This is a genomic window from Mycobacterium sp., assembly GCF_049608025.1.
GTDB lineage: Bacteria > Actinomycetota > Actinomycetes > Mycobacteriales > Mycobacteriaceae > Mycobacterium.
The window spans coordinates 1-51,174 of record NZ_JBMYXC010000023.1 but is presented as its reverse complement, the minus strand read 5'-3'; the positions used below and the strand labels follow the sequence as shown (position 1 = coordinate 51,174).

Below are 51,174 nucleotides of genomic sequence, written 5' to 3'. Positions count from 1 at the left end.
CCGTTGCCGATAGTTGCCCAGATGCGTTCTTCCCACACAGCGCGTTCAGCGGCTTCGCGCTCGGCTTTCTTACCTTGGGTGACGTCGGTTCGTATCGTGACCAGTTCGGTGATCGCCCCGGCGGAGTCGCGCAACGGAAAACGTTGCGTCATCACCAAGGTGTCGTCTCGCCCAACGATGACTGACTCTTCCTCAATCGAACTTTCCCCGTTCAGGAGTCGAAGCGCAGCACGTCGCGAGTGTTCCAGAGCCTCAGGCGACAAGATTTCAGCCTCGTTTCGACCGATGACTTCATCGGCCGAAGCCTGCCCGAACAATCGGCAAAACGCATCGTTGACCAGCGTGTACCGGTGCCCGAGGTCACGGACCGAGATGGCCGAAGGCGTGTTTGCCACCACTGCCTCAAACCGCGCCTTGTCGGCCTTGATCTGCTGCTCCGCCTCGACCTGATCATCGATGATGCGCGCGGCGGCGAGCATCCCATCGGTGTTGCCCTCAGCGTCGATGAAGGGCCCTACGCGGGTCTCGACCCAGCGATAACCGCCGGCGACGGTGCGGACCCGATGGCGCACCACCACCGATCGACCTCGACCTGCCTCATCCAGCGCGCCCGCCACAGTGCCGAGCTGATCGGGGTGAATACGACGGCTGAGATCTGTGCCGATCCACTGCTCAGGCAGCCACCCGAATGCAGCCCGTATCGACGGCGAGACCCACACGATTGCGCGGCCTCGCTGGTGAACGATGACGTCCACGGCGTTGTCGGCCAGAATGCTGTAGCGCTTCTCTGCCTCAGCGCGTTCCTCCCTCTCCCTCAGCAGTCGCTGCTGGCGCTGGAAGAAATAGAACGCTGCAGCACCGACAAGAACGACGCCCACCACCAGCGACAGGACCCGCTCGGTTCCCGGGCTCATCCCAACAGCCAGGAACACCAGCCGCCAGAGTCCGACCAGAATCGGAAGGCCGGCCAGGATGGCAACCATCTGGATCAACGTCATCCGGTCGGGCCGAGCCAACAGCCAGGCCACGGGGTTCTTGTCAGGCCGGGTGAGTGACGCCGCGGCGGCCAGCAGCACAACACTCACGATGGACGGGAAAGACTGGTCCACCAGCGAAACAGCACCGAACAACCCGGCCATGAGCGCAATCATCGGCCCTACCAGCGCGGCCGGGAGACACACAAACCACACCACCCGGGTCCACCGCCGATCCAGGCGCAGCACCGCGACCGCGATACCCAGCAACAGAACCGACAACAAGGCCGTCGGGCTGGGACGTCGCCCCGGCCAGCCTTCCGGAAGCATGTGGACCGCCTCGGAGAACAACACCTCATCCAGGCCGAATGACCTGTTCGTCGCGTACTCAGCGAGGAACACCGCGGCAAGCACCCCGACGGCAACGGCGATGCCACAGCCGATCCCGACCCGAGCGGACCACACCCGAGTTGGAGACGGTTTCCCTGACTGCATCAGGATCGCGGCCGCCAACGCGGCCTGGAGCGCAGCTGCCCACGGCGGCATCTGCGGCGAAAACGGAAGGACCCGCGTCAACAGATCGATACCCGCTGCCCAGCCCACCCAGTTCAGCCCGGCGATGACAAGCACCGACACGGCAGCCGCGCGTGCCCACCACGTCAGCACCGTGAACCCCGGATATCCGGCAGCGCGAGTCCGGTCCATCGGACGCTCCTCTGCCGACGATAAGGTCTTCGGGCGGCAGCGTAGCAATTCCGACCGAAGTGATACCGGGTTATCCACAGGCTGGTCGATCGCGGGTAGACAACGGCGAAGCCATGCTGTGCGGTTTGGAAGCCATGCTGTGCGGTTTGGACGCCATGCCGTTCGGAATCATCGATGCGAGAGGTATCGCGTGCGTCCGTGGATCGTCTGGGCCACCGGACTACTCGCCTACATCGTGGCTGTCCTGGACCGGACCACGCTGGGTGTCTCCGGGTTGGCCGCGGCCGACCGATTCAGTGCCGGCCCAACCCTATTGTCGATGTTCGTCGTCCTCCAGGTCGTCGTATACGCCGGCGCTCAGGTGCCCGCGGGGCTGCTGCTCGACCGGTTCGGGTCCAAAGCGCTGATCGTGTCGGGGGCCGCACTGATGGCCACCGGCCAGCTAGTCCTGGCATTCACCGAGTCGCTGCCGACGGCCATCGCCGCACGCGCGTTCGTCGGCCTCGGAGACGCAGTGACGTTCATCTCGGTTCTGCGACTCGTACCGAACTGGTTCCAACCGCGGCAAGTCCCCTTGGTGACGCAGTTGACCGGGATCTGGGGGCAACTGGGGCAGGTGCTCTCGGCAGTGCCGTTTCTGGCGGTGCTGTCGGCCTCGGGCTGGTCGGTCGCCTACGCATCGGTGTCCGCACTGGGCGTGTTGTCAATCGTGTTGATCCTGGCCATCGTCAAGGACACCCCGGACGGCTCTGTGGTCATCCCGGAGCGGATGTCCCTCCGCGAAACACTGTCGAGTCTGCAGACGGTGTGGCTACGCCCCGGCACCCGGCTGGGGTTTTTTACCCACATGGGCACCCAGTTCTCCATCACGGTGTTCGCACTGATGTGGGGCGTGCCCTACCTGACGGTGGCTCAGGGCGTGTCGTCGGCGGTCGCGGGCACACTGCTGACGCTGTCGGTCCTCGCCGCGATCTTGGCGGGAGTGCTGATCGGCATCTTCACCGGCCGCCACCCGCATCGACGCTCACGGTTGGTGCTGGCCATCATCGCCAGCAACGCGCTGGTGTGGACGGTGGTGCTGGTACTTCCCGGAAAGGCACCGTTGTGGCTGCTGGTCGTCCTGGTCCTGGTGATCTCGGTAGGGGGCCCGGGGTCGATGGTCGGCTTCGACTTCGCGCGCACCTTCAATCCCAGCGCCACCCTGGGCACCGCGCAGGGCATGGTGAACATGGGCGGCTTCGTCGCCTCACTGCTGCTCATGCAGGCGATGGGGTTGATTCTGCAGGCTGCCGGCGGTCTCTCCGTCGAAGCCTTCCGGCTGGCCTGGACTCTTCAGTACGCGGTCTGGACGCTCGCGGTGGTCGGAATTCTCATCACCCGACGCAAGGCACGCAATCTTCTGCAGCTGCAGAACGACCGAATCCTGCTGGAGGGCTTAGACGAAATAGGACGTTAAGAGCTGCGCAGGTTGCGCACTGCCTGTGCCGCGTACCGGTGGCCCCGCACCTCATACCCCACGACTGACACCACCGGCGCCAAGGTGACGACCAACAGGCAGTTGGCCATCGAGATGCCGCGGGCGGCCAGGACAACAGCCAGTCCGAGCAGAGCCGCGCTGCCCGCGAGCAGCAGCACGTGGAACACCGGGATGGTGCGCGTCATCACCGCGTAGAGGAGATAGACCATCAGGATGTACACACCCACCGGGATGACGACCGTGAGCACCGTGGCGACCGATCCCAGCTCCGAGCGGTGCTCGATGTAGTACGCCGCCAGCCCGGTTGCAACCTGGCCCGCGGCGAGCATGTGCGCGAATTGCGCGGCGGCGATACCGAATGCCACGACGAAGGTGAGGTCGAAGAGCAGCTCCAGCGGTGTCGCCGCCCGATTCGGCTCATGCGGATCACGTCCGACCATCCGCCGGAACCGATGTGCCTGGCCGACGGTTGGTTGAGATTGCGGTTCCTCGCCCACCGAGCGTCCCCTTCCCACTGGGCGTCGACCGTACCTCCCACCAATCGGCAGGTCAGCGTGATCGTTTGTGGCACACCCACCGCGCTACTGTTCTCTGCATGGGCGTGGCGGTCGGCGTGGTGTTGGCCGCCGGTTTGGGCACTCGGGTAGGCGCCGACGGAAACAAGGCCTACCTGCCGTTGGCCGGGCGCAGCATGTTGATCTGGTCCCTGGCCACCCTTACGGAGCTCACCGAAGTCGCGCGAACGGTGCTGGTATTCCGCCCGGGAGAGTTCGAACTCGCGCGGGACACAGTGCGGCGCGAACTCGCTGACGCACCGGTGGAACTGGTCGAGGGCGGTAGCACGAGGCATGCCTCGGAGTTCAATGTGCTGCGGCATCTGGCCGCCGACATCGAGACGGGGGCGGTGGATGTGGTCACGATCCACGACGCGGCCCGGCCGCTGGCCGGGCCAGAAATGTTTCAGACCGCGATCTCAGTCGCCCGCGAGTTCGGCGGAGCACTGCCCGCCCTGCCGATTACCGGACTGGTCCGAGAAGGCACGACCGGCCTGGAATCCGTGGCCGGCCTCGGCGCACCGGTCCGGGTGCAGACGCCGCAGGCGTTCCGGGCGCCTGGGCTGTTGCACGCCTATCGCAGGGCAGAACGCGACGAATTCGAGGGCACTGACACGGCGTCATGTGTCGAGCGGTACACCGACATGCAGATCCATACATTCGGCGGCCAGGCCGCCAACCTCAAGGTGACTTATCCCCGGGATATCGTTGTTGCGCAACGTCTTCTCGCTGACCTTCCCGGTCGCGTGGCTGACCGGAAAGGTCGTGCCGACCATCGATGAGGGCAGCCAGATAGTGGGCGTCGCGCGGTAGCTCGACACCCAGGGCTTCGTCTTCACCCTCGATGAGGGTCAGCGGTGTACCCGACGACAGGACTGCCTCCAGGTCGTCGAACGAACCCGATCCGCTTCGGTTGACCAGCCCGGCCAACACGTCGGCATCGAAGCCGCGGGGGAACTGCACGGTGCGCAGTCGAGAGCGATCCAGAGTGCCCGTCAGCACCCCTTCCGCGCTGACCACCTTGACGCTGTCGGTGACCGGGCCGGCAGGCATCACTGCGATTGCCCCGCTGCGCAGCGTTGCGACGATGCGGTCCACCGTGGCGGCCCCCACCAGCGGCCATCCGATGTCGTGTACCACCACGCCGGCGCCGCCGGCGAGCCCCTGCAATCCGGCCGCCAGACACTGCACGCGCTCGCCGGGAGGCTCCGCCACCACCACGCGAACCGTCGAATACTGCTCTCCGGCAAGAACTTCACGAACAGCATCGAAAAGCGGGCCGGCCACGGCGACCACAACGTCGCACCGCCTTCCCAGCGCCCGGACGACCCGGGCCAACGGCGACATCCCGGCTACGGAGGTAAATACGGCGTCGCGACGCTCGGCGAACCCAACGGGCACCGGGAGAATCGCCCTGACAGTCACGGCGCTGGGACTCTACCGCTATACGGGGTCGAACGACGCGATGAGCCAGGCGCCGTCGACCTTTTCCAGGCCCACCTTGACGCTGCTCGCAGCGAACGCGCCGTCCGGATTCTCCTTGCTCGTGGTGGTCTGATTGATGAAGACCAGGACCTGGGCGGCATCGGGCTGGATCGTCGACACTGCGGCCCGCACGACGACCGCCTCCGTCTTGACGGATTTCTCCCGGGCCGCCGGGGTGACGATCTGCTCGGTGAATTGCGTGTAATACGCCAGGAAGTCCCCGGTCAGCCGGGCCTTGGCTGCCGCGAAGTCTTGTTCGAGGGAATCCGGCGCATAGGACAGCAGTGCGACCGTCCCACTCGATGCGGCGTCGAGCGCGACCTTCGCCGCTGCTGCGTCGGTTCGTTGATCCGGACGATATTGGTAGAAGTACAGCCAGCCCGCCAGTCCCGCGGACGCGATGAAGGCGGTAACCAACAGAACGACACCGGCCATGGAGCGGACGCTGCGCGGCGAACGCGGGGTGGCGGTGTCGGCAGCACCGGATTCCGCGACATCGTCGGTTTCGGTCTCGACCTCGGCAGCACCGGATTCGGCGGCACGGGTCTCGGTTTCGGGCTCGGCAGCACCGGATTCGGCATCATTGTTTTCGGGCGCCGCCGTTGCGCCTTCGTCGCTCACGGGACGAACTCGACTTTCGCCAACTTGATTTGTCCGTCTTCTCTTTGCAGGCCCACGCTGAGCCGCCACGTCCGGGGTTCCTGGTCGGCCCCCGAGGAATTGGTGACCCGCGACGAGGCGGCGACCAGCACCACCGCCGTATCGTCGGTCATCGAATCTACGGCGGTGGAATTGACCGTGACATCGGTGATGACCTTCGAATCCTGCGCCACGGCAACGAAATCAGCCGCTTGTTGCTCGAAGTCGTCCTTGAACTGGCCGGTCGAGGTGTCGATGATGCGCTGGACATCCTCCTGCGCCTGGGTGAAGTTCAACGACATCAATGTCACGACACCCTGCCGGGCCGCCGCGGCGTACTCGGCGTTCTGCGCCTGCAACTTCTGGGCCTGGCGGTGGTTCCCGATCATGTAGCCACTGGCCGCCAGCAGTGCCACCGTGCAGAGGACAACTACCGTGGCGGCAATCCCTTTCCACGTCGGGCGGGGCAGGCGACGCCGTGGCGATTTGGCATTCGGTTCCGCCGCCTCGTCAGCGCCGGGAGAGCTGTCGTCGACCTCGCCGATGCTCGCGTCGGCACCCGGCTCTGCAGCTTCGGTCCCGACCTCCTGCGCGAAGTCCACGGCGTCCGGCTCGATTCGGTCGCTCGAGTCCTGCACGTCGGCGGCCTGTTGAGCCTCCCGGCGAAGTCGGAGCGCGCGCGCACGCGCACGGGCGGCCGCAGCAGTCGCCTCGGCCTCTGTGGCCTCGGCCTCCGCTTCCTCGGCAAGCGCTCGGGCTTGGCCGGCATCCGCCGCAGAATTCGCTGGCGATTCGTCGACGCGGTCGGCGTCGGTCACCGATTCACGGCGCCTGAAAGACCGCACACCGACCTCCTATGTCTGAATTGGTGCAAGTACGCATGCGCACGGAACACGTCGCTGAGAATGTCATTCTTCACGTGAGTGCTGACGCGACGATACCCGCCTCCGCCGCGCGGCGATCCCGCGAATCTGTCAGCGAATGACGAGGCTGCGATGTTCTGGCCGGTTTCTGAGGTCAGGGTCCGTAGGTATGTCCTCTGCCCTGCCTTTTGGCGTGATACATGGCCAGGTCAGCGCGTTCCAGCGCACCGTCGAGCTGGCCGGGGGACATCATGCCGATGCCGATGCTGACGCTGCCGCGGGACTTGACTTTCACCTGCTCGGCCAGTGCCCGAGCCAGTTTCTGGGCATAACTGGCCGTAGTGTGCGGCAGCAGGGCGGCAAATTCGTCGCCGCCGATGCGGGCGAACACATCAGAGAGGCGCAGCCGCCGGCTGATCGTGTCGGCCACGCTTTTGAGGTAGTCATCTCCGGCCGCATGACCGTCCTCGTCGTTGACCTGCTTGAGACCGTCGAGGTCGATCATGAACACCGCCGCTTCATCTTGGTAGCCGTGCTGAGCTGCCAGCGCTTGATAACGGTCAAGTTCCTCCTGGAATCGGCTGCGGTTGAGCACGCCGGTCAGAGTGTCCAGGGTTGCCTGCCGCCTGAGCATTTCCTCGTCGCGCTTACGAGCGGAGATGTCCTCGATGTGAGCTATGAAGTGCAGCGGCTGACCCACTTCGTCGCGCACGATGGAGGCCGAGAGTTGGACCCAAATGAGGTGCCCGTCCAGAGCGTAATAACGCTTGTCCATCTGATAGCTGGTGATCTCGCCGTTGAGCAGCCGGGTCGCCTCATGCACGTCGGCGTTGAGGTCGTCCGGATGCGTGATGTCCTGAAACGTCAGCTCGGCTAGTTGCTGCTCTCCGTATCCGGTGATCCGGCAAAGCGCCTGGTTGACCCGCTCGAAGGTGCCGTTGAGACCAACGACGGCAATCCCGATCGGCGCGTTGGCGAATACCGCTTCGAAGGTGGCGTCGCGGCTGCGCTGGGCAGCCCGAGCCTCAGAAAGCACGGTCATGTCCCGAGCGAACGCATTGAAGGTGAGCTGCGGCCCGGAGCCGACCGCATTCACGATCAGTTCGACAGGCAGCTCGGTGCCGTCCTTGCGGAGCAGCGTGAACGCGGACACCTGACCGACTGTTGGTGAGCGGCCGGATTCCACGTAGCCTCGGATGTCCTGGGATACCCATTCGCGCTGATCGGCGGTGATCAGAAACTCCGTCAGCAGCCGCCCGACTGCTTCCTCCCGGGTCCAGCCGAACATCTGGACCGCCGCGCGGTTCCACACCAACACACGGCCGCAGGCATCGATCTGCCAGTAGGCATCCAACATGGTGTCCAGCACCTCACGAAGAAGTTCCTGCTGCGCCGCAGCAGCCTCCAACGCTTGACCGACATCCGGGAGCAGGCCTCGCGCGACCTGGGCGGCCATCGCTGAGCTATCCATGACCAACGATGGGGGGATCAATGATAGAGGCTCCGATTCGACCAGCCCGGCGCACCGATCGCACGAATCTAGTCTGCATATCCGCCGCCATCAGCCAGATGCACAGGCTCATCATGCCCGAAGTGACCGCATATCGCTGCACTTCATCGCCCATGACCTGGACTTCGCAGCGACCACTACGAACCCACGTTCATCCTGCACGGGTTGACCGACCTGACCATCACGTTCACCCCGGCGCCGAGGTGGCAGAAGTGACCGGGCGCCTTGATGGGGCCGATGCCAAACCCCGCACATTGGGGGAAGCGTCACTCTAGAATCTGACAATGCTCTCCCGCAGGCCCTTTCCGTTTGCCGTCGCAACCGCGGTCGGCGTATTGGCGGTCAGCGCCGTCGCGGCAGGCCCGCCGGCGGATGCCCAGCCAGCACTACATCACGTCCGCTACACCGTGGGCGCCAGCCAGGACATCTTCGGTGCGGAGATCTACTACCGCGACACCGAGCCGCCGAATTGGGCGGACTACAGCCACAATCCCTACCTCTACAGCCCCAACGCGACGGTCGACCTTGGGCCGGGCAAGCCGTGGGTGTTCGAAGCCATGCTCGCAAACCCCGAGCAGTGGGCAATGGTCGTCGCCGGCCTTCCCACCACTTTGACGCCGGCACTGCAGGACCCAGGCTTCGTCTGCGAACTCCGGGTCGACGACGTGGTGGTCGCGACCGATTCGGGCACCAGAGGGGCGCTCTGTTCACTCCGCAACTGGTAGGACGCCACCGACTGAAATGTCACCCCGCGTCCAGAAGGAGTGATTGTGCTTCGTGATGCACGTGAGGAACAGACCATCCGGGGATTGAGCCACATCGCCATCTAGGGCCGCGCACGGTCCGCCGACGTTCTTGACCCCATGCATCACAGGTGAGCGAAACCAGCGTGGTTCGTATCTGCGCGCCGACCCGCAGAACACCAGCCGTCCCCACGACGTCACACCGAACACGTAGTAGGTGTTGTTGCTGCAGTAGGAGCCCAGCACGATGTTGGGCTGGATGCCCGGCGTGCAGTTCGGATAGTTGCACTCAACGCCGGCCGGCGGCGGTGGCGGCGGCTGAGCAGGTGCTGACGGCGCGGTAATGACCAACGCGGGAGCCGCTAGCGCAGCCAGCGCTGCGAAAAGAGAACGCACCTGCATATTTTCACATGCGCGGGAACGAAATTCTGGCTTTGCAGAGCATTGCATCTCAGCGCCATTAGGCTGCCAACATGCGCGCACAACATGGGACGGCCGGCCTGGCGGCAAAGCTGACCGGCGGCCTGGCGGCAAAGCTGACCGGCGGCCTGGCGGTGGGGGCCACTGCACTGATCGCCGGCGTAGGCGTGGCGCCGGTAGCTCACGCGTCGAATTTCGGGACTGAACTCAACGGAACCTTTCAGGTGAAGTCAGACGGCCAATGGGCGAGGACCAACGGCGTCAAGATCAAACAGGAGACCGTGGTCGAGACCTGGTCGGTCACAACGAGTTGCGTGAGTCCGATCGAGTGCAGCGGCGTGGTGAAGAGCGACCGTGGATGGACCGGTACTGCCAGGCTCGCCGACTACTGGTTCATCGAGCACGTCATCGATAACTGGATACCGTGCTCGGACGGCACGTTCTATTCCGGCCTGCAGAAGTTCATCCTGTGGGGAATCGACCCCGCCACCGAAGGAAGGACTTACACCGACAGTGACTATTGGGCCGGCCGCAATGTCACGAAGGGCCCCAGCGGCGCCTGCGGCGTCAACAAGCCGGTCGTGATCGAGCTACCCGTGTCGATGGCGAGGGTCGGCTAGCGCTCAGATCGGAAGCAGATCCTTCCATGACTTCGGGGCTCCGCCGGCCGCCTGATGCGTGATCTGTTGCAACTGCCCGTCGGGAGTCAGGTACTGGCCGGTCTGCGGGTTGTACGGCGCTGACGCAACAGACGGTCCACCGGCGGCATCGTCGCCACTGAAGGCGCTCGGCACGGCGGGAACCGCATCCGGTGGCGGTGGTGGCGCCGGCACCGGCGGTATGGGTGTCCCGTTGATGGAGTTGCCCGGTGGAGGCGGCGGAATGTAGGGGGCCCGGACCGGAGCAGGCGGCACGACCCCGAGGGCCGGCGCGACCCCGTGGGCCGGCGCGACGCCGGGGGGCGGCGCGATGGGAGGCGTCCCAGATCGGACGGCGCCCGGGGGCATCGGCGTGCCTTCCAGCGGCGCGAAGATCCGGTCCTGGAAATCCACCCGATCGTCGACCGGTATGCCCTGTCTGGCCAGATTCGGATCGAACGGGTACGGGCCGGTGATGTGCTGGCGCATCGCCAGCGGTTGATATCCCCGGGGGTCATTGCAGAGTTCGACTGTCGGAGCACGCTTTCCGGGATGTGCCATGCAGGGGTAGTTGCGAGCACCGCGCACATTCATCGGCGAGTCCTGCGGTAGCTTGCAATACAACCCGTCGGGCGTGTCTATCGAGGTCTCGTCCTCTGGTGAGCGCCATTGTGACGGCGGCAGGAAGCCGACCGTGCACGCCGGCGGATCGGCGACGGTCAGGGCGAAGTCGCCGGAAGGTATTCCGGTGGGATTGCTCGGCGGCGAGACGGACTGATTGACCGCAATCACTGCCGGAAACAACACCAAAAGTTGCTCTAGCGCCGGGTTGTAGGTCACGAATAGCTGGCTCACCGTGGTGAGATTTGCCAGGAGTATCGGAAGCGTCGGCTTTACTTGATCCAGCAGGTGGCTGACTTCCTGGGCGAATCCGGGGCCGTTCTGCAGGAGCGCCCGAATTTCTGGGTCGTTCTGCACTACCTGGCCCGTGATTCCGGACAAGCTGCGCGCCCACGTGCGGATCGCGTCGGTGGTCTCGGCCTGTGACTCCAGCAGCGGTACGCCGTCATCGACAAGCGTGCGCGCCTGGTCGGACACCCCGCCGGCGTCTTCGCTCACCGTGGCCAACGAGTCAAGCAGCGACCCGAAATCAGGTCCGGCGCCGTCAAATGCCAGAAAGGTTTCGTCCAGCAGGTCGGGAATTCTGTCCTTCGGCAAGCTCTCTACCAAGGCACTCAGCTGATCCAACATCGGACCGACCGCCTGCGGGATGGTTGTGTCCGCCCTGGGGATTCGCGCTCCGTTCTCCAGGTACGGTCCCGAATCGGTGCGCGGAAGCAGATCCACATACTGCTCCCCGACTGCCGAGACGCTACGCACCTGAGCCTGCAGATCAGCGGGAATCTTGGGCGACCTGTCGAGTGACAACGTCGCTTCCGCACCTGTCTCGGTGAGCACCACGTCCGTCACCCTGCCCATCTGCACACCGCGATAGGTCACGTTGCTGAAGTGGTAGAGACCACCGGAGGCCGGCAATTCCACCGTCACGATCAGGCGACCGATGCCCAGCAGCGTGGGCACCCGCATATAGCCGAAGAACATCACCGAGACACCGACGATCCCCAAGATGGCGAAGACGATCAACTGGGTTCGAATGAAACGGGTGATCATCAGCCACCACCTCCAGGTGTCGGCGCCGGGTCCGGCGGTGGCGCAGGCGTCAGCGCCGGGTCCGGCGGTGGCGGTGGCTGCGTTCCCGCATAGGGCCCGGCGAAGAATTGTGACGTCGTGACGGCCTGTGTCGGAGGTAGCCAGGGTGCGGCCGGGGGCGGCGGGACCACCGGCAACAACGGGCCTGGCGCCGACATCAACGCACCCGGCACTGCCTCGGGCGGCACTTCTGTCGGAGGCGGTGCGACACCGATCTTCAACGGATCGTAGGAATAGTTGAGGTAATAGGGATCGCCCGGCGCCGGGATCAGTTTGGCGTTCTCGTCGCCCCAACGGGTTCCGAGCAGGAGCGTTCTCTTCAGTCGCGGATAGGTGAAATCCAAGTTCACGTACAGGTTGATGTAGTCGCCGCGGGTGATCCGGTCAGCGAACGTCGGGCCGTACGGAAAGGCGGTCAGCCAGAGCAACGCACCATTTAGGTCCGGGCCGATGTCGGCGAGTGCCCCCAGGGCCGGTCCCAGGTTCTCCAAGTTCTTCACCAGGTCGTCACCGGCGTCGTTGACAAGACCCGTGGCGGTATCGCTGAATTGCCCGAGCTTCTCGAGGGCGGTAGTCAACTTCGGCCGTTCCCTGTTCAACACATCCAGTGCCGGCGGGATGTCTTTCAGCGCACGGTCGATCACATCCCGTTGTCCGGCGAACGTGCCGGCAACCCGGTCCAGCTGCTTGACCAGGTCGATGATGTTGTCCCGCTGGTCATCAAGAACTCCGACGAAGGTGTCGAGTCGGGTGAGGAGCTCTCGGATCTCGGGTTGTCGGCCCGACAGCGCGAGATTCAAGTTGTGCACGATGTCACCGAACTGCCCCAGCCCGCCGCCGTTGACGATGGTCGACAGCGCAGACAGTGTCCGCTCGGTCGACGGATAGGTCGACGTCGCGTTCAGCGGGATGGTGGCGCCGGGTTGCAGGCGCCCCCTGGGCTCTTCGCCCAGGGGCGGGTTGAGCGCCAGATGCATCGAACCCAGCAGGCTGGTCTGCCCGACCGTCGCCACCACGTTGGCCGGCACCACGATGTCGGGCTTGACCGAGATGACAACATCGGCGTGCCAGTCACGCACCGTCATCTTGCCGACGCTGCCGACGATGACATCGCTCATCATCACCGGCGAATTCGACTCCAGGGTTGCCACGTTGGCGACCTCGACGTGGTAGGTGACCGCATGGCGCCCCTTGCCCACCGCTCCGGGCAGGGGTAGCGAGTTGACTCCCTGGAACGCGCAGCCCGTCAACGACAGCGCAACGCACGAGCCAACGACCGCCAAACGCTGCACATTCTTCCGGCCCATCATGACGGTGGCATCCCTTCGGCTGGGAGCAAAGGTGCATCAGGCGCTGCAGTCGACGGAAGCAGCATGCTCTCGACAGTCGATGGCGCCGCCGCTGGTGGCCCCGCCGGAGTATTCGACAGGATATTGGGCGGCCCAGGGATCGGCGCGCCAGGGAACAACGCCGGAGACGGATTACGAGGCGCATGAGGGTTAGAGGTGTAGAGCCCCGGCGGACCAGGAGGCGCACCCCAGCCCGGAGGCGGCGGTACATCGCCCATGCCGGTGTAGGCCGACACCGTCGGCGGCGGCTCGGGAGGGTCACCCGGTCCCGCGCCTCCGGGAGCGAGCTTTGGATCGGTGTAAATCAGATGGCTCGGACTGATCGCCGGCCTCAGGTAGGGGTTCACCGGAAACGGAAGATCGCCAAAGTTGAGCAGGCGCAGCGCTGGGCCCAGGTACTGCTCGCAGAGTTTGGCGGTTTCCGGCGCCGTCGCGTTCACGACAGCGCCGATCATGCCGCACACGAAGAACACCGGGTCCGAGAAGTTTGCGAGCGAAAATGCGCCCGTTATCGCTCCACCGTTGGGGTAATAAATGTTCTGGTAGTTGGCGATCGCGTTGGGCATGATGTGCAGCACGTTCTCCAACGCCATCCGATGGTCTACCAGGATCTGAGTGACACTGCCCAGCCGCTGGACCGATTCGGCGGCTTGGTCCCCGGTGCCGGCAATGAAGCGCTGAACCTCGCCGGTCGCGACCGACAGATCAGACAACGCCGCGTCCAGATCGGACTTGCTGTCGTTCACGACGCTGGACAGAGTGGCCAGTCGATTCTCGAACATGACGATCTGCTGCTTGCTGTCCCGAAGTGCGGTGACGAAGATTTGTAGGTTCGTGATGATGTCGACGAGGTTGCCGCTGCCTTCGGCCAAGATCCGGGCCGCTCCGGACAGTTGAGCCAGGGTCTGCCGCAGCTTCACCCCATTGTCTTCCATGGCGTTGGCAGCGCTGTCGAAGAATCGGGACACCGACGTCCCCACCGACCCGTCCCTTGGCCCCAGTTCCGTTGCCAGCCGCGCCAATTGGGCCTTGACCTCGTCCCACTCGACCGGAACGGCGGTTCGATCGCTCGGAATCACCGCCCCGTTTCGCATAGTCGGTCCGCCACCGCTGCGGTAGGCCGGTGTGAGCTGCACATATCGGGCCGAAATCAGGTTCGGTGCGACGATCACGGCCTTGGCGTCGGCCGGAACGGGCACATCGCGATCAACCTTCAGGGTCATCTTCGCGTGGGTGCCTACGGGCTCGATCTTGTCGATGGTGCCGACCTGGACGCCTGCTACCCGCACCCCGTCACCGGGATAGATCGACGTGGCCGCCGGGAAGAAGACGGTAATGGTTTTCGGGCTGAAGAAGACCTGGCGAACCAGGAAGGCGGAGCCGGCAATCAGCAGAAGGGCCAGCAGGATCACCGTGCTGGTCACCAGGCGCTTACGGGTTGCCATCATTTGGCAGATCTCCTGGCTGAGGAAGGCTGTTGACGGGGAAGGCGATCTCTGCCCGCGGACCGGCGTTGTCCGGCGGCTGCCCGGCGTTGACGCCGCGCCGGAACCCGAACGCGTAGTCCAGCCACGGCTGGAGGATCTGCGTCGGGATGAGGTTGGGCACGAACGCGTTGTAGTAGGCGCCGTTCGACACGATCTCACCCTGCGTCAGATAATATTTGGCGGCGCCGGGCAACATCTTGCCGATGTTGTCTCGTTGTCTCTCGAGCATCTCGGCCAACGTGTTGATCTGTTCCAGCGTCGGGGCCAACTCCTGCTCGTTGTCGGCAACCACGCCGGTCAGTTCCCGCGAGACCGCCGAGGTGTTGGCCAGCAAGCTGGTGATCGCGTACCGCCGGTCGTTCAGCACTGCGAGCAGGTCATTGGCGTTGAGGATCAGCGCATTGATCTGTCTGCTGCGCTCGGAGAAGACCCCGGTGACATCGCCTGCGGTCCTGAGCAATTCAGCCAGACCCTCGTCTCGATTGTTCAACGCCTCCGAGAGTCGAGACAAGCCGTCGAACGTCGGCCCCAGCTGCGGCGCGACCTGATCGAGTGTCTCTGCCAGCGTGTCCAGCGACTGGTTGAGTTCACCCATGTCAAGGCCGCCGGTATTGGTGGCGAGTTCGCCAACCGCGTCGGTCAAGGTGTACGGGGAGGTCGTGCGCGTGGTCGGAATAGCCTTACGCCGGTCGAGCACCCCGCTACCCTCGGACTCCAGGACCAACACGCGTTCGCCGAGCAGAGTTCCGGTACGGACGTGCGCGGTGGTTCGGGAGCCGAGCGCGTACTTACTGTCGATGGTGAATCCGACCAGCGCGTCGCCGTTGTCGAGTGCAATCGAGGAAACCGAACCGACCTTGATTCCCGACACCGTGACGTCGTTGCCGACGGCGAGGCCACCGGCCTCGGCGAAGAGCGCCTGATAGCGGGCTGCGGTTGCCCAGGATGTCAACCGTTCCGGCTGCAGCCCGACAGCGATGACCAAAATGATCAAGACGACGCCGATGAACCCGGTCCTGGCGAGTTCCGATCCGCCATATTTCAGCATCTACTCGTCCACGCACCTTCCGGTCTCCTGTTTGATCCAGGGGAAGACCACGGTGCGCCCCTCGAGATCGCTGGCTCGGAAGGTTATTCCGCAGAGGTAGTACGGGAAGAAGGCGCCGTAGGAGCCGACCCGCGCGAGTTTGCGGTATATCTCGGGAAGCCGCTCGAGGGTGGCCTCAGTTTTGTCGATCTCATCAACGAGAAGCGGGGCAAGCCTGCTCAGCTCGTCGACGGTGCCGGCCAACGGCGCCCGACCCCGGCCCAGCAGATCTGCCAGCGATGCCGTGCCATTGTCCAGCGACTCGATCGCCGTGCCGATCGGGTCGCGATCCTCGGACAATCCGGAAACCAGCTGCTCGAGGCGATCGATCGTGTCGGAAAACTCCTCACCGTCGGTAGACAGGGTGTCCAACACCATTCGTAGATTGTCGATCAACTGCTCGATGACCTGGTTGTTGTCCGCCAGGGAGTTGGTGAACGACGATGTCTTCGACAACATCGAATCGAGCGTCCCGCCTTGCCCCTGCAGTATTTGCACCAGCGACGAGGTGAGCGAATTGACATCCTGAGGATTCAAGCCACGGATGACGGGCTTGAGGCCACCGAGTAGCAGGTCGAGGTCGAGTGCCGGCGCTGTGCGGTCGTCAGGTATCTGTGCGCCGACAGGGAGAATTCTGGTCGATTCCGGAGTATCGATCAGCTCCATGTACTTGTCACCGGTGAGGTTGAGATAACGGATGGCGGCCTTGGTGCCGGTCGTCAGCGCGGTGGTGCGGTCGATGTCAAAACTGACCACGACCTTCTTGTCTTCCTGCAACGCCACTTTCTTCACGGTGCCGACGCGAATGCCGGCTATCCGCACCGTATCCCCCGTCTCCAGCCGCGAGGCGTCCGTGAAGACCGCCGAATACTGGTTTGTCGCACCGGTTCTGGCATCGCTGAAGACAAGGAACAGAAACACGGTCAGGATCGACATGACAACGGTGAACGAGAGGAACTTGATCAGCGTGCCCGCGATTCCCGTCATCCCGGCATCCCGATCTGTGCGGTGTTGCGAGGCGGTCCATCCAGTGGACCGAACAACCAGTTCTTGAGCCCATCGGAATTCAACAGCATTCCGGCGTTGCCGTACTTCGCGGAGTTGGTGCCGACGTCGGCGACGAGCATCGGCGGCCTGAAGCTCGCGGGCTGCAGGGGCAAGCCCAGTTCCGTGCAGTAATCGCGCCCGCCACTCGAGGCCGCGACCTTTGGCAAGTCGCCCGGATAGCGGTACCTTTCGACGCCAAGAGTCAGGCCGGTCGAGAGCATGAGCCCAGCGAACTGCGGCGGGGCCTTCGGTTGCAGACCCAGGCCGGCGATCCCGCACCATATCGACTTGCGGTAGGTGTAGAGCAGATCGGTCGTGGGCACCAACAGGTTCACCACCTCCGTCAGCCCCTGGCGGTTGCCGCCGACGACCTCGTTCCCAACATCGGCCAGACCGATGACGCTGACCAGGAATTGGTCGAGTCTGTTCTGTTCATCGACGACGGTGTTGCTGAACTGCGTCAGATTGTCGATTGTCGACATGAGGTCCGGCGCCGCGTCGCCGTAGGCGTTGAGCACCGGAACAGCCAGCTCGATATCGCGGGCCAGATTCGGCAGGCTCGGTTCCAGCGTGGCCAGTAGTCCGTTGAGGTCGGTCAGCGTCTGGCCCACCTTCTCGCCGCGACCGTTGAACGCCTGAGCGATTGCGCCGAGGGTCTGGTTGAGCTTGACGGGGTCGATCTTGTCCAGTAACTCGGTGAGTTGTTGGAAGACGGTGTTGATCTCGACCTGCACGTGACCGCCCTGCAACACCTGATCCTTGCGCAGCGCCTCCGCAGAGGGATCCGGCGGCGCCACAAACCGCACGAACTTGGAGCCGAAGACGGTCGACGATTCGATGTCGACGGCGACGTTCGATGGGATGAGGTGGAGTTGTGACGGGTTCATTCCCAACGTCAGGGCCGCCATGCCGTCGGGACGGTATTCGATCGACTCAACGCTGCCGACTTGCACTCCGCGCATCTTGACCTTGGCGTCGGGATCCATCACCAGGCCGGCACGCTTCGAGATCACGGTGACGGGAACGGTTTTGGTGAATTTGCCGGCGAACAAACCGAGGGATATCGCCACGATGGCGAGCAGGGCGACAACCGTCCCCAGCCCGGCCAACGGCCGCGCCATTTTCCACCCTGCGATGTCACTCAACTCGAATCCCCTAGCCCGACAGGTTGAAGTTTCCGTCATGGCCATAAATCGCCAGCGACACCAGCAACGTCACCGAGACCACGACCACCAGAGAAGTACGGACTGCGTCACCCACCGCCGCGCCCACACCCGAGGGTCCGCCAGTGGCGAAGAAACCGAAGTAGGTGTGGAGCAACAGAATCGCCAATGCCATCAGCACGGCCTGAAAGAACGACCAGAGCAGGTCGATCGGATTGAGGAACGTATTGAAGTAGTGATCGTATAAACCGGCGGACTGCCCGAACAACACCACCGTGGTGAACTGGGAGGCCAAAAACGACAGGATCACCGCGACCGCGTACAGAGGCGTGATCGCGATCATCCCCGCCACGATCCGCGTCGACACCAGGTACTCGACGGGCGGGATCCCCATCGACTCCAGCGCATCGACCTCCTCGTTGATCCGCATCGCGCCCAACTGTGCGGTCACCCCGGCGCCGAACGTCGCCGCCAAGCCGATCCCGGCCACCACCGGCGCGGCGATCCGTACGTTGATGAACGCCGCGAGGAAGCCCGTCAGCGCCTCGATGCCGATGTTGCCCAGCGAACTGTAGCCCTGGATGGCCAAGGTGCCGCCGGCTGCCAGGGTCAAGAACCCGACGATGGCCAGGGTGCCGCCGATCATCGCCAACGTGCCCGCGCCCATGGAGATCTCGGCGATCAGCCGAATGATCTCCTTGCGGAAGTGCACCGCCGCGTGCGGCACACCGGCAATCGCCCGCCCGTAGAACAGCGCGTGATCGCCAATGCCCGACAGCCATGCCACCGGGCGGCCAGCTCCCTTTGCCACCCGCGGGTATAGCGCTCGCACCACCGATTGGGCTCCCATGATGTCCGGCCCTAACCCGTCGTCATCTGGATGCCGATCGCGGTCACGACCACGTTGATCACAAACAGCGCGATGAAGGCGTACACGACGGTCTCATTGACCGCGTTACCCACTGCCTTGGCCCCACCGCCGACGATCGTCAACCCGCGATAGCAGGCCACCAACCCGGCGATCACCCCGAACAGTGCCGCCTTCACACACGAGATGAGCACTTCCGGAACCCCGGTCAACAAGGTGATCCCGGCCGCGAAAGCACCCGGGTTGACGTCCTGAACAAAAACCGAGAAGAAGTAACCCCCGAGGATGCCGATGATCACCACCAGGCTGTTCAGCAGGAGCGCCACCAGCCCCGCAGCTAGCATCCGGGGCGTGACCAGGCGCTGGACCGGGTTGATACCCAGCACCTCCATCGCGTCAATCTCCTCGCGGATGGTGCGCGACCCCAGGTCGGCACACATCGCCGTGGCTCCTGCCCCTGCCACGATCAGCACTGTCACCATCGGGCCAACCTGGGTGACCGCTCCGAAGGCCGCACCCGCACCCGAGAGATCTGCCGCGCCCAACTCCCGCAGCAGAACGTTCAGCGTGAACGACACCAGCACCGTGAACGGGATCGCCACCAACACCGTCGGCGCCAGCGACACCTTTGCCACGAACCACGACTGCTCCAAGAACTCCCGCAGCTGAAACGGCCTGACGAACAGGTACTTCACCGCATCGAGCGCCATCGCGAAGAACCCGCCGACAGCCCGCATGGCGCCGGTCACCCCGTTCGGCATGGTGATGCCGGTCGACCAGCGCTCCGGCCCCTTAACCGCCATTAACTGTGGGTTCCCTCCAAGATCACGACGACCGATACGGCAGTCGGTCTGCCAAGCATTGTTCGCCAGCCCGATTCTGCTGCCGTGACCCCTGGTTCACGGCACCGCCTCGCGACTGGTTGGAACAACGTGACGCACTTTGCCACACCGGCGGCCCCAATTGGGTGTCCTTTGGCATTCAGGACACCGCCAGTTTGGATCGGCCGCGCGGCCCCGACGCTGTTGACCTGTGTGTCCAGTACCTCCCAGCGCCCATCGGTGGGACCGCAGGACTCGCCCTCGGCACCCGGCGCCGGCCCTTGGGTGGACGTCGCTAACAGGGCCGATCCCCGACCGGAATGAGCCACCGCAGACGACTGACCGGCCATGATGGGCTGCGCACACCAAGCTCCGCGGCAGAGTCGGTCGATTCGGACCGAGGAAGACGGCCCAAGTGGTTTGATGAACAGCGGTGTAAGAATCCAGGGTGATCGTCGCGAAGAAGTTGAGAAAAAGAATTTGAGAAGACTGTCGTTGAGAAGAGTGTTGAGGCTCTCGAAGGCCGCCACCGCAGCCGCGGCGCTCATGGTGAGTGCGATGATGCTCGCACCGCCCGCCCCGGCCGCCATGCGGTTGGGCAACTACGACGTTCTCACCAACCGGTATACCCAGGCTTCGTGGGTCTGGTTCGTCTCGTTGTGTGTCCCACGCGACCCGGACTGCGTCTACGCCTCTGGAATACCGCGACTGAACTTCTATGCCGGCTACGTGAGTAAGGCTTTCCTGGTCGACGGCCGCTACTCGTTCACCGTGGACGTCCCCGATGGCGTGCGCTGCATCGGCTACAACCTGCCGAGCCGCGACACTTACTCCTGGGACGCGGTCTCCCTGGCCGGAACCATCAATTCCGTCTACGACGTGGGCTGTTTCAACGGCCCGCCCGGCACCCAGTTCTGGACTTTCGCGCTGCAACGCCTGTGATTTCGGTGCAGTTGGTCACGCTGTGAGCGACCAACTGCACCCAAATCGCCGTCCTGCTTATCCGATCAACTCGACCACCGTCGCGTTGGCCGTACCGCCGCCCTCGCACATGGTCTGCAAACCGTAACGAATTCCGTTGTCCCGCATGTGGTGGACCATCCGCGTCATCAGCACCGCGCCCGACGCGCCGAGCGGGTGACCCAGCGCGATCGCACCGCCGAGCGGGTTGAGCTTGCTCGCATCGGCGCCGGTGTCGGCCAGCCACGCCAGCGGGACCGGCGCGAACGCCTCGTTGACCTCGAACACACCGATGTCGTCCAGGTCCACGCCGGCCTTGTGTAAGACCTTCTCGGTCGCTGGAATCGGCCCGGTCAGCATCAGCCTGGGGTCGGCCCCGGTGACCGCACCGGCGCAATAGCGCGCCAGCGGGGTCACCCCGAGCGTGACCGCATTCTCGGAGGTCATGACGAGTAAGGCTGCCGCGCCGTCGGAGATTTGAGAAGAGTTCCCGGCATGGATCACGCCGTCGTCGGTGAATGCCGGCTTCAGCCCGGAAAGTTTCTGCGGCGTCGTCCCGCGCCGAATACCCTCGTCGTCGACGACGACGCCGCCCTGGGTGAAGACCGGCACGATCTGTTCCCGGAACGCCCCGGCATCCTGCGCAGCCGCCGCCCGCTCGTGGGACTGCGCCGAATACTCGTCGAGTCGGGTGCGCGAGAAGTTCCATTGCCGTGCAATCATTTCGGCGGCGATGCCCTGGTTGAACGAGAAGCCGCCATAACGGGCAAGGACTTTCGGACCGTAGGGCATACCGGTGGCGCGCGCGGAGCCCAGCGGCACCCGGCTCATCACCTCCACTCCCCCGGCCACCACGACGTCCTGCTGCCCCGACATCACCGCCTGCACGGCGAAATCCAGCGCCTGCTGGCTGGATCCGCAGGCCCGGTTGACCGTGGTACCCGGGATGTGTTCGGGCCAGCCCGCCGCCAGTACCGCATACCGGCCGATGTTGCTGGACTGGTCACCCACCTGGGAAACGCAACCCCACACCACGTCATCGATGATCGTGGGGGGAACCCCGGTGCGTTCCACGAGCTCGTTGAGCACCACCGCCGACAGATCGGCAGCATGCTGGTCGGACAGCTCGCCGTTGCGTTTGCCGACGGGCGTACGCACGGCTCCTACGATGACCGCTTCCCGCATCACTTCTGCTCCGATCTGGGCCTCGGCCCGATCACCCGATCGGCCCGCAGCCGAGCCAATTCCTCTTCCGTCAGACCCAATTCACCCAGTACCGCGTCGGTGTGCTGACCCAGCCCCGGCACCGGCCCCATCGGCTGCTCGAAGTCGCTGATCACCGGCGGCGGCCGCAAGGTACGAATGTCACCTCGGGACGTGGCGACGGTCCGCCAGCGATCGCGCGCGGCCAGGTGGGGATGCCCCACCACGTCACTGGGCAGGTTGTAACGGGAGTTGCCGATCCCCGCTTGGTCGGCCGTCATCTGAATGTCGGCGAGATCGTGTTGGGAACACCAAGTGCCGAGCGCCTCGTCGAGGATCTCGCGGTGCGCACAGCGCCCGGGGTTGGTGGCAAGCCGTGGGTCGTCGGCGAGGTCGGGTCGCTCGATGATCTCGCGAGCGACCCGCTGCCATTCGCGGTCGTTGGTGGTACCGAGAACGACGACCTGACCGTCGCGGGTGGCGAACGCGCCATAGGGCGCCACGGCGGGCGAAGCCACACCCAGCGGCTGCTGGTCGACTCCCGTGTGCTGGGTGTACGTCAGCGCGTAGCCCATCACGTCGGTCATCACGTCGAACAGACTCAGTTCGACCGACGGCGTCGCGGCCCCCGCGGGCCGGTTGGCGCGCCCGAACAACAGCGCCAGAATCGACAGGGCGGCATAGAGACCCGTCGTGAAATCGGCCATCGCGGGCCCAGGTTTCGCGGGCATGCCCGGATAGCCGGTGATCGCACAGGAACCCGCCTCGGCCTGCACCAGAAGGTCGTAGGCGCGCTTGTGGGACAGCGGCCCGCCGGACCCGTATCCATCGATCTCGACGGGAATGACACCGGGGTGACGCTGCGCGAGGTCAGCCGGCGCGATCCCCAGCCGGGCCGTCGCCCCCGGCGCGAGATTCGACACGAACACATCGGCGCGGTCGAGCAACCGGTGCATCAGCTCCATCCCCGCCGGTGACTTCGTGTTGAGGGTCACCGACTCCTTACCGCGGTTGCACCACACGAAGTGGGCCCCCAGACCGCCCGGCCCGTTGACGACGTCGTCGTAATCGCGGGCGAAGTCACCCCCGTCGGGGTTCTCCACCTTGATGATGCGCGCGCCGAAATCAGCCAGCACCCGGGTACACATCGGAGCGGCGACGGCCTGCTCCATGGCGACGACGGTGACACCCGCCAGCGGCGCGACGGGAAGTTCTGGTTCAGTCACCTGTTCACATCACCATGCTCAGTAGCTGCGCGGAAGGCCCAGGACGTGCTCGCCCAGGAAATTGAGGATCATCTCCTGGCTCACCGGGGCGATCTTCATCAAGCGCGCCTCTCGGAAGTACCGCGACACGTGATATTCCTCGGAGTAGCCCATGCCACCATGCATTTGCAGAGCGCGGTCAGCAGCATCGAAGCCCGCGTCGGCACAGAGATACTTCGCCGTATTCGCCTCCCGCCCACAGGGTTTGTCGTTGTCGTAGAGCCAGGTCGCCTTGCGCAGGACTAGTTCGGCGGCATCGAGGCGGGCCAGCGAATCAGCCAACGGGAACTGCAGCCCCTGATTCATCCCGATGGGACGGTTGAAGACGACGCGCTCGTTGCCGTACGTCACAGCCTTCTGCAGTGCGACGCGCCCGATTCCCAACGCCTCGGCCGCGATCAGCATCCGCTCGGGGTTGAGTCCGTCGAGGATGTACTCGAAGCCCTTGCCCTCCTCGCCGACCCGGTCCTCGATCGGCACGATCAGATCGTCGATGAACAGTTCGTTCGAGCTGACCGCGTTGCGCCCCATCTTCTTGATCGGCCGGATGTCAACGTGGTCGGGGTCCAAGTCGGTCAGGAACAGCGTCATGCCGTCGGTCTTCTTGGCGCCGCCGGACCCGACGGCGTCATAGGGCTGGGTACGGGTCAGCAGCAGGATCTTCTCGGACTCGAGGGCCTTGGAAATCCAGACCTTGCGGCCGTTGATGCGGTAGGTGTCGCCCTCACGTTCGGCGAAGGTCGTGATGCGTGACGTGTCCAGACCAGCGCCGGGTTCGGTGACACCGAAGCAGACGTGCAGTTCGCCGTCGACGATCCGCGGCAGTGTCGAGGCCTTCAGTTCGTCGGAGCCGTGCTTTACCACCGGTTGCATACCGAAAATCGACAGGTGGATCGCGCTGGCGCCATTCATCGCAGCACCTGATCGCGCGACCTCCTCCAACAGCAGGGTGGCCTCGGTGAGCCCTAGGCCGTGGCCCCCGTACTGCTCCGGAATGGTCATGCCCAGCCAGCCGCCCTTGGCGATGGCGTCGTAGAACTCGCCCGGGAACTCGTGGGCAAGGTCCTTCTGCATCCAATACTGTTCGTCGAACCTGCCCGCCAGCTCGGCGACCGACCTGCGGATCAACTCCTGATCATCGGTCAGTTCGAAACTCATGCCGCCTGGCATAACTGCGTCTCCCTGAGAGCTTCGCGGCACGTCCTCGGAATGCTTCGTCGCTGAATGTTACCTTCGGCGGGTGAGGCCGCGCCGCCTGCTCATCCGCTACGCTGCGGGTCTCACCTCGGCCTACGTGCTGACAGTGGCCGAAGTAGTCGCGATCGTAGTCTCGCTGATCGGCCCCAGCGTCGTCACGCCAGGCAACGTCATTGCCCTCGTGGCGCTCAGCGTCGTCGGCACCATCGCGGTGGCCACGGCCGCGGCGCTGATCATCGCGCCGTCGCTCCAGTGGGTGAGCGCGGGGCTGACACCTACCGACGCCCAGCTCAGCTCGGCGACCAAGACGACCCGGCGACAGTCGGCCATCACGGTCGCGCCGTGGGCCCTGGCCGCGGCAGTCCTGGTGCCGCTCAACCTCGACGCGGATCCGGCGGTCCTCACCGTCATCGTTTCGGCGATACTGTTCGGTGCCATCGCCAATGTGTGCACCGGATTCCTGTTCACGCTGCGAACACTTCGCCCGCTGCTGGCCGGCGTGCCGGTCGACCTGAGGCACCCGGTCGCACCGGGGGTGCGTGCCCGGCTTCTCCTGATGTGGACGGTGTGCACAGCGCTGCCCGGGTTGGCGATCGCCATGCTGCTGGTCATGCGGTCCAACGGCTGGCTGCTCGAGGACTCCACCCGGACAGAACTCGCGCTTCTGGTATTGGCGCTGGTCGCGGTGGTGCTTGGGCTCCGGGCGACGATCGTGGTGTCGATGTCGATTTCCGACCCGGTCCACCAGGTGGTCAAGGCCATGGCCGACGTCGAGAAGGGCCTCATCAACCAGACCATCGATGTCTACGAATGGTCTGAAATCGGCCGACTGCAAGCGGGCTTCAACTCAATGGTCGCAGGACTGCGGGAACGCGACCGACTGCGCGACCTCTTTGGGCGTCACGTGGGCGAGGAAGTTGCCCGGCGCGCCGTCGAACAGAACGAATCACCGTCGGGCGATGAACGCGATGTGGCGGTCCTGTTCGTCGACCTGGTGGATTCGACCCAACTGGCGATCGCCCACGAACCCCACGAGATCGCGCGCCTGCTCAACGATTTCTTCCAAATCGTGGTCGCGGCCGTCGACAAGCGACACGGCCTGATCAACAAGTTCCAGGGAGATGCGGCACTGGCGGTGTTCGGCGCCCCGCTGAGCATCCCCGAGCCCGCATCGGCGGCGCTGTCGGCGGCGCGCGCGCTGGCCGCGGAATTGCGCCGCCTTCCGGTGGACTTCGGTATCGGAGTATCGGCGGGTCCCGTGTTCGCCGGGAACATCGGCGCCGAGAACCGCTACGAGTACACCGTGATCGGCAACGCGGTGAACGAAGCGGCGCGATTAGCCGACCGTGCCAAGGAATTCGACGGCAGAGCGCTGTGTTCCGGTGCGGCGATGGCACGGTCGCAGCACGCTGAGCGTGCATGTTGGAAACCCCGTGGGCAGACCACCCTGCGCGGGAGATCCGACAGTACCGAGATCTATGTGCCGATCTCGTGATTGCCGGCCGTGCGCCGGACCTGACCTGGCGGCCCGGCGCCAGACAGAGTTGGATGGGGAGATGGCCGATGTCAGCCGCTCCCGAACAATCGCCGCCAGCCCTGGATCTATCTGGGCGGTACTGGCCGATTTCGGATCCCTGAGTTCGTGGGCCGAGGGCATCGATCACTCGTGCGTCATCAACACCGGTGAAGACACGGACCCGATCGGCATGACCCGGCGGGTGCAGGTGGGCCGAGACACGTTGGTCGAAACGATCACGGCGTTCGCCCCGCAACGATTGCTCGCCTACGACATCTCCGGGTTGCCCCCGATGTTGTCGGCGTCGAACCGGTGGAATCTGAGTCCCGACGACCAGGGCCGGACCACCGTGACGCTCACCAGCACCGTCCGAATCCGGCCCCGTGCACTCCGCCCGATCGTCGAACGTGTCGGCGCGCGCGTGATCGCGAAGCGATCCGAGCCCTTGCTGAACTCGCTGGCGACCCACCTTGAGAGGAAGACATGAGCGCTGACCAGCCCGACATCGTCATCGTGATGACCGATGAGGAACGCGCCGCCCCACCCTACGAAACCGAGCCGGTCAGCGCCTGGCGTGACGAAACGCTGCGCGGCAGAGGGTGGTTTGACGAGCACGGTGTCAGTTTCGTCCGTCATTACACCGGCTCGCTGGCCTGCGTGCCCAGCCGCCCGACCATCTTCACCGGCCAATATCCGGATCTGCACGGCGTCACCCAGACCGACGGCATCGGCAAGGCCTACGACGATTCTCGGCTGCGCTGGTTACGCCGTGGCGAGGTCCCCACGCTCGGCAACTGGTTTCGCGCGGCCGGCTATGACACCCACTACGACGGTAAGTGGCATATCACCCACGCCGACCTCACCGACCCGGCCACCGGAGAGTCCCTGGCCACCAACGATGAGCGCGGGGCCGTCGATGCTGACGCGGTGCGCCGCTACCTGGATGCCGATCCGCTTGACCCCTATGGCTTCTCGGGCTGGGTGGGCCCGGAGCCGCACGGAGCAAAGCTCGCCGACGCCGGAATCCGTCGCGACCCGCTGATCGCCGACCGTGTGGTTACCTGGCTCGAGGACCGATACGCGCGGCGCCGGGCTGGGGATGCCACCGCGCTACGTCCGTTCCTGCTGGTGGCCAGCTTCGTCAACCCCCATGACATCGTGCTGTTCCCGGCCTGGGTGCGGCGTAACCCGATGCAGCCGTCGCCCCTGGACCCGCCTCCTATCCCGCCCGCACCCACCGAGGAAGAGGATCTCTCCACCAAGCCGGCCGCCCAGATCGCCTTCCGGGAGGCCTATTACTCCGGTTACGGTCCAGCACGGGCGGTTGCCCGCACCTACAAACGCAACGCTCAGCGGTACCGGGATCTCTACTACCGGTTGCACGCCGAAGTCGACTCCCCGATCGACCGGGTGCGCCGTGCGGTCACCGAGGGTTCGACGAACAGCGGAGCAGACGGTGGGCCCGATGACACGGTTCTGGTGCGCACTGCCGACCATGGCGACCTGCTCGGCGCCCATGGCGGGCTCCATCAGAAATGGTTCAACCTCTACGACGAGGCGACCAGGGTGCCCTTCGTCATCGCCAGGGTTGGACAACACCCGACGCCGGCGCGCACCGTGACGGCGCCAACCTCACATGTCGACCTGGTGCCGACGCTGTTGTCGGCCGCGGGCATCGACGTCGACGCGGTTGCTGCCGAACTGGGCAAGTCTTTCTCGGAGGTGCACCCGCTGCCTGGGCGCGACCTGATGCCGGTGATCGACGGCGCACCGGCCGACGACAGTCGCGCCGTGTACTTGATGACCCGCGACAACATGCTGGAGGGCGATACCGGCGCCTCCGGATTGGCACGCGCGTTGAAGCTGACTTCGAATCCACCTGCACCACTGCGTATCCGAATTCCAGCCCACACGGCAGCCAATTTCGAAGGATTGATTCTGCGCGTGAACGAATCCGCCGCGGCCGGCGGCCTCGGGCATCTGTGGAAACTGGTGCGCACATTCGACGACCCCGGCACGTGGACCGAGCCGGGAGTGCGGCATCTGGCCGCCGACGGGATGGGTGGCCAGACATACCGCAGCGACCCGCTCGATGATCAGTGGGAACTCTACGATCTCACCGACGACGCGGTTGAATCAGTCAACCGCTGGACCGATCCCGACCTTCACGACCTACGCGCTCACCTGCGAACACAACTCAAATCCGAACGCGCGGAATCCGTTCCCGAACGGAACCAACCCTGGCCGTACGCGGTCCGCCGACCTCCGCGCACATCGTCACGATGGGCGCCGATGCGCGCGGTGCGGGAACTACTGGGGCAAAGCCGGCGGCCGGACTGAATCACGGCTCGGCAGGCGGGTTCTGCCCCCAGAGCCCGGCAGCTTCTCCACCCGGAACCCGGCAGCGACGACCACCCCGACACCGCGGCCCGCAGGTCAGGTAATCTCGCGGGCATGCTCATCGCCGCGCTGCGCGACATGCAGTGGCGCAAACGGCGCTTTGTGATAGCCGTCCTCAGTACCGCCATCATTTTTGCGATGACGCTGGTACTCACCGGGCTCGCGAACGGCTTCCGGGTGGAGGCCGAACGGACCGTCGACGCGATCGGCGTCGACATGTACCTGGTCAAAGAAGGTGCGTCCGGCCCCTTCGTCGGAGCGACGCCGTTCGCGCCGACCGAACTCGGGCGGATCGTCGCCGCCCCCGGCGTCGTCGCGGCAGCTCCGTTGGCCTACGCCGGCGGCACCATCACCGAGGGTGACAAGACGCGCAATGCCGACTTGTTCGGCGCACCCGAGCGCGGCCCGGGCATGCCGGTCACCTCGGAGGGGCGGGCGCCGTCAACACCTGACGAGGTCGCAGTCTCGAGTACGCTCGGACGCCAGGTGGGCGACGACATCGAAATCGCATCGACCAAGCTGCGCGTCGTCGGCATCGTGGAGAACTCCACCGCGCTGGCCAACCTGCCCAACATTTTCTTGACCACCGCCGGCGCCCAGGAACTGGTGTACGGCGGTCAGCCGCTGGTCTCCTCGATCGGTATCCGCGGCAATCTCAATGAGGTTCCCGAGGGCTATCAGTCCTTCGACCGAGACGGCGCGATCGCCGATCTGCTGCGACCGCTCAAGGTGGCCGTCGATGCGATCACGATCGTGGCGGTTCTCCTGTGGATCGTGGCAGCGTTGATCGTGGGTTCGGTGATTTACCTCTCCGCGCTCGAGCGATTACGCGACTTCGCGGTGTTCAAGGCCATCGGCGTCCCCACCCGCAACGTCGCCGCAGGTCTGGCCATGCAGTCGGTCATCGTGGCACTGCTGGCCGCCCTCGTCGGCGTCGGGTTGTCGAAGCTGCTGGCACCGCTGTTCCCGATGCAGGTCATCGTCCCCGGGGAGGCCTTCGTGGCGCTACCTGTGATCGCCGTCGTGATCGGTCTGGCGGCCAGCGCCACCGGACTTCACCGCGCGGTGTCCGTCGATCCCGCGCTAGCATTCGGAGGTCCCTAATCGTGGGCGATCTGTCCATCCAGAATCTGGTGGTCGAGTACACCATGGGCGGACAAGCAGTCCGGCCGATCGATGACTTCAACCTCGACGTGGCCGCCGGCTCGCTGGTGATTCTGTTGGGCCCCAGCGGTTGCGGGAAGACCACATTGCTGTCCTGCCTGGGCGGAATCCTGCATCCGCACGCCGGGGCGATCAAGTTCGGCGACGTCGAGGTCACCTCGCTGGACACCGCCGAACTCTCCACCTACCGGCGCGACACGGTGGGCATCGTTTTTCAGGCGTTCAACCTGGTGCCCAGCCTGACCGCGCTGGAGAACGTGATGGTGCCGATGACTGCGGCCGGCATCCCCCGCCGCGAGGCGCGGAAAAAGGCCGAGGAACTGCTGACGCGCGTTGGCCTGAAGGACCGGATGGCCCACCATCCCGGCGATCTGAGTGGAGGGCAGCAACAGCGCGTCGCGGTCGCGCGGGCAATAGCCCTGGATCCGCCCCTCGTGCTGGCCGACGAGCCGACGGCGCATCTGGACTTCATCCAGGTCGAAGAGGTGCTTCGGTTGATCCGCGAACTCGCCACCGGTGACCGGATGGTCGTCGTCGCCACTCACGACAGCAGGATCCTGCCGTTGGCCGATCGTATCGTCGAGCTGGTACCGGAGTTTGCGTCCACCGACCGCGAGCCCCAGACGGTGGAGTTGGAGGCCGAGGAAGTGCTCTTCGAGCAGGGCACGATGGGCGACCTGATCTATGTCGTGGCCGAGGGCGAGGTCGAGATGGTGCGCGAATTGGCCGATGGCGAAGAGGAACTGCTCAAGGTAGCCAGCGAGGGTGACTACTTCGGTGAAATCGGTCCGCTGTTTCACCTGCCGCGCAACGCGACGGTGCGGGCAAGAACCGACGCGATGGTGATCGGCTACACAGTGCAGGCATTCCGTGAGCGACTCGGCACCGGCGGGCTGCGCGAACTCATCGAGCATCGCCCGTTGTCGGTGGACTGACGCGCACCGGCGGTCAATGCCCGGTACCGGGGCGGGTGTGTCAATGCCCCTTACCGGGGCAGGGGTGCCAATGCCCCTTACCGGGGCAGCGGATCGGCAATCGGCGAGGCCGCGAGGGTCGGCCGGCTCGTCGTGACGATGAAGTCGTCGAGTAGGTCCACGACATCGCTGGACCGCTCGACTTGCGGGAAATGGCCCACGCCGGGGAGTACCTCGAGCCGGCATTCCGGGCGTGCCTGGCGCAGGGCGTAGCCGTGCTCGACGGGAATGATGCGATCCTGGTCGCCCCAGATGACCATGGTGGGCAGCTCGGATGTCAGGTGCAGACGATTCAAGGCGCTCACCGCCTGCCCGTGGTAATCGACCACCGACCGAAGCGTGCGCAGGAAGGCCTGGCGGGTCTGCTGATCCGCCAGCGATGAATAGGAACTCCACATCTCAGCGCCGCGCGGAGATTGAATGCTGGCCGCAGACAGCCAGGCGCGAAGCTTATTGCCGGCCCGTACCACCGATTGCGGCGCAATGATCGGCATGATCAACTCGGCTCCCGGCGCTGACAGCAGGCGAAGAGTCCGGCCCACGTCCGGACCGAGGCCGCCGCTGCTGACCAACACCAGGCGCCCGCAATAATCGGGATGTTGGTAGACGAACTGCATGGCCACGCCACCACCGAGCGATTGACCGACGATTGTCACCCGCGCGATGCCAAGCTCGTCGAGCAAGTCCCGCAACCACACCGCGAATGCGCCGAGGGAGTAGTCGCTCCTGGGCTTGGCGGATTGACCGTGCCCCAGCAGGTCCGGCGCGACGACACGGTATTTCCGCGACAGCTGGGGTATCACCGCTCGCCAGGTCTCGGAACTTCCCGCCATCCCGTGAATCAGCAGAACGACTTCGTCGCCGTTGCCGACATCGCGGTAGGCGACGCGGTCGCCGTGCAACTCCAGAAACTTCATATCGTTCATGCGTGGGGGCTCCCCGGTTCCGGCGGATCAGATGCCCCATGGTTACAGACGGCGGCCTCGAAATTGACGTGCTGTGGGCAGGCCGTTCCGAACGGCGAACAGTGAGCGGGATCACACAGGTTCAATGCGGCGTGCTACCGCAAGAGTGCGCGCGCGTGCGCGACCTGGCGCGATGGTGCGGGCGGTGGGACTCGAACCCACACGTTCTTTCGAACACGGGCACCTAAAGCCCGCGCGTATCGCCAATTTCGCCACGCCCGCAGCGTGCTGATCGTAGCGCGCGATCGATAGCGCTCGCATATCAGTGGCCGGCATTTCAATACGTGGCATGTCCGGGTGTGGCATGTCCGGGTGTGGTGAATCAGGGTGTGGTGAATCAGGGAGTTGCGTATCTGATCATTTCTTCGAGTTTGCGCCCAAGAAAACTCTTCGGACCGGTCTTTCCCCAACCGGGGACGGCCGGGGCGGCCAGTCGCGTCGGAGTGGGGCGACCGAGGAGCACCACCTCGTCGCCGAGTACCCATTGCTCGCGCTCGTCCTCACTGGCGGCATTGACCGCAATCTCGGAGGCGAGTAACCGACCGAGCGTGAGTTTGGCCATGTCGCTCAGCCGTGCCGCTTCGTTGACCGGATCGCCGATGACGGTGTACTCGAAGCGCTCCCGCGCGCCGACGTTTCCGGCCACGACGGTGCCCGCCGCCACACCTACCCCGGCTGCGCACTCAGGGACCTCGTCGCTGAGGCGGCGCGAAATGGTCCGCGCTGCCGCGAGCGCATTTTCCTCGGGTTGTTGCAAGTGCGTGGGTGCGCCGAACACCGCAAGTGCGGCATCACCGACGAATTTGTTGAGCGATCCCTGATGGCGGTCGACCTCGTCGACAATAACCGCGAAAAACCGGTTCAGCAGTTCCACCACTTCCAAAGGTGGATGGGTGGCGGCCAACGTGGTGGAGCCCTCTACATCGACGAATAACACGGCCGTATGGCACTCTTCTCCGCCCAACGCGATGCGTTGTTGCTCGGCGTCGGCGGCTACCTTACGCCCGACATGGCGGCCGAACAGGTCGCGCACTCGTTCGCGTTCTCGTAGGCCCTGCACCATGGAGTTGAACCCGTGCTGCAATTCGCCGAGTTCGGTTCCGTCGAACACCACCAGATCGGTGCTCAGATCACCCTGTTCCACACGTTTCAAGGCGGCCCGGACCCCCTGTAGGGGGCTGGTGGTGAGCCAGGTGACAATCCACATCAGGGTGAACCCGAAGATCAGCGCGACGGTGGCCAGGACCAGCTGCCCGACGACGAATTGGTGGCGGGTGTCGATGTGCAAATTCAGGCTGACGACGCTGGACAGCGCGATTCCCAAAACGGGTATCCCCGAGCCCAGGATCCACACGGTCATGAGTCGGCCCATGACGCCGATGGTCAACCACCCTGGCGGGTGCCCGGCCGCGATGGCTTGTGCTGCGGCCGGTCTCAGCGCGAACTCGGTGATCAGGTAGCAGTTCGTCGCCGTCATGACCCCGGTGAAACCGATGCTGAACAACACCTTGGGAATGAAGTTAATATCGACCAACCCGTAGAGCGTGGTCAGCAGCGCTGCGCCGACACCCCATAGAAGAAGATGAATTCGGGCCAGGTGCCACGGCGCCAGGAGGGTATTGCTCTGATCTGCGCGGGTCGGCGGGCGTCCCTGGATTGACCAGCCCACCGCCTCGGAGAGCCGTCGTTTGACCCAGATGACGCCGACGACGATAGCGCCCACTGCGTAGCCCGGGGCGACGCCGAAGGTCAGCCACGCCGGTGCCTGGCTGAAGATATTGGGTTCTGGGACGGCTACGGCCACGATGAGCCAGAACACCGCAATGCCGATCACGTCACCGAGCGCTATGAACGCGACGAATCCGGCGAGTATGCGTCGGCGGCGGCGGCCTGCTGCGGCGGAGTCCCACAGCCGAGATCCGAACTCAGGTGTGTCGGGCAGTCGGCCGCTGATGAGCGTCAGTATCCGCTTAATCCGATGCGGGGTCGATCTGCGCCTCGCCACGGTGGCGGCCACCTCAGCTCAGTAGTCTGGGGTACGTCTCAGGGTCTCGTCGTTGTTCTGGTCGTCGTTGTTCTGGTCGTCGTTGTTCTGGTCGTCGTTGTTCTGGTCGTCGTTGTTCTGGTCAAGGTCAGGATAAACAACTCGTAGACAAACATTGCCGGATCGTCGGGGTTGCCAACTGTTGCAGGTTGAGTGGCCGGCTAACGGTCGCCGGTAGGTGCTGCCGCCGGACATCATGCACAGGTCGGACCGACACGGGTCATCCCGGTACCCGGCGCACAGTTGATGTATTCGAAGCGATTGTTGGCCGGCAGAGCGAACGCCTCGTGCCAGGTGATGACATCGCGGCGCGCGCCGTACTTGTGTCCCATCGCGACCTGATGCCCATAGATGGCGTGATGGGTCGGGTGGTCGGCCGCCCACGACTCCAGACCCGCGTAGTCCTGGAAGGCGGCGTACACCGACGTCTCGCGCCGCTGTCCGAAATCTGTGTCGACGTTGGTCATTTGCCGCAGGTAGATGCACCCGGTGTCGGGTTGCGCGGCGAGGTAGTCCATCCCACGGTCGAGTTTTGGGCGCAGCGCCGACTCGTAGTCCTGGGCTTGCTCAGGTTCGGAATCATGCCAGAACTGCCCCGATCGCATCACCAGCGTATTGAGCGGGTTCAGCACGAAGACGCGACGCCCCTGCGGGTTGATCGATTCGTCGTAGCGAACAGCGACGCCCAACGGCGATGCAATGTCCTCGACGGCGGTGATCGGGAAACGATCTCGGGCCGCCCCGGGGTATCCGTTGTCGGTGATCTGAACGATGTCGGTGCCGGGGGTGCGCCCCAGACCAATCCGATAGGAATCTTGCGAGTAGATGGTTTCATGGCGATCGTAGGGACAGATGAGCGTTTCACGCCAGTAACCGACACCGTCGGCGCGCGGGTCCTCCGAATGCCACCAGCGCGCCCACCGGGAGTTGCGCGACCAGGTGGCGTGCGCCAGGGTCGAGGTCCAGTAGCCGACCACGATCGTCGCGGCCTGACCCGCCTCGTCGCGTGAGCAGACCATTACCTCGAATGCCTCGGGCGGGCACGGATCCGAAAAGGCGTCGCGCATGTGCGCCACGAAGTGTTGTGACGCGACACCCCCGGGTTGTGGGCCTTGCAGGCCGAACCAGTCAGCGACCAACTCGGGCACCGGGCGGCGCCACCGAAGCGAGTACCGCACCGAAGGCGGGGCGAAGTCCTGCGGTCGTCGAGCCCTGAGGACCCGCTCGTAAGTCGGGTGGAATGTCTTCATCGCCAACTCCTGGGTCCCGTGTTCGTTGCGGGGCCAATGCATGAGGTCAGGGTGAGGTGTGGAACCGATTGCCCCGGTGGTTCATTCACATCCGCCATCCCTGATGCCCTCCGAGCCTGGCGCCGGCAGTGCGTGGGATACCCCGGCCGGCGACCTGGTGGCCTTCACTACCGGCTTGGGGTCCGTGTCAACATGGAGTTCGAAGACGTCCGGCCGCGAGTAATGGCCGACGACATCGAAATCGAATTTCCAACGGGCGATCTCCCCGAAGTCGAGATCGGCGTAAAGAATCTGCTCGCCGTCCTTTGCGGGCGGAACCAAGAACTGGCCACTCGGTGCGACGATACAACTGCCGCCGTTGGACATCACGGTGTCTGGGCCCGCGCCCCCGGGCCTTGGATGGGACTGCGGGTAATCAGCCAACTTCGTGAACTGGTTGCACGCCAGCACGAAACAGCGTCCTTCCTGCGCGATGTGCTGCATCGACGGCGCCCACTCGGGGCGATTGTCGGCAGTCGGCGCCAGGTAGATCTGAATTCCTTGCGCATACATGTGAAATCGCAGGAGAGGCATGTAGTTCTCCCAGCAGATGACCGCGCCGACCTTGCCGATGCCGGTGTCGAATACCGGCATCGTGGAGCCGTCACCGTACCCCCAGATGACCCGCTCCGCAGCGGTCGGCATGAGCTTGCGGTGCTTACCGAGTAGCGCACCGTCCGGGCCGAAGAACAGCACCGTGCAGTAGATCGTCCCGCCGTCCCGTTCCAGAACACCGGTGATCAGGTAAAGCCGATTGGCCGACGCGATCTCCGCCAGGCGCCGAACCTCGTCGCCGGGAACGTCAATGGCACCTTCCCAATATCGACGGTAGGCCTCGCGCCCTTCGGCGGTCCGTGAGCCGACTTTGGCTCCGAAAGTCTCGCCGCGAGGGTAGCCGCCCAGAAAAGCTTCGGGGAAGAGGACCAACCGCGCACCTGCTGCGGCGGCTTCGGCGGTGAACACTTCGAGTTTGTCGATCGTTGCGGAGGTATCGCCAAGAATCGAGCCTGCTTGAACGACTGCGACTTTCACGTTCTGGTCGTTCATTGCCTGCTGAACTCCTTCGCCAACTGGGCGTGAGGTGGGCGTTCCCTGCGCGCGTGCCGATCAGTCACAGTTGCGAGACAGCACCGGAATCGCAGCACACTCAGGCTTCCAGCCTGGCCCGGATGCTGGTAAGGCGCGCGAGCAGCTCTTCCTCGTCGATGACGCCACGGTCCAGCAGCGAGTGCGCTAGTGCCACCAACTGGTTCTCCGGATAGGGCAGTCCGGCGTACTTGGTGGCAGATAGCGCATCTTCCTCATCACGGCGTTCTTTGAACGTGAAGTTGATTTCTCGGCCGCTGCAGGAGCGGTCGAGAGCATCGCACACGCCGTCCAGACTGGTCTTCCACGGCGGCAGCGGGTTCTCGACACCGTACTTCGCCGCCATGACCGGCCACACTTGATTGCGCTCCACGATCTGCTCGAGCACACCGGCGCCGATGCGCTCCGCTGAGCGCGATTCCTTTGAGGCGCGGCGGTTCTGGTTCTCCACGTCAGTCACTCGGCGATCGGTCGGATGGCCGGACGGGTCTTGGTGATGATGTTGCTCGTCACGCCGGGCTTGGGCAGGGCCACGCCGATCAGGCAGTCGCGGGTGATGATCTCGGCCAACTGGTCCTCGGTCCAGCCCTCCGTGCCCCCGGGACGCATTGGCATGACCATGAAACGGTGCTTCTGGTTGGAGTCCTCCACCCGCACTTCGACGCCCTCCGGCAACGCAAGGCCGAACTCGGAGAGCACCTGCCGTGGCCACCGCACGATCCGACGTCGATAGTTCGGGGTCCGATACCACTCCGGTGAGTTGCCGAGAATGGGCCGCGGATAGCACGAGCACAACGCGCAGACGATCACATGGTGAATCCTCGGGGTGTTCTCCAGGATCTTGAAGGCGACGAAGTCACTAGGTGTGCCGAAGCCGGTGGGTTCCAGCCAGTCGACCCCTACTTCCCTACTGGCGGCGTTGGCATCGGAGAGCGCCAGTTCCTTGAACTCCGGGTCCAGCCATGCCTTGGCCACCAGTCGGGCCGCGGGCGTCTGGCCGATCTGCTCTGCGTACTCGGTGAACACTCGGTGCTCGTCGGCGGTGAAAAGGCCCTTCTCGATACACAACTCGCGCAGCGCGATCTCGAGGACCTCGAAGTCGGTGATCTCTTCGACCATCGGCTTGACGGTGCGATCGTGATCGTGATCGTGATCGTGATCGTGATCAGACATAGCTGGTTGGGCTTCCTTTCGAGACAAGAAGGTGGCCGTCGGAATCAGCCGGCGAAATCCAGCCAGCGCTCGGGGATCTCGGTCTGCAGGGTGTCGTTGTCGGGCCCGGTGTAGGAGTCCCATAGTTCGGCCTGGTTGAACCGCACGATGTAGAACCACTCCGGCTTGGCGCCTTCATGATCCCAGGTCTCGTCCTCCGGCGCCGGACTCTCATAAGTAACCTCGGCGATCATGCCCTCGGCCCCGCGGGCGTACTCCGGGGTCCGGGTGTAATACAGCGCGGGCAGTTCACGCACCTTCACTCGATCGCCGACCTTGAACTTCGCCGGGCCGGCCTTCCCCGCGAAGATCTGCGGATCACCGATTCCGACCGCGTCGAGGTGGTGGCTGTTGCGTTTGACCTTCGAGCCGTCACCTTCGAACTTGGGCTCAGCCTCCGGAGTCCGTCCTTCGAGTCCGCCGGCATAGCGGGCCTGAACCTCGGCCAGCCGGTCGGTCAACTCGCCCCAGCTGAGGTGCCCCTTCTCGATGAGCAGCCGGCCCACGGCCCACAGCCAGCGGGTGTAATAGGGAAGGCCCAGATAGATCGCTCGCCCGACATCGACGTTGCCCAAGCGCCGGCGTTCCTCGGAAACCCAGATGCCTCGCCAGCCGAGAGCTTCGCAGAGCACGTAGGTCATCAGCTCCCACTGCTCTTCTTCCTTGTTCTCATAGGTATTCGGCACATCCAACTCGCCACCGACATCGTGGCTGGTCTTCAGGTAGGCCAGATAATGATCATGGGTCACCTCATCGGGCATCGGCCATTCCGCAACCTCTGGATAGGTGACCTTGAGTCTGGAAACCAACGCCAGCTGCTCAGCCCGTTCCGCGGCGGTGCTCATCAATACCTACCCCGATACCTACCTCGTAGTTCGTATCCCCGGCAGGTGCGCCGAGTTGAACGTTGGCGACGCACCATGAAGGTGCACCTGCGCGCGCATCATAAAGGTGCACCTGCGGTCCATCGCCCAAGTTACGCTTCTTCCCTTACCGGAGTTGAAATTTCGATACCGGAGTTCAAAATTGGGTCAAAGCGATACAGGCAAGCATCGGTGTCGACCCTCTCCGATAGCAACGCGGTACCGTTGAGCGGTGTCCACTACGCGGCGTAGGAGGCCGGCGCTCATTCTGTTGGTGGCCGGCGCCACCGGCGGCTGCCTCGCCTTGGCATGGTGGCAGTGGGAACGATTCGAATCGACATCAGGCAGCTTCCAGAATCTCGGTTACGCCTTCCAGTGGCCGCTGTTCGCCGGTTTCTGCGTGTACGCCTACTACAAGTTCGTCCGCTATGAAGAAACCCCACCCGAGCCTCGTTCGCAGCAGACCATCAGCGAGATCCCCGCGGGGTTGCTTCCCGAACGGCCAAGACCGGCAACCCATACCGGCGACCCGACCCATACCGGCGACCAGACGTTGCGTGAGTACAACGCCTACCTGGCTGAACTTGCCAAGGCTGACGGTGATGATTCCGCGGCGAAGCAAGACTGATATGAAACCGAAAGGCAGCGGTACGTGAGCTCACCTGACTCCCCCTCGCCCATCACACCCGTCGAGAACATCCGCAAGGCGTTGCTGGGCTATCGGGTGCTGGCCTGGGCGACAGGCCTGTGGTTGATCGCCCTGTGCTACGAGATGGTGATGAAGTACGCCTTCAACGACGATTCGCTGGGCTGGATCGCGGTCGTGCACGGGTGGGTGTACTTCGTCTACCTGTTGTTCACCGCCAACCTCGCGGTCAAGGTCCGCTGGCCGATCGCCAAGACCGTCGGCGTGCTGCTCGCCGGAACCATCCCGCTGGTAGGCATCATCGTCGAGCACTTCCAGACCCAGAACATCAAGACGCAGTTCGGCCTCTGAGCTCGCTATACTTGGCGTGGTGTCCACAAGTCCCGGGGTGCGCCGCGGTGCTGCCCCGGCGCCAGATCTGACCGCGACATCATCCCGAGTCCCTGCTCTCACCGGTCTTCGCGCCGTCGCCGCGCTTCTCGTCGTCGCCACCCACGCGGCGTTCGCGACCGGCTACCTCAACCACGGATACCTCGGTGCGGTCTACGCGCGCCTGGAGATCGGCGTCGCGATTTTCTTCGTGCTGTCCGGTTTCCTGCTGTTCCGGCCATGGGTGCGCGCGAAAGCCACAGGTGACCCGCCGCCCTCGCTGAGCCGCTACGCCCGCCACCGTTGTCGACGCGTGCTACCGGCCTACGTGCTGGCGGTGTTGGCGACGTTCGCGATCTACACGGTCTTCACGCCAGGACCCAACCCCGGACAGACGTGGCACGGGTTGCTCCGCTATCTGAGCTTCACCCAGATCTACACCGACAGCTACTTGACGACGCTGCTGCACCCCGGTCTCTCGCAGATGTGGAGCATGGCGGTCGAGGTGGCTTTCTACGTCACCCTTCCCGCGCTGGCCTACCTGCTGTGCCGTGGTCGGTGGCGGCCCGGACGCATGCTCGCGGGGCTGGCCGCGCTCGCCGCGGTGACTCCCGTCTGGCTCATCCTCATCGTCATCACCGCCTCCGATGCTGTGCTGCCCAGCTCGGCAGGCATGTGGCTGCCCGCCCATATCGCCTGGTTCGCCGGCGGCATGGCACTGGCGGTGCTGCAGACCCTCGGCACCCGGTGCGCCGCAGCAGTGGCGATCCCCCTGGCAGTGGCCCTCTATCTGGTGGTGTCCACGCCGATTGGAGGGGCCATCCTCGGCCCGGACCCGGCGTGGGTGCCGGTGGCGAAGTCGCTGCTGTACGGGGCGATCGCGACGTTGGCGGTCGCGCCCCTGGCACTGGGCGACCGGGGCTGGTATCGGCGGCTACTGGCCAGCCCGGCGATGGTCTGGCTGGGCGAGATCTCCTATGAAATCTTTCTGCTGCACTCCGCCGCCATGGCGCTGGTGATGCATCTTGTGCTGGGCTGGCCACTGTTCACCGGGTCGATGCCCGTACTGATCGCCGCAACGCTGGTCCTGACGATTCCGGCCGCCTGGGCGCTGCACCGGGTGACGAGACCTCAGAGGACCGCCCGCAACGACGGCACCAGTGCTGCCAGCGCACGCCCCCGATGCGATGCCGCATCCTTCTCCTGCGGGCTGAGCTCTGCCGCGGTCCTCGCCGAACCTGCCGGTAGGAACACCGGGTCGTAACCGAATCCAGCGTCACCGCGGAGTTCGCGCACGATGCTGCCCGGCCACTCACCGCGGACCACTACGGAATCAGTCGGTGATGGACCGTAGACGAACGCGCACGCCGACACGAAAGCGGCGCCGCGGTGCTCGTCGGCAACGTCGCGAAGCTGTGCCAGGAGCAAGGCGGTATTCGCGGCGTCGTCGCCGTGCCGTCCTGACCAACGCGCGCTGAGCACCCCCGGCATTCCGTTGAGCGCGTCGACCTGGAGCCCGGAATCGTCGGCCACCACGGGCACGCCGGTGGCCGCGAAAGCGTCGCGGGCTTTGGCCAGAGCGTTCTCCTCGAAGGTCAACCCTGTTTCGGGCGCCTCGTCGAACGGCGCCACGTCGTCCAGCGACACCAATGTCAGGACCGATGCTCCCGCGGTGTCCAACACCCGGCGCAGTTCGGCCAACTTCTTCGGGTTGCGGCTGGCCACCAGCAGCGTGGACATCGACGTCAGCTTCCGAACGCCTTCTTCGCGGGCTCACCCGACTCGGGCAGCTCGCCCGGATAGGGCAGCTCCAATGCCTGACGCTGAACCTCGAACAGCAGATCGCACGACGTCATTGCGGCGTCGAGCATCTTGTCCAGCGTCGACCGCGGAAACGTCGCGCCTTCTCCGGTGCCCTGGATCTCGACGAACGTACCGGTATCGGTGACCACAACGTTCATGTCGACCTCGGCCCTGGAGTCCTCGGTGTAGGGCAAATCGACACGGATGCGGCCGTCGACGACACCGACGCTCACCGCGGCGATGGCGCAGGACAGCGGGCGAGGGTCCGACAGGCGGCCGACCGCGGACAGGTAGGTCACCGCGTCGGCCAGCGCCACGTAGGCACCGGTGATGGCCGCGGTGCGGGTTCCGCCGTCGGCCTGCAGCACGTCGCAATCGATCGCGATGGTGTTCTCACCCAGCGCGGCCAGATCGATGCAGGCGCGAAGCGACCTGCCGACCAGTCGACTGATCTCCTGGGTGCGCCCACCCACGCGTCCCTTGACCGACTCTCGGCCCGAGCGCTCGTGGGTGGCGGCCGGCAGCATCGCGTACTCGGCGGTCAGCCAGCCCTGCCCGGAACCTTTACGCCAGCGGGGCACACCCTCGGTGACACTCGCGGTGCACATCACCCGGGTCTGGCCGAACTCCACCAGCACCGACCCCGCGGGGTGAGAGGTGAAGCCGCGCGTGATGGTGACCGGGCGCAGTTCGTCGTCGAGCCTGCCGTCTTCTCGTCTGGACACGGGCCAACACTAACGGGTAACCCGGCCGGCTCCGGGCCACGGTTGGCGAGCGTGCGTAGCCGGCGCGCTCAGGAGCGCGTGACCTCGAAAGCCTCATTGCAGACCACAGCATGCACGGGACCGTCGAATTCGGCCTTCGCCTCGCTGATCACATCCTCGCGCGACGTCCACGGCGGGATGTGGGTCAGCAGGAGTTCGGAAACACCGGCGCGGGCGGCGACCCGCCCAGCTTCGGTTCCCGAAAGGTGCAAATTGGGGGGCCGCGATGGCGAATGTGTCCACGATGCTTCACACAGAAAGACATCGGCGTCGGTGGCGAGTTCGATCAGGGCGTCGCAGTAGCCGCTGTCGCCGCTGTAAACGAGCGTCGCACCTGAGGGATCGGTGATGCGCATCCCGTAGGACTCGGTCGGATGGAGCATCAGCCGCGGCGACACCGTCAACGAACCGATCTCCACGGGCTGGTCGTCCACCCAGTGCCGAATCTCGAAGATATCGGTGAAGTCGTCGATCTCGCCGCCCTCCGGCGAGGACGCCGCGCCCAGTCGCGCCCAGGTGTTGGCCGGGCCGTAGACGACGCCCCGCTCCGGTGCCGGCGTCGGATGGTAGCGCCGCCAAACGAAGAGTCCGGGCAAATCCAGGCAGTGATCGGCGTGCAGATGCGAGAGCAACACGTGCACGGAATTCGGGTTGGCGTGACGCTGAAGGGCTCCGAGTACGCCGCCGCCGAAGTCGAGCACCAGTGGCGGCGTGTCGGGGGCAGTTACCAGATAGCCCGACGCAGGCGAATCCGGCCCGACCACACTGCCGGAGCAACCTAGTACGGTGATTCGCACGCCCCTAGCTTGCCATGCCCAGCAACAACATGAGAAAGACATGGCCGGTTTCGGGGACCAACATCATGGTTGCCCGCCCAGATGACGCTGAACAGGTCGAATACCGTCCAGACCAGGGCCGAGAAATCGTGCTGCCAGAGCGGGGAACGCGTCGGGATCGCCGGTGGCTTCGAACACTCGCTTCGGCGGCGGCGCCACCGGACCGGGATGTGGCCTGAGCAGGTCGTTCTCGGTGAGAACACGCAGCAAGTCCTTCGCGGTCTCCTCGGCGCTGGACACCAAACTCACCTCGTCGCCCATCGCCAGCTGGATCAGGCCCGACAGCATCGGATAGTGCGTGCAGCCGAGCACCAGGGTGTCTACCTCGGCGCGTTGCAACGGTTCCAGATATCCCTCGGCCAAGCCCAGCACCTGTCGGCCGCTGGTGACGCCCCGCTCCACGAAATCGACGAAGCGCGGACACGCCACCGCGAACACCTCGATGTCCCGCGCGGCGGCGAATGCGTCCTGGTAGGTACCGGAGGCGATCGTGGCAGCCGTTCCGATCACCCCGACCCGCCCGTTGCGGGTGGATCGGACCGCGCGCCGCACCGCCGGCAGGATCACCTCGACGACGGGTACCGGCGCGTACCGCTCCCGCGCGTCGCGCAGACAGGCCGAGGACGCCGTGTTGCAGGCAATCACCAACGCCTTGATCCCCCGGCCGGCGAGGTCGTCACCGATCGCCAGGGCATGGGCCCGGATCTCCGGAACGGTCAGGGGCCCGTACGGTCCGTTGCCGGTGTCACCGACGTAGATGATGTCCTCGTCGGGCAACTGGTCGATCACGGCCCGCGCGACGGTCAGCCCGCCCACACCGGAATCGAAGATCCCGATCGGAGCCTGCAACGAGTTCGCCTTCGAGGTCACGAAGCCAGGTACGGCGGACTTGGGTTGCCCGGCCCGGCCGTAACCCGCTGGGATTCCCGCGCCTTGCGCTCGGGCCCCGACAGCACGTAGGCGGCCAGCACGCCGGCGATCGCGCCGCAGAGGTGGCCCTGCCATGAGACGCCGAACGTCCCCGGCAGCACCCCGAGCAGAATGCTGCCGTAGATCACCAGCACGACCACGCCGACGACGATCTCCCAGACCTTGCGGGTGAAGAATCCGAACACGATCAGGAACGTCAACCAGCCGAAGATCAGGCCGGATGCACCGATGTGGTTCGTCTCGACCACAACTCCGTTGTAGCTGGGCGCTCCGACGTTGCCGATCAGCCAGGTGCCGAGTCCGCCGAGAATCCAGATGATCGCGGTGGCGTAGATGAATCGGGACAAGCCCGCCAGGGTCATCAGAAACCCGAGCACCAGAGCCGGACCGGTGTTGGCGATCAGATGTTCCCAATTCGAGTGCAGCAACGGCGCCACCAGGATGCCGGTCAGGCCATCGGTCTCCAGCGGACGGATTCCGTTGCTGTCGAGTCGATGTCCGGTCAGGGCATCGAAGAGTTCGATCAGCCAGAGCAGGACGACGAACGAAGCGACCGTCGCAGCACCCACGACCCAGGCCGGGCGCTTCTTCGGCTCCGCCGGCGGCCCGGCCATGCCGGGATAGCCGCCCGGCAGACTCACGCGCGACACCTCACGCGCGACACCCTCATGCCCGACACCCTCATGCCCATAGCTGCCCTTCCAGCGCATCCTCCGCGTCATCCAGGCTACCGGCGTATGCACCGGTCGACAGATACTTCCATCCCGCATCGCACACGACGAACGCGATATCGGCCCGCTTTCCGGCCCTGGCCGACTTGTCGGCCATCGCCAACGCGGCGTGCAGAATGGCCCCGGTCGAGACGCCGGCGAAGATGCCCTCGACCTGAACCAACTCACGGGTGCGCTTGATCGCATCGAACGAACCGACCGAGTAGCGGGTGGTCAGGACGTCAGGGTCGTAGAGCTCGGGGATAAAGCCCTCGTCGATGTTGCGCAGCGCGTAGACACCCTCGCCGTACCGGGGCTCGGCCGCGACGATCTGGACCCCGGGGACGTGCTCCCGCAAGTAGCGACCGGTGCCCATCAGGGTGCCGGTCGTGCCCAGGCCTGCGACGAAATGCGTGATCTCAGGCAGGTCGGCCAGCAACTCCGGCCCGGTACCGTCGTAGTGCGCTGCGGCATTGGACTCGTTGCCGTACTGATACAGCATCACCCACGAAGGATGTTCTGCGGCAATCTCTTTGGCCTGGGCGACCGCCGTATTGGAGCCGCCCTCTGCCGGCGAGAAGATGATCCGGGCACCGTAGAGCTCCAACAGTTGACGCCGTTCGATCGAGGTGTTCTCCGGCATGACGCAAACCATCTGGTAACCCTTGAGTAGCGCCGCCATCGCCAAGGAGATGCCGGTATTGCCGCTGGTAGGTTCCAGGATGGTGGCCCCGGCCTGCAAGAGTCCGCTGCGTTCGGCGTCCTCGATCATCCGCAGAGCGGGCCGGTCTTTGATGGACCCGGTCGGGTTGCGGTCCTCCAGCTTGGCCCACAGCCGGACGTGAGGTGCGCCCCCACCCCCTCCGTTCCAGGAGGGCGAGAGCCGCTGCAGCCCTACCAGCGGTGTGTCACCCAGCGCCTTGAGCAGCGAGTCGTACCTAGTCATCGGACTGCATGTCATCGGACTGCATGTCATCGGACTCCATACTCACCTGCCGGCGTACTCACCCTCCCGCGACGGCGGGCAGGATCGTGACCGAGTCTCCCTCGGATATCTCAGTCTCCAGACCACCGGAGAACCGCACATCCTCGTCGTTGACGTAGATGTTGACGAAGCGCTGCAGCTTGCCGGGATTGGCGGAGTCGACCAACCGTTCGGCGATGCCTGAGTAGTTTTCGTTCAGGTCTGTGATGACCTCCTGCAACGTGGCACCGGACGCGGTGACTCGTTTCTCCCCGCCGGTATGGACGCGCAGGATGGTCGGGATCGACACGGTGACATTGGCTGAATCAGACACAGGTTCTCTCTTATCAGTACTGCTCGACGATCTTGACGGACTCTTCGGTGACGACGCCGTCCACGATGCGGAAACTGCGCAACTCGTGTTCGTCGACGTCGCGGGTGGATACCAGCACGTAATGCGCGTTGGGTTCGGAGGCATAGGAGATATCGGTGCGGCTCGGGTAGGCCTCGGTCGCGGTGTGCGAGTGATAGATCACGATGGGCGCTTCTTCTGCTTCCTCGAAACCGCGCCACACCTTCAGCTGCTCCCCGGAGTCGAATCGGTAGAAGGTCGGCGAACGTTCCGCGTTGAGCATGGCGATGAACCTCTCGGGACGGTCGGACCCCTCGGGTCCCGCGATCACGCCGCAGGCCTCGTCCGGATGGTCGGCGCGCGCATGGCCGACCATCGCCTCGACCAAGTCAGCTCGGATCACGAGCACCGCGCACATCCCTTCCGTCGAGGACTTTCACCGATCACTGGAACGCTCCCGGCAACAGGCCACGGTATGTCGGTATTCCGGCAACCTCGTCAGCGGCCAGCACTCCGACGAGCACGGCTTGGGCCAGACAATCCGCGGCGGCCGCACCAACAGCGGTGATGAGCGGCACTTCTGGTGACATCGACGCCGGGGTGTTCGGGCTTGGATTCACCTCGACAGCACCGGTGGCCAGCGCGAACACGGTATCGCCGTCCACCGGGGTATGGCACGGGCGGATGGTGCGGGCCAGTCCGTCGTGCGCGGCCACCGCCACCCGGCGACAGCCGGACGGGCTGAGTGCGGCGTCGGTGGCGACCACGGCGATGGTGGTGTTCAACGGGCTGAGCTCGCCACGGCGCTCGGCATAGGCGGCCAACTGATCCGCCGGCGGTCGGACCAGCCCGAACTCCTCAATCTGATATGCGAGCCACGGCAGTCCGGTGCCGCGATCGACGACGTCGCCGGCCGAGTTGACCACGACGAGCGCACCGACCGTCACACCGGAGTCGAGCCTCACCGAGGCGGTTCCCACGCCCCCCTTCAACACCCCGGCCCGCGCGCCGACGCCCGCTCCGATGGTGCCGATCCCCACATCGGTGCCCGCGCCCTCAGCCGCGAGATAGCCGAACTCCGCGTCCGGCCGACACTGCCAGCCCCCGACCGGCAGGTCGAAGATCACCGCTGCGGGAACGATCGGCACCACCCCGCCGACCATCGCGACACCGCGTTCATACTGTTCAAGCCAGGTCATCACGCCGTCGGCTGCGGCGAGCCCGAACGCGCTGCCGCCGGAGAGCACCACCGCGTCGACATTGCGCACCGAGTTGCTCGGATCCAGCAGGTCGGTCTCCCGCGTTCCCGGAGCGCCGCCGCGGCAGTCGACCGCGCCCGCCGTCCCGGGTGGCGTCAGCACGACCGTCGTTCCGGTCGCCCAGCCAGTACCCAACTTCGCGTCGGTATCGATCTTCTGGTGGTGGCCGACGCGGATGCCACCCACATCGGTGAGCGAGCCGCTCATCGGCCCGACAAGCTCAGCACCAGGTACTCCTGCAACACCGTCAGCCACTGATATACGTCGAGATGTCCGGCCATCGGATGCTCTGCCGGTAGTCGATCAGGCCCGTCGGGGCCGATGTCGAGCATCGTGCCCAATGCCAGCCGGACATCGTTGACGCCCGCGGCCCAGGCTTGAGCGTCGTCCTCGGACAGTTCGAACTTTCCGCCACCCTGCGGAATGGTGTCCAATAACCGTTGCGCCGCTTGATGTTTCGCATCGATAATGTCTGGCTCGTGGAGATTGCGCAGCGCACTGTTGAGGCTGTCCGCAGCCTCGGGCCGGGCGGGGTCGTCCGTTGCCGGTCGGTAGAAGTCAGGCAACAGGCGCTTCATCGTATCGTCTTGCGGCGGAACCGAATTACCGGCTCTGATCCCGGTGATCTCAGCGAGTTCGTCGACCGGTGCCGACGACTGACGGTCCTCGAGCATTCCGAGCAGGGACGTGACCAGGCTGCTCAACAACTCGGCCTCATGGGCGGCCAGTCCTGAGCGGAACCGCGGGCCGTCGACGCCCTGCACCCGCTTCCATTTACGCACAGTCTTCTCAGCGGTCCTGTTGGAGAGTCGCCCACAAGCCTGCGGCGTGCAGCTTGGACACGTCAACCTCCATCGACTCCCGACTGCCCGCCGACACCACCGCCTTACCGTCGTTGTGCACCTGCAGCATCAGTTTCGTCGCGTGCGGTTCGCTGTAGCCGAACAGCTTCTGCAGCACGTAGGTCACGTAGGTCATCAAGTTCACCGGATCGTCCCAGACCAGGGTCACCCAAGGGGCGTCCGTGGCGACGTCGTCCTCGGGAACGGTGGCGACGTCGCGGTCTTCGCGAGTTCCCGGAAGTGCCTTCGCCGGCGTAGCCATAAGGCCAGAATACCGGGGCCGCGATGATGCCATGAAGGTGCTCCGAACAGATACGGTGGGCCGGTGACCGGATCGTCAGGGGCCTCCTCTCCGGGGCTGCCCGTGTCCATGCTCACCGACAAGTACGAAATGACGATGCTCGCCGCAGCGCTGCGGGACGGCTCCGCGCACCGACACACGACATTCGAGGTATTCGCCCGCCGCTTACCAGCAGGCAGGCGTTACGGCATCGTCGCCGGTACCGGCCGATTCGTGGAAGCGTTGGCACAGTTCAGGTTCGACGAGACGGCGCTGGCCTCACTCGCCGATTTCCTGGACGGCGACACGCTCGAGTACCTGGCCGGGTACCAGTTCACCGGCGACATCGACGGCTATCCAGAGGGTGAGTTGTACTTTCCCGGGTCACCCGTGCTGTCCGTACACGGAACCTTCGGCGAATGCGTGCTGCTCGAGACGCTGGCGCTGTCGATCATCAATCACGACACCGCCATTGCCTCGGCCGCCGCCCGGATGGCCAGTGTCGCGCACGGACGACCCTTGATAGAGATGGGGTCGCGCCGCACCCACGAGGGGGCGGCTGTCGCCGCGGCCCGCGCGGCCTACATCGCCGGTTTCACCGCAACATCCAACCTGGAGGCCAAACGCCGCTACGGGGTGCCCGCAACAGGCACGAGCGCGCACGCCTTCACCCTGCTACACACACCGGACGGACAGTCGACCTCGGACTGGGAGAAGGCCGCGTTCCGGGCTCAGGTCGCTGCGCTGGGCGTTGATACGACGCTTCTCGTGGACACCTACGACATCACCGCGGGGGTCGCCAACGCGGTGGAGGTCGCCGGCCCACGACTGGGGTCCGTGCGCATCGACTCGGGTGACCTCGGCGTGCTGGCCGCCCAGGTACGCCAACAGCTGGACAGCCTCGGCGCCACGAACACCGGCATCGTGGTCTCGGGCGACTTGGACGAGTTCGCGATCGCCGCGCTGCGCGCCGAACCCGTCGACAGCTACGGAGTCGGCACGTCCGTGGTTACCGGATCGGGCGCTCCGACCGCGAGCATGGTGTACAAGCTGGTCGAAGTCGACGGCATCCCCGTCGAGAAACGGAGCAGCCACAAAGAATCCCACGGCGGACGGAAACGCGCTCAACGGCTGGCCAAGACGTCGGGGACCATCGTCGAGGAGGTCGTCCACCCAGCAGCCCAGCCGCCGCCCACCCCGCCCGGACTCGTCTCCCGGTCACTTGCGGTCGGATTGGTGCGCGGAGGATCTCCCGTCGCCGACCTCAGCCTGCAACCAGCACGCGAACGTGTCAGGCAGGGTTTGGTCGGTCTGCCCTGGGATGGCCTGAAACTCTCCAAGGGAGACCCCGCGATTCCCACCCGAATCATCGCCCCCACCCACGGCGAAGGTTGAGCCCGGAGTTGGATACCCCGGTAGCTCAAGTCGCCCAACTGCTGGCGACGTCGGTGGCGGCGCTGGGCGGCGCCCGGCGCGCGGGCCAGATCAGAATGGCCGAGGCGGTGGCCCATGCTTTCGACACCGGCGAACATCTGGCCGTCCAGGCTGGAACGGGCACCGGAAAATCGTTGGCCTATCTGGTGCCCGCGATCGCCCACTCGCTGCGTGACAGCCGTCCTGTCGTCGTGTCGACAGCGACGATCGCACTGCAACGCCAGCTCGTCGGCCGGGATCTGCCCCGACTCGCTGACGCGCTGGCCGAAACCCTTCCTCGCCGGCCTGAATTCGCACTGCTCAAGGGTCGGGGAAACTACCTGTGTCTCAACAAGATCCACAATGGGTCTCAGGCCGGGTCGGCAAACAATCCAGCCGAACCCGGGGACCTCCCGCAGGACGAACTCTTCTCCCCGATCGCGGCCAGCGCGCTGGGGCGCGACGTGCAACGGCTCACCACGTGGTCGTCGGACACCGAAACCGGTGACCGCGACGACTTGGCCCCCGGAGTAGCCGACCGGTCATGGTCGCAGGTCAGCGTGTCAGCTCGGGAATGCATCGGCGTGTCCCGCTGCCCATTCGGCACCGACTGTTTCGCCGAGCGCGCCCGCGACCGAGCCGGGGCTGCCGATGTGGTCGTGACCAACCACGCATTGCTGGCCATCGACTCCATCGGCGACGCCAACGTGCTACCCGAACACGACCTGCTGATCATCGACGAAGCGCACGAGTTGGTGGACCGGGTCACCGCCGTGGCGACCGCCGAGCTGTCGGCGACCGCGCTGGGCATCGCGCAGCGTCGTGCCGCCCGCGTCGCCCCGCCTGACCTCGCACAGCGACTGGACGCAGCGGCGACGACGTTCACGTCGGCGATCTTCGACGCCCGCGGCGGTCGCATCGACGTGCTCGACGAGGAGATGGCAAGCCACCTGAGGGTGCTCCGCGATGCCGCGAGCCGAGCCCGGAGCGCGATCGACACCGCCCCCAACGATCCCAAGACCGCAGCCGCGCGCGCTGAAGCGGTGACAGCGCTCGCCGATGTCAGCGACACCGCGTCAAGGATCCTCAGCTCATTCGTTCCGGCCATCCCGGACCGATCCGATGTCGTATGGGTCGAACACCTCGACGCGTCCCGGCCCGGCGCAGAAGGGCGCAACACACTTCGCGTCGCTCCACTTTCAGTAGCAAATCTGTTGCGCAGCAGTCTGTTCGGAGGGTCCACGACGGTACTGACATCGGCGACGCTGACCATCGGCGGCAGCTTCGATGCGATGGCCTCGGCCTGGGGCCTGGACCCGGTCGACGAAATCGCCGAGGACTCCAACGCCTCCGAAGACCCGCGAGGCGCCGGGACCCCGGCCACCGACGCAGCGTGGCGCGGACTCGACGTGGGCTCGCCGTTCGACCATGCGAAATCGGCTATCCTCTACGTGGCCGCCCATCTGCCCCCGCCAGGCCGCGACGGCACCGGGTCCGCCGAGCAACTGGATGAGATCGCCACGTTGATCACTGCCGCGGACGGCCGCACGCTCGGTCTGTTCTCCTCCATGCGGGCGGCCAGGGCAGCCGCCGAGACCATGCGGGAGCGGCTCGACACTCCGGTGCTCTGCCAAGGCGACGACAGCACCTCTGCCCTGGTGCAACGCTTCGCCCAGGACGACCGGACCTCGCTGTTCGGGACGCTTTCGCTATGGCAGGGCGTCGACGTTCCGGGCCCTTCCCTGTCGCTCGTGCTGATCGATCGGATTCCGTTCCCGCGCCCGGACGATCCGCTGTTGACCGCGCGTCAGCGCGCCGTCGCGGCACGGGGCGGAAACGGGTTCATGGCCGTAGCTGCCAGCCACGCGGCACTGCTACTCGCCCAGGGGGCAGGCCGGTTGCTGCGCCGCGTCGATGACCGCGGCGTCGTGGCCATACTGGACTCGCGGATGGCGACAGCGCGCTACAGCGGTTTCCTGCGCGCGTCCCTGCCCCCGTTCTGGACGACTACCGACGGGGCGTCGGTCCGGGCGGCACTTCTGCGGCTGCGCACCCCGGACGCAGGCGCGTAGGTATTCCGGCAGGCTACTTATCCCACGTTGGCATCCCACGTTGTATCCCACGTTCACTATCCTGGAGGGCAGTTTCCGGTGCCTGTCTCCGGGCCGCGCAGGGAATACCGAAAGGCGCTGTACATGAGTCCGTCCATCAGCCGAAGACAACTTGTTGGCGCGATGATCGCGACGGTTGCACTCCTGATCGGCACCGGCTGCTCAACCACGCTGCGGGGCAACGCCGTATCGGTGTTCGATGACCCCTTCCGGGTGG

Annotated in this window: 50 protein-coding genes, 1 tRNA gene and 1 pseudogene; 15 read left to right on the top strand and 37 right to left on the bottom strand. The window is 65.1% G+C overall.

Annotated elements, in window-relative coordinates:
- The coding region (locus tag ACPGXI_RS10020) for a PAS domain-containing protein (RefSeq protein WP_526652345.1) at positions 1-1,679 on the bottom strand (1,679 nt) is incomplete at its 3' end.
- A 190-nt stretch (positions 1,680-1,869) separates the two neighbouring features.
- Here ACPGXI_RS10020 and ACPGXI_RS10015 point away from each other — a divergent pair.
- The gene (locus ACPGXI_RS10015) at positions 1,870-3,135 is read left to right on the top strand and encodes an MFS transporter (RefSeq protein ID WP_526652343.1); all 1,266 of its coding nucleotides are present in this window, start codon (positions 1,870-1,872) and stop codon (positions 3,133-3,135) included.
- Here ACPGXI_RS10015 and ACPGXI_RS10010 read toward each other — a convergent pair.
- A complete protein-coding gene (locus ACPGXI_RS10010) occupies positions 3,132-3,653 on the bottom strand; it encodes a hypothetical protein (RefSeq protein WP_526652341.1) in 522 nt (173 codons plus the stop codon). The genes ACPGXI_RS10015 and ACPGXI_RS10010 overlap by 4 nt on opposite strands.
- Positions 3,654-3,751: 98 nt before the next feature.
- Between ACPGXI_RS10010 and ACPGXI_RS10005 the strand changes: the two genes are divergently transcribed.
- Entirely contained in the window at positions 3,752-4,492 is a 741-nt protein-coding gene (locus tag ACPGXI_RS10005; protein ID WP_526652339.1) for an IspD/TarI family cytidylyltransferase, read from the top strand.
- Here the strand turns inward: ACPGXI_RS10005 and ACPGXI_RS10000 are convergent.
- The 4 genes from ACPGXI_RS10000 to ACPGXI_RS09985 form a co-directional block, all read right to left on the bottom strand.
- Positions 4,392-5,135: an IspD/TarI family cytidylyltransferase gene (locus tag ACPGXI_RS10000; RefSeq protein ID WP_526652337.1), complete on the bottom strand. Its 744-nt coding sequence runs from the start codon at positions 5,133-5,135 to the stop codon at positions 4,392-4,394. The genes ACPGXI_RS10005 and ACPGXI_RS10000 overlap by 101 nt on opposite strands.
- A gap of 18 nt (positions 5,136-5,153) precedes the next feature.
- Positions 5,154-5,816, bottom strand: a complete 663-nt coding sequence (locus ACPGXI_RS09995; protein WP_526652335.1) for a hypothetical protein — start codon at positions 5,814-5,816, stop codon at positions 5,154-5,156.
- Entirely contained in the window at positions 5,813-6,679 is an 867-nt protein-coding gene (locus tag ACPGXI_RS09990; RefSeq protein ID WP_526652333.1) for an Rv1363c family protein, read from the bottom strand. The genes ACPGXI_RS09995 and ACPGXI_RS09990 overlap by 4 nt, the downstream gene beginning before the upstream one ends.
- Positions 6,680-6,851: 172 nt before the next feature.
- The gene (locus tag ACPGXI_RS09985; protein WP_526652331.1) at positions 6,852-8,168 is read right to left on the bottom strand and encodes a sensor domain-containing diguanylate cyclase; all 1,317 of its coding nucleotides are present in this window, start codon (positions 8,166-8,168) and stop codon (positions 6,852-6,854) included.
- Positions 8,169-8,491: 323 nt separating this feature from the next.
- On the opposite strand from ACPGXI_RS09985, the gene ACPGXI_RS09980 reads away from it, so the two are divergent.
- The gene (locus ACPGXI_RS09980) at positions 8,492-8,932 is read left to right on the top strand and encodes an Rv2576c family protein (RefSeq protein ID WP_526652329.1); all 441 of its coding nucleotides are present in this window, start codon (positions 8,492-8,494) and stop codon (positions 8,930-8,932) included.
- Here ACPGXI_RS09980 and ACPGXI_RS09975 read toward each other — a convergent pair.
- Positions 8,915-9,346, bottom strand: coding sequence for a hypothetical protein (locus ACPGXI_RS09975; RefSeq protein WP_526652327.1), 432 nt, complete (start codon positions 9,344-9,346; stop codon positions 8,915-8,917). The two genes, ACPGXI_RS09980 and ACPGXI_RS09975, sit on opposite strands and share 18 nt — an antisense overlap.
- A 77-nt stretch (positions 9,347-9,423) precedes the next feature.
- Between ACPGXI_RS09975 and ACPGXI_RS09970 the strand changes: the two genes are divergently transcribed.
- Positions 9,424-9,990, top strand: coding sequence for an Rv2253/PknI dimerization domain-containing protein (locus ACPGXI_RS09970; RefSeq protein WP_526652325.1), 567 nt, complete (start codon positions 9,424-9,426; stop codon positions 9,988-9,990).
- Positions 9,991-9,993: 3 nt separating this feature from the next.
- Here the strand turns inward: ACPGXI_RS09970 and ACPGXI_RS09965 are convergent, their stop codons facing one another.
- Genes ACPGXI_RS09965 through ACPGXI_RS09930 form a run of 8 tightly spaced genes read right to left on the bottom strand, consistent with a single transcriptional unit; the run spans position 9,994 to position 19,522 of the window.
- Positions 9,994-11,679 carry an MCE family protein gene (locus ACPGXI_RS09965; protein ID WP_526652323.1) on the bottom strand — a complete coding sequence of 562 codons (1,686 nt, stop codon included), beginning with the start codon at positions 11,677-11,679 and terminating at the stop codon, positions 9,994-9,996.
- Complete coding sequence (locus tag ACPGXI_RS09960) at positions 11,679-13,025, bottom strand: MCE family protein (protein ID WP_526652357.1); 1,347 nt, start codon at positions 13,023-13,025, stop codon at positions 11,679-11,681. The genes ACPGXI_RS09965 and ACPGXI_RS09960 overlap by 1 nt, the downstream gene beginning before the upstream one ends.
- Positions 13,025-14,515, bottom strand: a complete 1,491-nt coding sequence (locus ACPGXI_RS09955; protein WP_526652321.1) for an MCE family protein — start codon at positions 14,513-14,515, stop codon at positions 13,025-13,027. Before ACPGXI_RS09955 ends, ACPGXI_RS09960 begins: the two co-directional genes overlap by 1 nt.
- Positions 14,499-15,602, bottom strand: a complete 1,104-nt coding sequence (locus ACPGXI_RS09950) for an MCE family protein (protein ID WP_526652320.1) — start codon at positions 15,600-15,602, stop codon at positions 14,499-14,501. Before ACPGXI_RS09950 ends, ACPGXI_RS09955 begins: the two co-directional genes overlap by 17 nt.
- Positions 15,603-16,628, bottom strand: coding sequence for an MCE family protein (locus ACPGXI_RS09945; protein ID WP_526652318.1), 1,026 nt, complete (start codon positions 16,626-16,628; stop codon positions 15,603-15,605).
- On the bottom strand, positions 16,625-17,809 hold the full coding sequence (locus ACPGXI_RS09940; RefSeq protein WP_526652355.1) for an MCE family protein: 1,185 nt from the start codon (positions 17,807-17,809) through the stop codon (positions 16,625-16,627). The genes ACPGXI_RS09945 and ACPGXI_RS09940 overlap by 4 nt, the downstream gene beginning before the upstream one ends.
- A 34-nt stretch (positions 17,810-17,843) precedes the next feature.
- The gene (locus ACPGXI_RS09935; protein ID WP_526652316.1) at positions 17,844-18,701 is read right to left on the bottom strand and encodes an MlaE family ABC transporter permease; all 858 of its coding nucleotides are present in this window, start codon (positions 18,699-18,701) and stop codon (positions 17,844-17,846) included.
- A gap of 11 nt (positions 18,702-18,712) precedes the next feature.
- Positions 18,713-19,522, bottom strand: coding sequence for an MlaE family ABC transporter permease (locus ACPGXI_RS09930; RefSeq protein WP_526652314.1), 810 nt, complete (start codon positions 19,520-19,522; stop codon positions 18,713-18,715).
- A gap of 525 nt (positions 19,523-20,047) precedes the next feature.
- Here ACPGXI_RS09930 and ACPGXI_RS09925 point away from each other — a divergent pair.
- The gene (locus tag ACPGXI_RS09925; RefSeq protein ID WP_526652353.1) at positions 20,048-20,482 is read left to right on the top strand and encodes a hypothetical protein; all 435 of its coding nucleotides are present in this window, start codon (positions 20,048-20,050) and stop codon (positions 20,480-20,482) included.
- A gap of 57 nt (positions 20,483-20,539) precedes the next feature.
- On the opposite strand, the gene ACPGXI_RS09920 is transcribed toward ACPGXI_RS09925, so the two are convergent.
- The 3 genes from ACPGXI_RS09920 to ACPGXI_RS09910 are packed head-to-tail and all read right to left on the bottom strand — an operon-like array spanning position 20,540 to position 24,126.
- Positions 20,540-21,685, bottom strand: a complete 1,146-nt coding sequence (locus ACPGXI_RS09920; RefSeq protein ID WP_526652312.1) for a thiolase family protein — start codon at positions 21,683-21,685, stop codon at positions 20,540-20,542.
- Positions 21,685-22,929 (bottom strand): CaiB/BaiF CoA transferase family protein, encoded by a 1,245-nt coding sequence (locus tag ACPGXI_RS09915; protein WP_526652310.1) that lies wholly within the window; start codon positions 22,927-22,929, stop codon positions 21,685-21,687. The genes ACPGXI_RS09920 and ACPGXI_RS09915 overlap by 1 nt, the downstream gene beginning before the upstream one ends.
- Positions 22,930-22,947: 18 nt before the next feature.
- Entirely contained in the window at positions 22,948-24,126 is a 1,179-nt protein-coding gene (locus ACPGXI_RS09910; RefSeq protein ID WP_526652308.1) for an acyl-CoA dehydrogenase family protein, read from the bottom strand.
- A gap of 82 nt (positions 24,127-24,208) precedes the next feature.
- Between ACPGXI_RS09910 and ACPGXI_RS09905 the strand changes: the two genes are divergently transcribed.
- The 5 genes from ACPGXI_RS09905 to ACPGXI_RS09885 all read left to right on the top strand — a co-directional run bounded on the left by ACPGXI_RS09905 (position 24,209) and on the right by ACPGXI_RS09885 (position 30,180).
- Positions 24,209-25,660 carry an adenylate/guanylate cyclase domain-containing protein gene (locus tag ACPGXI_RS09905; protein WP_526652306.1) on the top strand — a complete coding sequence of 484 codons (1,452 nt, stop codon included), beginning with the start codon at positions 24,209-24,211 and terminating at the stop codon, positions 25,658-25,660.
- A gap of 61 nt (positions 25,661-25,721) precedes the next feature.
- Positions 25,722-26,168: an SRPBCC family protein gene (locus ACPGXI_RS09900; protein WP_526652304.1), complete on the top strand. Its 447-nt coding sequence runs from the start codon at positions 25,722-25,724 to the stop codon at positions 26,166-26,168.
- Positions 26,165-28,021, top strand: a complete 1,857-nt coding sequence (locus ACPGXI_RS09895; protein ID WP_526652302.1) for a sulfatase-like hydrolase/transferase — start codon at positions 26,165-26,167, stop codon at positions 28,019-28,021. The genes ACPGXI_RS09900 and ACPGXI_RS09895 overlap by 4 nt, the downstream gene beginning before the upstream one ends.
- Before the next feature lie 114 nt (positions 28,022-28,135).
- On the top strand, positions 28,136-29,185 hold the full coding sequence (locus ACPGXI_RS09890) for an ABC transporter permease (RefSeq protein WP_526652300.1): 1,050 nt from the start codon (positions 28,136-28,138) through the stop codon (positions 29,183-29,185).
- Between the two features lie 2 nt (positions 29,186-29,187).
- Complete coding sequence (locus ACPGXI_RS09885; RefSeq protein ID WP_526652298.1) at positions 29,188-30,180, top strand: ABC transporter ATP-binding protein; 993 nt, start codon at positions 29,188-29,190, stop codon at positions 30,178-30,180.
- A gap of 77 nt (positions 30,181-30,257) precedes the next feature.
- On the opposite strand, the gene ACPGXI_RS09880 is transcribed toward ACPGXI_RS09885, so the two are convergent.
- From ACPGXI_RS09880 to ACPGXI_RS09845, 8 genes are all read right to left on the bottom strand, one after another.
- Positions 30,258-31,145: an alpha/beta fold hydrolase gene (locus ACPGXI_RS09880; protein ID WP_526652296.1), complete on the bottom strand. Its 888-nt coding sequence runs from the start codon at positions 31,143-31,145 to the stop codon at positions 30,258-30,260.
- A gap of 173 nt (positions 31,146-31,318) precedes the next feature.
- Positions 31,319-31,406 (bottom strand) — tRNA-Leu (locus tag ACPGXI_RS09875).
- Between the two features lie 115 nt (positions 31,407-31,521).
- Positions 31,522-33,189 (bottom strand): adenylate/guanylate cyclase domain-containing protein, encoded by a 1,668-nt coding sequence (locus tag ACPGXI_RS09870; protein WP_526652294.1) that lies wholly within the window; start codon positions 33,187-33,189, stop codon positions 31,522-31,524.
- A 233-nt stretch (positions 33,190-33,422) separates the two neighbouring features.
- Complete coding sequence (locus ACPGXI_RS09865; protein ID WP_526652292.1) at positions 33,423-34,520, bottom strand: phenylacetaldoxime dehydratase family protein; 1,098 nt, start codon at positions 34,518-34,520, stop codon at positions 33,423-33,425.
- A gap of 39 nt (positions 34,521-34,559) precedes the next feature.
- Complete coding sequence (locus tag ACPGXI_RS09860) at positions 34,560-35,564, bottom strand: nitrilase-related carbon-nitrogen hydrolase (RefSeq protein WP_526652290.1); 1,005 nt, start codon at positions 35,562-35,564, stop codon at positions 34,560-34,562.
- 100 nt (positions 35,565-35,664) lie between these two features.
- Positions 35,665-35,949 carry a thiocyanate hydrolase gene (locus tag ACPGXI_RS09855; protein ID WP_526652351.1) on the bottom strand — a complete coding sequence of 95 codons (285 nt, stop codon included), beginning with the start codon at positions 35,947-35,949 and terminating at the stop codon, positions 35,665-35,667.
- 110 nt (positions 35,950-36,059) lie between these two features.
- Entirely contained in the window at positions 36,060-36,776 is a 717-nt protein-coding gene (scnC, locus tag ACPGXI_RS09850; RefSeq protein ID WP_526652288.1) for a thiocyanate hydrolase subunit gamma, read from the bottom strand.
- A gap of 44 nt (positions 36,777-36,820) precedes the next feature.
- A complete protein-coding gene (locus tag ACPGXI_RS09845) occupies positions 36,821-37,660 on the bottom strand; it encodes an SH3-like domain-containing protein (protein ID WP_526652286.1) in 840 nt (279 codons plus the stop codon).
- A 250-nt stretch (positions 37,661-37,910) separates the two neighbouring features.
- Here ACPGXI_RS09845 and ACPGXI_RS09840 point away from each other — a divergent pair, with 250 nt between their 5' ends.
- The 3 genes and pseudogenes from ACPGXI_RS09840 to ACPGXI_RS09830 form a co-directional block, all read left to right on the top strand.
- The gene (locus tag ACPGXI_RS09840) at positions 37,911-38,306 is read left to right on the top strand and encodes a hypothetical protein (RefSeq protein WP_526652284.1); all 396 of its coding nucleotides are present in this window, start codon (positions 37,911-37,913) and stop codon (positions 38,304-38,306) included.
- Between the two features lie 24 nt (positions 38,307-38,330).
- Entirely contained in the window at positions 38,331-38,675 is a 345-nt protein-coding gene (locus tag ACPGXI_RS09835) for a DUF3817 domain-containing protein (protein WP_526652282.1), read from the top strand.
- Between the two features lie 19 nt (positions 38,676-38,694).
- Positions 38,695-39,828 (top strand): annotated as a pseudogene (locus ACPGXI_RS09830) (acyltransferase family protein); the annotation flags it as partial.
- On the opposite strand, the gene rdgB reads toward ACPGXI_RS09830, so the two are convergent.
- The 11 genes from rdgB to clpS all read right to left on the bottom strand — a co-directional run bounded on the left by rdgB (position 39,825) and on the right by clpS (position 47,415).
- Positions 39,825-40,433 carry an RdgB/HAM1 family non-canonical purine NTP pyrophosphatase gene (gene rdgB, locus ACPGXI_RS09825; RefSeq protein WP_526652280.1) on the bottom strand — a complete coding sequence of 203 codons (609 nt, stop codon included), beginning with the start codon at positions 40,431-40,433 and terminating at the stop codon, positions 39,825-39,827. The pseudogene ACPGXI_RS09830 and the gene rdgB sit on opposite strands and share 4 nt — an antisense overlap.
- A gap of 5 nt (positions 40,434-40,438) precedes the next feature.
- On the bottom strand, positions 40,439-41,221 hold the full coding sequence (rph, locus tag ACPGXI_RS09820) for a ribonuclease PH (protein WP_526652278.1): 783 nt from the start codon (positions 41,219-41,221) through the stop codon (positions 40,439-40,441).
- A gap of 68 nt (positions 41,222-41,289) precedes the next feature.
- Positions 41,290-42,099 carry a cyclic nucleotide-degrading phosphodiesterase gene (locus tag ACPGXI_RS09815; RefSeq protein WP_526652276.1) on the bottom strand — a complete coding sequence of 270 codons (810 nt, stop codon included), beginning with the start codon at positions 42,097-42,099 and terminating at the stop codon, positions 41,290-41,292.
- A gap of 21 nt (positions 42,100-42,120) precedes the next feature.
- Positions 42,121-42,966 carry a glutamate racemase gene (gene murI, locus ACPGXI_RS09810; protein ID WP_526652274.1) on the bottom strand — a complete coding sequence of 282 codons (846 nt, stop codon included), beginning with the start codon at positions 42,964-42,966 and terminating at the stop codon, positions 42,121-42,123.
- Positions 42,963-43,640, bottom strand: coding sequence for a rhomboid family intramembrane serine protease (locus ACPGXI_RS09805; RefSeq protein ID WP_526652349.1), 678 nt, complete (start codon positions 43,638-43,640; stop codon positions 42,963-42,965). Before ACPGXI_RS09805 ends, murI begins: the two co-directional genes overlap by 4 nt.
- 67 nt (positions 43,641-43,707) lie before the next feature.
- Positions 43,708-44,682 (bottom strand): cysteine synthase, encoded by a 975-nt coding sequence (locus ACPGXI_RS09800; RefSeq protein ID WP_526652272.1) that lies wholly within the window; start codon positions 44,680-44,682, stop codon positions 43,708-43,710.
- Positions 44,683-44,740: 58 nt separating this feature from the next.
- Complete coding sequence (locus ACPGXI_RS09795) at positions 44,741-45,034, bottom strand: MoaD/ThiS family protein (protein WP_526652270.1); 294 nt, start codon at positions 45,032-45,034, stop codon at positions 44,741-44,743.
- A 13-nt stretch (positions 45,035-45,047) separates the two neighbouring features.
- Entirely contained in the window at positions 45,048-45,470 is a 423-nt protein-coding gene (locus ACPGXI_RS09790; protein ID WP_526652268.1) for a M67 family metallopeptidase, read from the bottom strand.
- Positions 45,471-45,495: 25 nt separating this feature from the next.
- Positions 45,496-46,518, bottom strand: coding sequence for a P1 family peptidase (locus ACPGXI_RS09785; protein ID WP_526652267.1), 1,023 nt, complete (start codon positions 46,516-46,518; stop codon positions 45,496-45,498).
- Positions 46,515-47,093, bottom strand: coding sequence for an oxidative stress transcriptional regulator AosR (aosR, locus tag ACPGXI_RS09780; RefSeq protein ID WP_526652265.1), 579 nt, complete (start codon positions 47,091-47,093; stop codon positions 46,515-46,517). Before aosR ends, ACPGXI_RS09785 begins: the two co-directional genes overlap by 4 nt.
- 7 nt (positions 47,094-47,100) lie before the next feature.
- The gene (gene clpS / locus ACPGXI_RS09775) at positions 47,101-47,415 is read right to left on the bottom strand and encodes an ATP-dependent Clp protease adapter ClpS (RefSeq protein WP_526652263.1); all 315 of its coding nucleotides are present in this window, start codon (positions 47,413-47,415) and stop codon (positions 47,101-47,103) included.
- 108 nt (positions 47,416-47,523) lie between these two features.
- Between clpS and ACPGXI_RS09770 the strand changes: the two genes are divergently transcribed.
- The gene (locus ACPGXI_RS09770; RefSeq protein WP_526652347.1) at positions 47,524-48,828 is read left to right on the top strand and encodes a nicotinate phosphoribosyltransferase; all 1,305 of its coding nucleotides are present in this window, start codon (positions 47,524-47,526) and stop codon (positions 48,826-48,828) included.
- Positions 48,829-48,836: 8 nt separating this feature from the next.
- Positions 48,837-50,918, top strand: coding sequence for an ATP-dependent DNA helicase (locus tag ACPGXI_RS09765; protein ID WP_526652261.1), 2,082 nt, complete (start codon positions 48,837-48,839; stop codon positions 50,916-50,918).
- Positions 50,919-51,174: the final 256 nt, after the last annotated feature.

Coding starts and splice junctions, on each gene's coding strand:
- ACPGXI_RS10005 (WP_526652339.1), top strand. CDS start 3,752: ATGGGCGTGGCGGTCGGCGTGGTGTTGGCCGCCGGTTTGGGCACTCGG.
- ACPGXI_RS09985 (WP_526652331.1), bottom strand. CDS start 8,168: ATGGATAGCTCAGCGATGGCCGCCCAGGTCGCGCGAGGCCTGCTCCCG.
- ACPGXI_RS09980 (WP_526652329.1), top strand. CDS start 8,492: ATGCTCTCCCGCAGGCCCTTTCCGTTTGCCGTCGCAACCGCGGTCGGC.
- ACPGXI_RS09970 (WP_526652325.1), top strand. CDS start 9,424: ATGCGCGCACAACATGGGACGGCCGGCCTGGCGGCAAAGCTGACCGGC.
- ACPGXI_RS09965 (WP_526652323.1), bottom strand. CDS start 11,679: ATGATCACCCGTTTCATTCGAACCCAGTTGATCGTCTTCGCCATCTTG.
- ACPGXI_RS09960 (WP_526652357.1), bottom strand. CDS start 13,025: ATGGGCCGGAAGAATGTGCAGCGTTTGGCGGTCGTTGGCTCGTGCGTT.
- ACPGXI_RS09955 (WP_526652321.1), bottom strand. CDS start 14,515: ATGATGGCAACCCGTAAGCGCCTGGTGACCAGCACGGTGATCCTGCTG.
- ACPGXI_RS09950 (WP_526652320.1), bottom strand. CDS start 15,602: ATGCTGAAATATGGCGGATCGGAACTCGCCAGGACCGGGTTCATCGGC.
- ACPGXI_RS09945 (WP_526652318.1), bottom strand. CDS start 16,628: ATGACGGGAATCGCGGGCACGCTGATCAAGTTCCTCTCGTTCACCGTT.
- ACPGXI_RS09940 (WP_526652355.1), bottom strand. CDS start 17,809: ATGGCGCGGCCGTTGGCCGGGCTGGGGACGGTTGTCGCCCTGCTCGCC.
- ACPGXI_RS09935 (WP_526652316.1), bottom strand. CDS start 18,701: ATGGGAGCCCAATCGGTGGTGCGAGCGCTATACCCGCGGGTGGCAAAG.
- ACPGXI_RS09930 (WP_526652314.1), bottom strand. CDS start 19,522: ATGGCGGTTAAGGGGCCGGAGCGCTGGTCGACCGGCATCACCATGCCG.
- ACPGXI_RS09920 (WP_526652312.1), bottom strand. CDS start 21,685: ATGCGGGAAGCGGTCATCGTAGGAGCCGTGCGTACGCCCGTCGGCAAA.
- ACPGXI_RS09910 (WP_526652308.1), bottom strand. CDS start 24,126: ATGAGTTTCGAACTGACCGATGATCAGGAGTTGATCCGCAGGTCGGTC.
- ACPGXI_RS09900 (WP_526652304.1), top strand. CDS start 25,722: ATGGCCGATGTCAGCCGCTCCCGAACAATCGCCGCCAGCCCTGGATCT.
- ACPGXI_RS09895 (WP_526652302.1), top strand. CDS start 26,165: ATGAGCGCTGACCAGCCCGACATCGTCATCGTGATGACCGATGAGGAA.
- ACPGXI_RS09890 (WP_526652300.1), top strand. CDS start 28,136: ATGCTCATCGCCGCGCTGCGCGACATGCAGTGGCGCAAACGGCGCTTT.
- ACPGXI_RS09880 (WP_526652296.1), bottom strand. CDS start 31,145: ATGAACGATATGAAGTTTCTGGAGTTGCACGGCGACCGCGTCGCCTAC.
- ACPGXI_RS09865 (WP_526652292.1), bottom strand. CDS start 34,520: ATGCATTGGCCCCGCAACGAACACGGGACCCAGGAGTTGGCGATGAAG.
- ACPGXI_RS09860 (WP_526652290.1), bottom strand. CDS start 35,564: ATGAACGACCAGAACGTGAAAGTCGCAGTCGTTCAAGCAGGCTCGATT.
- ACPGXI_RS09855 (WP_526652351.1), bottom strand. CDS start 35,949: ATGGCGGCGAAGTACGGTGTCGAGAACCCGCTGCCGCCGTGGAAGACC.
- scnC (WP_526652288.1), bottom strand. CDS start 36,776: ATGTCTGATCACGATCACGATCACGATCACGATCACGATCGCACCGTC.
- ACPGXI_RS09845 (WP_526652286.1), bottom strand. CDS start 37,660: ATGAGCACCGCCGCGGAACGGGCTGAGCAGCTGGCGTTGGTTTCCAGA.
- rdgB (WP_526652280.1), bottom strand. CDS start 40,433: ATGTCCACGCTGCTGGTGGCCAGCCGCAACCCGAAGAAGTTGGCCGAA.
- ACPGXI_RS09815 (WP_526652276.1), bottom strand. CDS start 42,099: ATGTCTTTCTCATGTTGTTGCTGGGCATGGCAAGCTAGGGGCGTGCGA.
- ACPGXI_RS09805 (WP_526652349.1), bottom strand. CDS start 43,640: ATGGCCGGGCCGCCGGCGGAGCCGAAGAAGCGCCCGGCCTGGGTCGTG.
- ACPGXI_RS09800 (WP_526652272.1), bottom strand. CDS start 44,682: ATGACTAGGTACGACTCGCTGCTCAAGGCGCTGGGTGACACACCGCTG.
- ACPGXI_RS09790 (WP_526652268.1), bottom strand. CDS start 45,470: ATGTGCGCGGTGCTCGTGATCCGAGCTGACTTGGTCGAGGCGATGGTC.
- ACPGXI_RS09785 (WP_526652267.1), bottom strand. CDS start 46,518: ATGAGCGGCTCGCTCACCGATGTGGGTGGCATCCGCGTCGGCCACCAC.
- clpS (WP_526652263.1), bottom strand. CDS start 47,415: ATGGCTACGCCGGCGAAGGCACTTCCGGGAACTCGCGAAGACCGCGAC.
- ACPGXI_RS09770 (WP_526652347.1), top strand. CDS start 47,524: ATGCTCACCGACAAGTACGAAATGACGATGCTCGCCGCAGCGCTGCGG.